Raw genomic sequence first — 55,095 nt, 5'->3', positions numbered from 1 at the left:
CGGATGGCAGCTGAAGGTTCCGGCCGCCGAGGGGCGCGTGGAACTGCACTGGCCGCCCACCGACGGGTTGCCTGAAGCAGTCAGGGCGCTACTCACGGGGACCAGCCTGGGCAGGCATCTGGACAGTGTTGCGACGATCCACACCGTCCGCAAGCGCTACCGGATCTGTAACCCCGAAGGCGCCGAACTCTACGCAGAGATCGCCGACGACTCGGTGCGCGCCTGGGCGGACGAGCGGCTGTTGGCATGGCGTGAGGTCGAGGTCGAACTTGGGCCCCGTACCCCGTCGATCCCCAAACAGCTGACCAGCCGGCTGGCGGCTGCGGGTGCCCGACCGTCTTCCTATCCGTCGAAGCTCGCCCGTGTCCTTCCTCCGCTCCCGACGGTTCAGTCCTTGTCGTCTGCGGCGCGCGCGTTGTCGCGGTACGTGAACACCCAGATCGACCAGATCGTTGCCGGTGACATCGGGTTGCGGCGCGGTCAGGATCCCATCCACGACACGCGGGTGGCGATCCGGCGGCTGCGGAGCACGCTGAGGGTTTTCGGCAAGGTGCTGGACCAGGCGGTTGTCGGTGATCTCGAGGACGAGCTGCGATGGTTCGCCGGATTGCTCGGCGATGTTCGCGATTGCCAGGTTCAGCACCGCAGATTCACCAACGCGCTCGACGAGTTCCCCGACGACCTGATCCTCGGCCCAGTGCCCTCGCGCGTGCGAAACGACCTGCAGGCCATCGAGTTTCCGGCGCGCGCCCAAGTCGCAGAGGCCATGGACTCGCCGCGTTACCTGGCGATCATGGCGGCGTTGCGAACGTGGCGTACCGCACCGCCTGTGGATCCGGAGATGACTACCAAGGAGCTGGTCAAGCGGGCGCGCAAAGCCGAGCGGAAGGCCGATCGACGGCTCGCCGCGGCGCTGGGTGACGATGACGCCGACGACGCGATGCTGCATCGCGCACGCAAGGCGGCAAAGCGGGCCCGATACGCCGCCGAGCTGTGCGCAGACGCCGGCGGCTCGAAGCAAACCAAGCGAACGGCGAAGCACTACAAGCGCTTTCAGTCAGTGCTGGGTGACCATCAGGACACGGTGGTCGCGTCTGCCGTGTTGCGCCGCATGGCCCTGTCGGCCGGAACGACCGTCGGCGAAAACGGCTTCACGTTCGGCCTGCTGTTCGGTCGTGAACAGCAACTGGCCGACGAGTGTCGCCGGAAGGCACGCAACTTGTTGTGACGCGGCGACCCGTTAGGACAACGTGGACCGGATGGACACCGTGAGGTACGGCAGCGCCAAACCGGAGCTGTTGGCCAGCGCCGGATGCGTGGCCAGCAGTTCACGAACCTGCCCCAGCGTGCGCGTGCGCACCTGCTCGGGCGAGGTGATGCAGTAGCTACGTGACGCCACGAGATCGATAAGTGCTTGCGGCGTCAGATAACTCGTCCACTCGACCTGCTGGCGTTCGGTGTGGGCGAACGGCGCGGGCAGCGTCACCTCGTGGTTGAACGGATCGTTTTCGTGACCGATGATCTGGCCCAGGTCCTTGACCCAGCCCATCCGTTCGTCGCGGGTGTTCCACACCAGACCCAGCCGCCCGCCCGGGCGCAGCACCCGGCTGATCTCGGCCGCTGCCCGCTCCGGATCGAACCAGTGCCAGGCCTGCGCCACCAGTACGGCGTCGACGCTGTTGTCCGCCAACGGGATCTCCTCGGCGGTGCCCAGCAGTGCCGGGGTGTCGGGCAGCGAAGTCGTCAGCAGCTCAAGCATTTCCGGGATCGGATCGACGGCGATCACGTTCAGACCGCGCTCGACGAGCCGGGTGGTGAGCTTGCCGGTGCCCGCCCCCAGGTCAAGGACGTCGGACGCGCCGGCGGGCAACAGCCAGTCGATCGCTTCCGGTGGGTATGACGGGCGGCCGCGTTCGTAGGCCGCGGCCTCCGAGCCGAATGAGAGGGAACGCTGCGGACCCGACACGCTCACCTCGGTATCAGCTCCAGTGTCCGGCGCACCAGCTTGCCGACCACCTCGGTCTCGACCAGAAATCCGTCGTGCCCGTACTCCGAGTCCACGACATCCAGTTCGCGGCAACCGGGCAGCAGCTCGGCGAGCTCCTCCTGCAGGCGGATGGGGTAGAGCCGGTCGGAGGTGATCCCGCCGACGATCACCGGAACCGGGCAACTGCGCAGCGCGGCCCGCACCCCGCCGCGGCCGCGGCCGACGTCGTGGCTGGACAGTGCGTCGGAGAGCACGACGTAGGTGCCGGGATCGAACCGGGCGGCGAGCTTGCCGCCCTGGTACTCCAGGTAGCTCTGCACCCCGTAGCGGCCACCGCTACCGGGATCCTCGCCGCCTTGGGCGTCGTTGCGGAACCGGGCGTCGAGCTCCTCTTCGCCGCGGTAGGTCAGATGCGCGAACCGTCGGGCGATCTCCATACCGGTCACCGGTTCGCGGCCGGTGCCGTAGTAGTCGCCGCCCTGCCAGTCGGGATCGGTCTTGATGGCCGCGACCTGGCTGCTCTGGGTACCGATCTGGTCGGCGGTCGCGCGCGCCCCGACCGCGAGCACCAGTCCGGCGCCGACCTCGTCGGGATGGCCCACCAGCCACTCCAGTGCGCGGGCCCCGCCCATCGAGCCGCCGACCACCGCCGCGACCTTGGTGATGCCCAGCGCCGCAAGCGCAGCCCGGTCGGCCTCGACCTGGTCGCGGATGGTGATCTGGGGAAACCTTGAGCCCCACGGCTTTCCGTCGGGGGCCAGCGAACCGGGGCCGGTGGAACCGCGGCAGCCGCCGAGCACGTTGGTGGAGATCGCGCACCAGCGGTCGGTGTCGATCGGGGCACCGGGGCCTGCGACACCGTCCCACCAGCCGGGGGTGGGATGGTCGGGGCCGGCCGGGCCGGTGACGTAGGAGTCTCCGGTCAGTGCGTGCAGCACCACCACGACGTTGTCGCGGGTGGGGGACAGCTCGCCCCAGCGCTGCACGGCAATGGTGACGTCGGGCAGGACGGCGCCGTTCTCCAGGCGCAGTGTGCCGATGTTCACCGCGCCGAGTTCGCCTTCGGCGGGCAGCGGGGCGGGGGGACGGTCGGGGGACACGGTGGGGATCTCGGTGATGGTCACTGTGCTGTTCTCACGTTCCTCACACCGTCGCCGTGGCCTGATCGGCGGCGCGGAACGGACGAGCGGCAGCGAAACCCCGATCCAGGTCGGCCAGGATGTCGTCGATGCCCTCCAGACCCACGGCGAGGCGCACCAGTCCGGGGGTGACGCCGCTGGACAACTGCTCCTCGGGGTTGAGCTGCTGGTGGGTGGTCGACGCCGGGTGGATCACCAGCGAGCGGACGTCACCGATGTTGGCCACGTGGCTGTGCAGGGTGAGCGCGTTGACGAAGGCCTTACCGGCCTCGACGCCGCCGGCCAACTCGAACGCCAGCACCGCGCCGGTGCCCTTGGGCGCCAGCTTGCGGCCCAGCTCGTACCACGGCGACGTGGGCAGGCCGGCGTAGTTCACCGAGATCACGTCGGGATGCCCGGCGACGTACTCGGCGACCTTCTGGGCGTTGGACACATGGCGTTCAACGCGCAGCGACAGCGTTTCCAATCCCTGCGCGATGAGGAAGGCGTTGAAGGGCGCGGCGGCGGACCCGAGATCGCGCAGCAGCTGCACCCGGGCCTTGAGCGCGTAGGCGGGCGCGCCGAGGTCGGCGAACACCACACCGTGGTAGCTGGGGTCCGGCTCGGTGAAACCGGGGAACTTCCCGTTGGTCCAGTCGAAGTTGCCGCTGTCGACGATGACGCCTGCGATGGCCGAGCCGTGCCCGCCGAGGTACTTGGTGGCCGAGTGCACGACGATGTCGGCGCCGTGGGCGATCGGCTGGACCAGGTAAGGGGTGGCGATGGTGTTGTCGACGATCAACGGCACGCCGTTGTCATGCGCCACGGCGGCCACGTTCGGGATGTCGAGGATGTCGATCTGCGGGTTGGAGATGGTCTCCGCGAAGAACGCCTTGGTGTTGGGCCGGATGGCGGAACTCCAGGACTCCAAATTATCGGGGTCCTCCACGAAGCTGACCTCGATGCCGAGTTTGGGCAGCGTGTAGTGGAAGAGGTTGTAGGTGCCGCCGTACAGCCGCGGGGACGACACGATGTGATCGCCCGCGCTGGCGAGGTTCAGGATCGCGAACGTCTCGGCGGCCTGCCCGGAGGACAGGAACAGCGCCGCGACACCGCCTTCGAGAGCGGCGATGCGTTGTTCGACCACGTCGGTGGTGGGGTTCATGATCCGGGTGTAGATGTTGCCCGGCTCGGCCAGCCCGAACAGCGCCGCGGCGTGGTCGGTGTCGCGGAAGGTGTACGACGTGGTCTGGTAGATGGGCAGGGCTCGGGCGTTGGTGGCGCTGTCGGGTGTCTGACCCGCGTGGATCTGCTTGGTTTCGAACGACCAGGCGTCGGGGGTAGTCATGGTCGGTGTCTCCTATGAAGTCGGGTGAATCGGCTACCGGGCGTCGGGCCTGCACATGCAGACGGCGGACGGACGCGAACAGTTCACGGACGACAGCACATGGGTGGCCTCCATCAGGTTTCCCTGTCTCTCTGGGGGCCCGTACCTTCGGACCCGCGCTTGCCTTGCAGCCGCTGACGGCTACTCAACCTGGTCATCACCCGGGGCACCCCACCGCGGTTGGAGGGTTGCCGGCCAGCAAGCCGGGGCTTATCGCTGGCGCTCATGACCGCGTCCAAGAATATCTCATGACCGCGCGCGGGAGCCAAGTGGTCGTTCTGGCGGGTCTGCGCCGAGGGTCGCTGCAACGTGTTGCAATCGGTGCTGCGGCGGTGTTGCACGGTACTCCCGGGTAACGGAAGCGGCCACGTCATCGGCGCTGCTCGCCCTTGTAGGGTGGCCGCGAGAGACGTTCGACGAGCAGGAGGGTGCGGGCTCACATGTCCAAGATCAAAGTCGAAGGCACTGTCGCCGAACTCGACGGTGACGAGATGACCCGCATCATCTGGCAGATGATCAAGGATCAGCTGATCCTGCCGTACCTCGACATCGACCTGGACTACTACGACCTGGGCATCGAACACCGCGACGCGACCGACGACCAGGTCACCGTTGACGCGGCCAACGCCATCAAGCGTCACGGCGTGGGTGTCAAGTGCGCGACCATCACCCCCGACGAGGCTCGGGTGCGGGAGTTCAATCTCAAGAAGATGTGGCTCTCGCCCAACGGCACGATCCGGAACATCCTGGGCGGCACCATCTTCCGTGCGCCGATTGTGATCAAGAACGTACCGCGGCTGGTCCCGGGCTGGACCAAGCCGATCATCATCGGCCGCCACGCGTTCGGTGATCAGTACCGCGCCTTCAACACCAAGGTCGACAAGCCCGGCACCTTCACCGTCACATTCACCCCGGACGACGGCAGCGAGCCGATGGTGCACGAGGTCGTCCACATCCCCGAGGACGGCGGCGTCATTATGGGCATGTACAACTTCAAGAAGTCCATCCAGGACTTCGCCCGTGCGTCGTTCTCCTATGGGCTGCAACAGGATTACCCGGTCTACCTGTCGACCAAGAACACCATCCTCAAGGGCTACGACGGGATGTTCAAGGACGAGTTCCAGCGCATCTTCGACGAGGAGTTCAAGGCGGAGTTCGACAAGCGCGGGCTGACCTACGAGCACCGCCTGATCGACGACATGGTGGCCTCCTGCCTGAAGTGGGAGGGCGGCTACGTGTGGGCCTGCAAGAACTACGACGGCGACGTCCAATCCGACACCGTCGCACAAGGTTACGGCTCGCTCGGGCTGATGACCTCGGTGCTGATGACGCCGGACGGCAAGACCGTCGAAGCCGAGGCCGCGCATGGCACCGTCACGCGGCACTACCGGCAGTTCCAGCAGGGCAAGCCCACCTCCACCAACCCGATCGCGTCGATCTTCGCCTGGACCCGCGGTCTGGAACACCGCGCCAAGCTGGACAGCACACCGGAGGTGGCACACTTCGCCGAGACGCTCGAGCGCGTGGTCATCGAGACGGTCGAGGGCGGGGCGATGACCAAGGATCTCGCGTTGCTGATCGGGCCGGACCAGGCCTGGCAGACCAGTGAGGCCTTCCTGGCCACCATCGCCGAGCACCTCAAGGGCGCATTGCAGGCATAGCCGCGCCGCGGCGTCAGCCGGTCGCGCGGGCCGTGTCGGTGTTGCGGTCGATGAACGCGCTGATCACCTCGGTGATCGTGGTGGGCGCCTCGAACATCGGAACGTGGCCGACGCCGTCGAGGCGCTTGATCACCGACCCGGGGGCCAGGCTGTCGGTGAAGTGCCGGGTGAACCGGGGTGCGGGCAGCACCCGGTCCTTCTCGCAGATCACCAGCTGGGTCGGCGTGCGGGAGTGTGCGATCTCCAGCAGGCCCGGCGTGGTGAGTGCTCTGATCATCAGTTTGTAGTAGGCGCTGCAGTGCGCGACGTCGTCGACGAGGTCGCGGCGGTCCTCGTCGTTGAGGCCGTCGGCGGTGGCGCTGACCGCTGGGTAGGTGATCTGCCGTGCAAACGGCAGGCTCAGCACTCGCTGCCGGAGCAGGGCCGTGGCGACCACGATCGGCAGCGCGGCCATGAACTTCGCGATGATCTCGTACTTGACGGGCGTGAACCGGGCCCAGCCGCCCGCGGGCGCGATGCCGGTGAGGGTGCGGGCCCGGCCGCGGCGGTCCAGTTCGAACGCGACCCAGCCGCCCAGCGAGTTTCCGACGACATGGGCTGTGCCCCAGCCGAGTTCGTCGAGGCGGCGCTCGACGTCGTCGGCCAGCGAGGCCACGTCGAGCAGTGCTGGTCCCGGGGTGCCGCCGTTGTGCCCCGACATGGTCGGGGCGAACACCTCGTAGCGCTCGGCGAGCTGCGGGGCGACGTACTTCCACACGCTCTGCGACAGCAGGAACGGGTGCAGCAGCAGGACCGGCTCGGCATCGGGATTGTCGGCGCCAAGGTGGATCGGTGCTCGTTCGGCCATCCGCCCGACATTAAGGTGATACCGCCGGTACCGCAAGAGTGTGTCGGCGCGGGTCGGTAGGGTCTCGGCCGTGGCATCACCCGGCTCGCTGATCGTCAGCACCATCAACGTCAACGGCATCCGCGCCGCGGTCAAGCAGCGCTCCACCGACAACCTCGGTCTGCTGCCGTGGCTCAAGGAGACCGAGGCCGAGGTGGTTTGTCTGCAGGAGACGCGGGCCGACGACGAGCAGCTCGCCGACGCGCTCGCCCCGGCCCTGGCCGACGGCTGGTCACTGGCCTCCGCCGAGCCGCACGTCAAAGGCCGCAACGGGGTTGCGGTGCTGTCGCGGCATCCCATCACCGCCATCCGGCTGCTGGAGTCCGACGAGTTCAACGCGCACGGGCGCTACCTGGAGGCAGACACGGCCGATGCCACGGTGGTCAGCGTGTACTTCCCGACTGGTGAGGCCGAGACCGACCGCCAGCTCGAAAAGGAGCGGTTCATGGCCACGGTCGCCGAGCGGATGGCCGCGCTGCGTCGAAAGCGCAGAGAAACAGTGGTGTGCGGGGACTGGAACATCGCCCACACCGAGAACGACATCAAGAACTGGAAGGGCAACGTCAAGAAGTCCGGGTTCCTGCCTGCCGAACGGCAATGGCTGACCGAGCTGCTGGCCACCGGGTGGGTCGACGTGGTGCGCCAGCTGCACCCCGACGTCGCCGGGCCGTACAGCTGGTGGTCATGGCGGGGCAAGGCGTTCGACAACGACGCGGGATGGCGCATCGACTACCACCTGGCCACCCCCGGGCTGGCAGCCAGGGCGGTCAGCGCCCGCGTCGACCGCGCCGAGCTGTACGCGCTGCGGTGGTCCGACCACTCCCCGGTGACCGTCCACTACGCCTGAGCCCAGTCCGGCCGCCGCCCGAGGTGCGCCAGGATCTTGTCGAAATCCGTTGCGCCCGAGGCGTTGACGACGGGTCCGAACGGCGCGTCCGGGGTGCTGCGGAAGTCGCCGTCGGGAATCATCATCACCAGTGGCAGGACTGCGGCGACGATGTCGGGCGCCGGCTCGTAGGGCACGCCCAGCGTCGCGGCGACGTCCCAGCCGTGCACCACGTAGTCGACGAAGTGAAAGCCGATCGCCATCGCGCCCGGGAAGGTCGCGCCCGGCCCGAAGTCGGGTAGTGCGAACTGGCTCTCGGCGACGCCATCGGCTGCGAACGCGTCGAGCACGTCCTGCGCGGCCTCGGCGTATGCGCCGGCCGGATCGGCCCGCACGGCGTCGGTGACCGTCCCGGGTCGCCAGAGCTCGGTGTCGGCCCCGTTGCCGCGGGCGGCGGCCGCGAAGCCCCGGTGCTGCACCGTCATGTGGTCGAGCAGGGTTCCCAGGTTCCAGCCCGCACACGGGGTGGGCCGGTCCAGGTCTGCCGGCGTGACGGTGTTGACGACGTCGACGGACTGCAACGCGGCGCTGCGGTGGTAGGGGCGGACGTCTTCATTAATAGTACGCATATGCTTACGATATGCGTAAGTGTATGAGTTGACAATGCCTACGATGACGCGGTGGCGAAGCGTCCTGACCTGGCGGCGATGCTGGCCCCGCTGCTGCGTGAGCTGGCCGCCGCGGAGTTGCCCGTGCTGACCGCGCACGGCCTGAGCATGTGGGGCTACGTCGTGCTGCTCGCGCTGGACCGGGCGCCGGTGCGCACGCAGGCCGCGCTGGCCGAGGCCATCGGTGCGGACAAGACGCGCATCATCGCGACCCTCGATGAACTGCAGCAGCAGGGGTACATCGAGCGCACGCCCGATCCCGAGGACCGCCGGGTGCGGTTGCTGGCCATCACCGATGCCGGCCGGGCCGTCAAAGATGCCGCCCAGGCCGAGATCCAGATCGGCGAGGAGCGTTGGCTGGGAGAACTCACCGCAGACGACCGCGAGGTGTTCCTACGCGTGCTGCGTCAGCTGACCGGTGAATAAACCGGATGACAGCAGTGCGAAAATCGACGCCATCATGACTAGCGGAAGCAAACGCGTCGTGTTCTCCGGCGCCCAACCCACCTCCGACTCCCTGCACCTCGGCAACGCGCTGGGCGCGGTCACCCATTGGGCCCAGCTGCAGGACGGCTACGACGCGTTCTTCTGCGTCGTCGACCAGCACGCCATCACGGTCCCGCAGGACCCCGCGACGCTGCGTCGGCGCACGCTGGTCACCGCGGCCCAGTACCTGGCACTTGGCATCGACCCGGCCCGCAGCACGGTGTTCGTGCAGAGCCATGTGGCCGAACACAGCCAGTTGGCGTGGGTGCTCGGCTGCTTCACGGGCTTCGGGCAGGCCTCGCGGATGACGCAGTTCAAGGACAAGTCGCAGAAGCAGGGCACGGACGCCGCGACGGTCGGCCTGTTCACCTACCCGGTGTTGATGGCCGCCGACATCCTGCTCTACGACACCGACCTGGTCCCTGTCGGTGAGGACCAACGCCAGCACCTCGAACTGGCCCGCGATCTCGCGCAACGGCTCAACGGGCAGTTCCCGGGCACCTTCGTGGTCCCCGAGGCGATGATCCCCAAGGCCACCGCCAAGATCTACGACCTGCAGGATCCAACCGCCAAGATGAGCAAGTCGGCGGCCACCGACGCCGGGCTGATCAGCCTGCTCGACGATCCCAAGGCCACGGCCAAGAAGATCCGCTCGGCGGTCACCGACAGTGAGCGGGAGATCCGCTTCGATCCGGAGAACAAGCCGGGCATCTCGAATCTGCTGACCATCCAGTCCGCGATCACCGGAACGGCGGTCGACACGCTGGTGCAGGATTACGCCGGCCGCGGATATGGCGATCTGAAAAAGGACACCGCCGAGGTGGTCGTCGAGTTCGTCGCACCGATCAAGACCAGGGTCGATGAGTTGCTGGCCGACCCTGCCGAACTCAACTCCGTTCTGGCTGCCGGTGCGGAGCGGGCCCGAGAGGTTGCCGGCAAGACCCTCACCCGGGTTTACGACGCGATAGGGTTTCTGCAGCAAACGTCGTAGGCGCCCGGGGGAGGGTGGTGCGTGAACGAGCAGGAGAAACCGGGATTCCTTGACCGGCTGCGGACTCGCTTTCCGTGGTTCGACAGGGTGATGCGCGCCCAGGATCGGTATAACGACTGCAACGGCAACTTCTACGCCGCCGGGATCACCTACTTCACCATCTTTTCGCTGTTCCCGCTGTTGATGGTCGGGTTCGCACTCGGCGGGTTCGTGTTGGCCAGCAAGCCCGACCTGCTCGCCGAGCTCGAGAACCGCATCCGGTCGGTGGTCTCCGGTGACCTCGGTCATCAGTTGGTCACGCTGATGGACTCCGCCATCGCCTCCCGCGGCACCGTCGGCGTGATCGGTCTGGCCACGGCGGCCTGGGCGGGGCTGGGCTGGATGGCCAACTTGCGTGAGGCGCTGAGCCAGATGTGGCTGCAGCACAAGACCGATGCCAGTTTCGTCGGCACCAAGCTGTCTGACCTGCTGGCGCTGGTGTCGGCGTTTCTGGCGGTGGTGCTCACCATTGCGCTCACCGCATTGGGCGACCCAGAGTTGATGCGGAAAGTGTTGCGGTGGATCGGCTTACACGACTTCGCCGCGCTCGGCGGCGGGCTGCGGGTGGTGTCCATCCTGGTGTCGGTGCTGATCTCGTGGGTGTTGTTCAGTTTGATCATCGCCCGGTTGCCGCGCGAGTCCGTGCACTTCCGCAGCGCTCTGCGGGCCGGGTTGCTGGCTGCCGTCGGGTTCGAGGTGTTCAAGCAGGTGGCGTCGATCTACCTGCAGTCGGTCACCCGCGGCCCCGCGGGGGCGACGTTCGGTCCCGTGGTGGGTCTCATGGTGTTCGCCTATGTCACCGCGCGGCTGATCCTGTTCGCCACGGCATGGGCGGCGACGTCGGCGGAGAGCCTGGCCGAACAGACCGTGCCACCGCCCGACCCGGCGCAGATCACCACGCGGCTGCACATCAACGAGGGGCCCGGCGTCTCCGGTCTGATCGCCGCCGCGGCAGCCGGTGCGATTGGCGCGCTGGGTATTTCGCGGCTGCTGCGGCGGTAGCCGGGATCGGGGCTAGTGGGTGACGGCCTTGAGCCCGATGATGCAGCCGACGACGCCGAGCATCAACAGAACCTTGATCACCGACGCGGATTCTGCCCCGGTCAGCATCGCGAAGGCGATGGTGAGTACGGCGCCGATGCCGACCCATACCGCGTAGCTGGTGCCCGGTGGCAGGGTGCGCATCGCGATGGCCAGACCACCCATCGACAACGCCAATGCGACGATGAAGATCACGGACGGAACCAACCGGGTGAAACCCGCGGACTTGCTCAGCGCGGTGGCCCACACCGCTTCCAGCACACCGGAAACAACCAGAATCCACCAAGCCATGGCCAACCTCCAAGGCCCGTCTTGTCGCTGTCCGGGTACGGTGCCACCCTCGTCCGGTGCCAGATCCTGGCAGGCGCGAGTGTAACATCGCCGGGTGTGAGCATCGTTACCGACTGGGCGCGCGAGATGGGCCTGGATGTGCCAATTGTCAACGCGCCCATGGGCGGTGCGGCCGGTGGCAGGTTGGCGGCGGCAGTGTCACGGGCCGGCGGCCTCGGGATGATCGGCATGGGCAGCGCCGCGACGGCCGAGTTGCTCAAGCGTGAACTCACCGCCCTCGGCCCCCTCGACCGTCCGTTCGGCATCGGCCTTGTGCACTGGGTGATGAGCAATCAGCCCGAGCTGCTCGACGAGGCGCTGGCCGCCCGGCCGGCGCTGCTCAGCGTGAGCTTCGGTGAGGACTGGGAATGGGTCCGGCGGGCCCACGACGCCGGGGTCCGGGTGACGACACAGGTTGCCACGGTCGACGCCGCGCGCCGGGCCGTCGACGCGGGGGTGGACGTGCTGGTGGCCCGCGGCGCCGAGGGCGGCGGGCACGGTAGGCCTGTTGTCGGCACGCTGCCTCTGCTGACCGAGGTGCTCGACGCGGTCGAGGTACCGGTCCTCGCCGCCGGTGGCATCGCCTCGGCGCGCGGCGTGGCCGCGGTGCTGGCGGCCGGCGCCGCCGCGGCGTGGGTGGGCACCGCGTTCTCCACGTGTGTCGAGGCGATCACGCCGGAGTCGGCGCGCGACGCATTGCTCGCTGCCGATGCCGGATCGACGACGCTGACCTCCGAATTCGACATCGCCTCCGGATACGGTTGGCCCTCAAGCATTCCCGAGCGCGTGCTGGTCGACGCCGCGGGCCGGGCCACGCCGGTCAATGCCGGCGAGGGGGTCGGCATGGTGACCCGGGCCCTGACCGCCGCGGAAACCATCACAGCGCTGATGAATCGAGGCTGATCGGGTCCGCCCAGCGGCCGCTCGCCATCACGGCCTGCACGCCAAGGTCGGCATCGAGCACCACAAGATCGGCGCGCAGGCCCGGCGAGACGCTCCCGACGTCGGTGAGCCCGAGAGTGCGGGCCGGTGTTGTCGCCGTCATCTGTGCCGCGGCGGCCAGCGCAGCATCGGACGTCGAGACGTCCACGGCTGCACGGAATATCCGGTCCATCGTCGCCGTGCTGCCGGCGATGGTCGACATGCCCCGCACCCGCGCGACATGGTCGGCGACGTCGACGTCGAGTGTGCCGAGCCGGAACGACCCGTCGGCCAGTCCGGCCGCGGCCATGGCGTCGGTGATGAGCGCGACCCGCTCGGCGCCCGCGAACTCGATGACGTGGCGCAACAGGGCGCGATGCACATGCACGCCGTCGGCGATCAGTTCCACGGTGACCCGCGGGTCCTCCAGCAGAGCCATGGCCGGGCCGGGGTCGCGGTGGTGTAACGGCCGCATCGCGTTGAACAGATGGGTGCCGACGGTGGCACCCAGTTCTACCGCCCGGTGGGCCTGCTGATAGCTGGCATCGGTATGGCCAACTGCGACAACGACTCCGGCGTCGACCAGCAGCCGGATCGCGTCGTCGCCGCCGGGCAGTTCGGGTGCGATGGTGACCATGCGGATGGCACCATCGGCCGCGGCCAGCACGGCGTTGATCTCCGTCGGGTCCGGATCGCGCAGTTGGGTGGCGTCGTGCGCGCCGCAGCGCGCCGAGCTGAGCCACGGGCCCTCCAAATGGATCCCGGCCACCACACCGGCATCGGTGGCTTCGGTGAGCGCCGCGACCTCGCGCAGCAGGTCGGCCGGCGATGCGGTGACCAGACTGGCGAGCGTGGTGGTGGTGCCGTGGCTGCGGTGAAACGTTGCCGCGCGGATGATTTCGTCGGCCATGCCGTCGGTGTAAGACGCACCGCCCCCGCCGTGCACGTGGATGTCGACGAATCCCGGGACCACGATCGCATCCGGATATTCGATATCCGCAGGCCATGGGGGCGCGCCGGCGCCGCAGCCGACGATGCGGTCCGCGCTCGTCTCGATCCAGCCCGGACGGTGCACGCCGTCGGCGGCCACCACGGTGCCCGCCGCGATCAGTGTCACAGCGTCTCCGTGACCTTGCGCAGCCCGCGCGGCTGGTCTGGGTCACCGCCGCGGGCAAGCGCAAGATGCAGGGCAAGTTGTTGCAGCGGAAGGATTTCCAGCAGTGGGGAAAGATCGTCGGGCACGCCGGTGGGCAAGGCGATGCCGCCGGCCAGCCCGGCCAGTGCGGCCGGTGCGCCCACGCCGAACACGTCGGCGTGCCGCTCGGCCAACCGCTCCAGCACCGGCAGCATGGCCTGCCCGCCTGCGCCGTCGGGCACGATGGCCAGCACCGGTACCTGCGGGTCGACGGTGGCAAGCGGTCCGTGGAGCAGGTCGGCTCCCGAGAATGCCTGCGCCGAAAGGTAAGAGGTCTCCATGAGTTTGAGGGCGGCTTCCCGGGCGGTGGGATAGGAGTAGCCGCGCGCGGTGGTGATGAGTCGTTGCGCGAAGCGGTAGCGTTGCGCGACCTCGCGGACCTGCTCACCGGAGGCCAGCACGGCCTCACCGAGTTCGGGCAGGGCCTCGGCGCCGCCTCCGTCGCCGCCGCTGCTGAGCAGCAAGCGCAGCGCCAGCAGCTCAGCGGTGTAGGACTTGGTCGCTGCCACTGAGCGTTCCGAGCCGGCCAGCACGTCGATGTGGATCTCGGCGGCCGCGGCCAGGTCGGATTCGGCGTTGTTGGTGACGGCGACGGTCAACGCGCCCGCGGCCCGGGCGACCTCCACCGAGCGCACCAGATCGGGCGACCCGCCGGACTGGCTGACCGCGATGTAGAGCACGTCGCGCAGATCGGGCCGAGCTCCATAGACCGTGACGGTCGACGGCGACACCAGCCCAGCGGGCAGGCCGTGTTTGATCTCGATCAGGTACTTGGCGTACAAGGCGGCATGGTCGCTGGTGCCGCGGGCCACCAATTGCGCGAAACGTGGTGCGCTCTGGGCGATCCGGTCGGCAGCGGCCCGGATCGGGTCGAGCCCTTCGGTGAGCAGACGGCGCCATACCTGCGGTTGTTCGGCAATCTCGGCGGCCATCAGGTGGCCGGGGGCGCTCACGGGGGTGGCGTCAAGGTTGCTCACTTCTTCTCCTTCTCGGGATCACATGTCAGTAGTAGTCGTTGGGCAAGTTCCACCGCACCCCGTACGGGGTCGACGGCCAGTACCCGGACGTCGGTGAACTGCTGTTCGGTCAATCGGGTGCGCACGGCCTTCTGCAGCGCGGGCTGATGCACGGCCAAGCCGCCGGCCAGCACCACCGGACCGGCTGAACCGAGCCGCGTGCCGACCGACACCGCGAGCTCGGTCAGTGCCGCGGCGGCGGCGTCGATGATGTCGCGGCTCACCGGGTCGCCATCGCGGGCCAGCTCGAACACCACGCGGGCGCGTCCGGCCCAGTACCGCCGGTCGGGCTGGGCGTAGAAGTGGTCGAGCAGTTGTTCGGGCAGTTGCAGGCCACAATCGGCGGCCAGCTGCTGGCCGAGCCGGTCTGCGGGCTCGCCCCGGTCGGCGCGGATCAGGCTGCGCCGCACCGCTTCCCGGGCCACCCAGTAGCCGCTGCCTTCGTCGCCGAGCAGGTAGCCCCAGCCGCCGGCCCGGCTCTGCTGATCGCCGTGGCGCCCCCAGGCCACCGAGCCGGTGCCGGAGATGACGGCGATGCCGTCCATGACGCCCGCGGCGGCCAGGATCAGCTGGCTGTCGTGCACCACCCGGATGCGGGCACAGGGCAGTCGGCGGGCCAGCAGATCATGCAGCCGGGCTTCGCCGTCGGGGGTTTCGACGCCCGCCGCACCGGCACAGACCGCTTTGATTCCGCTGGTGCCCAACTGGTCGAGGATGACGTCGAGCTGCCTGCCGGCTTCTTCGAGACCCACCGACGAGATGTTTGCGCTGCCGGCCAGGGCCTCGGCGACCACCGTGCCATTCTCCACCCGCAGGGCCTGGGTTTTCGATCCGCCGATGTCCAGGCCGAGCACCGCGGCCGAGCTCATCGTCCGGTCGTCTCGGCCTCGGCGCCGCTGGCGGACACGGCCGGCCACTGGCCGCCGTTCTCCCAGAAGTGCCGGATGTCCTCCAACTGGCGGCCCTTGGTCTCCGGCGCGAACTTGTAGACGAAGACGAAGGCCAGCAGGGCCAATGCACCGAACACCGCGAAGGTGCCGGAGCCGCCGAGGGTTTGCAGCATGGTGAGGAAGAAGCCTGCCACGATCGCGTTGGCCACCAGGTCGGAAGTGAGCATCGCGCTGGAACCCATCGAGCGCAGCCGCGAGGGGAAGCTCTCGCCCGCGTAAACCCAGACCAGCGCACCGAAGCCGAAGGTGAAGCCGACGGTGAACAGCAGCACCCCGATGAAGCCGAGCGCTGTCAGCGCCCCGCCGAAGTTCTCGCCGGCGACGAAGACGCCGATCAGCAGGGCGTTGGCCAGCACCATCATGGCGATGCCACCGAGCAGGATCGGGCGGCGGCCCAGCCGGTCGACGAGCACCAGCGATACGAACACCGCGATCAGGGCGGCGACCTGGACCAGGGCGGGCAGGATCAGCAGCGCGAAGTTGCCGTGGAAGCCCATGGCCTCGAACAGTTTCGGGCTGTAGTAGACGATGGCGTTGATGCCGGTGATCTGGATGAAGAACCCGAGTACGACGACGAACACGGTCGCCCGCAGGTAGGGCGGACGCAGCATCTCGCGCAACGCCCCGCCGCGTTCTTCGTGCAATGCCCGGCTGATCTCGGCCAATTCGGCGTCGACGTCGGCCGCGGGTTCGACCATCCGCAGCGTGCGGCGCGCTTCCTCGGTGCGGCCTTTGAGCATGTACCAGCGGGCGGTGTCGGGCATGCGCATCAGGATGAGGGCGACCACGACGGCAGGCACGGCGGCCAGGCCGAGCATCCAGCGCCAACCGCCCGACGCCGCCAGCGCGTAGGCGGCGAGATAGCCGATGATGATGCCGACCACCGTGGCCACCTGGTAGGCCACCAGCAGGGATCCGCGGATGTCGGCGGGGGACGACTCGGCGACGAACACCGGCACCACCACCACCGAGACACCGATGGTGAGGCCCAGCAGCAGTCGGGCGACCATGAGCATCGGCACCGAGACCGACAGCGCGCACATCAGCGCGAACACCGCGTAGGTGACCGCCACCAGCACGACGGACTTCTTGCGGCCGATCCGGTTGGCCAGCCACCCACCGATGATCGCGCCGGCGATCTCACCGATCACGACCATGGTGGTGATCCACTGCACGCCCGCGGTGTCGAGGTCGAACTCCTTGGGGATGAACAGCATGGCGCCGGCGATGTTGGACAGGTCGTAGCCGTAGATGACGCCGACGCTGGCGGCGGCGATCCCCACCAGCACCGCGAGCCGCGGGGTTTTTCGAGTTTCGGTAGAGCCCACGTGCGGTTCCTCTCGCTGCGGGATGAATGTGACGGGGTCAAATTGGTATACGCCAATATGATGGAGGTAACATTGGCATACACCAATTTCGTCCGTCAAGAGGTAAGGGAAAACTGATATGGCCGAACCTGCCCCGCCGCGGTACTTCCAGGTCAAGCTGGCGCTCGCCGATCTCATCGCAGGACTCGACCGAGGCACGTCGCTCCCTCCCGAGCGGCAGCTCGCCGAACAGCTCGGCACGTCACGGACCACGCTGCGCAAGGCGCTGGCGGAGTTGGCGGGGGAGGGCGTCCTGCGCCGTACCCAGGGCAGTGGCAACTTCGTCGCGCCGCCCAAGGTGGTCCACGTCCGGCAGTTGTCGTCCCTCACCGATGATCTGAAAGCCGAAGGGATGCAACCAACTTCGCAGATCCTCGGGCTGGAGCGGGTGCGTGCGCTGCCCGCCGTCGCGGAACATCTGGAGATCGCCCCGGGCGAGCGGATCCATCTGCTGACGCGGTTGCGGGAGGTCGACGGTGAGCCGTTGGCCATCGAGGAAGCGCACCTGCCCGGCGCGCTGCCGCGGCTGGAGGCGCGCCTGGCCGAGACGGGTTCGCTGTACGCAGCGTTGCGGGATTGCTACGACCGCGCTGTGCACTCGGTGGAGGACACCGTCGAGACCGCGCTGGCCAATCCGGACCAGGCCGAGCTATTGCAGATCGCGACCGGCCAGCCCCTGCTGCTGGTACACCGCACCAGCCGGGACAAGACCGGCCGCATCGTCGAGTGGACCAGGTCGGTGTACCGCGGCGACCGGTTCCGCTTCGTCGCGCGGGCCTAGACTTTCCCCGCCGAGCAGACGCTGCGGTTCGCGACACGCCGCGGTTGGCGGACCTACATGTCTGCTCGGCGGGGGACAATCCCGCGCCGGGAGCCCCGCCGCTTGTCGTGCCGCCCGGACGAACGAGCGCTTCGTCGTCTCGATGCCGTCGAGATAGCCGCCGACGAGCGCGGCATCACGCAGCAAGACCAGCGATGCCGCGACGTCGGCGGGCTCGTCGCGCCCGGCCGCGGCCTGTTCGAGTGCGCCGCGAAACCAATTGCGATGCATCGCAATGAGTTTGCGGACTTTGCTGTCGGGGTCGGGATATTCGGCGGCGGCATTGATGAAGGGGCAGCCGCGGGTGTGGTAGCGCGCGATGTCTTCGGCGATCCCGTCGATCACGAGCTCGAGCATGTCGTCGTCCGGGCCTGCGTGCGTCTCTGCGTCGGAGAAGTAGCCGCGGATGGTTGCATCCTCCAGCGCGAGATAGGCCTCGACCAGACCTTCCTTGCCTGCGAAGTGCCGGTACATGGTGGCGCGGGTGACGTTCGCGTCGGCGAGGATGCGGTCCACGCCGACGGAGTGGATCCCCTCCCGGTAGAACAGCTTCGCTGCGGTGCGCAGGAGGCGTTCGCGGGCCTGCGAGACGGGTGTCGACGGTTCCATGCCACGACGGTACGCCGGGAGGCAGAACGTTCGTTCTGCAATCGGGAACAGATCGCGCGAGACTCTGGTTACAGCCGAACAGAACGACCGTTCTTTCTACCGATTGGAGATCGACATGACCACCACCATCACCCCTTCCGAACAGTCCGAGATCGACCGCGCCAACAGCTCCGGAGCTCAGCCCGTCGTCTTCGTCCACGGCCTTTGGCTGCTGCCGACCAGCTGGGACAACTGGCGCGGACTGTTCGAGGAGCAGGGCTTCGTCACCCTGGCCCCCGGCTGGCCGGACGACCCGGCAACGGTCGCGCACGCACGCCGCGCCCCCTCGGTGTTCGCTCACAAGACGGTCGGTGCCATCACCGAGCACTACGCCGAGGTGATCCGAGCCCTTGACCGCAAGCCCATCGTGATCGGGCACTCGTTCGGCGGACTGATCACCCAGCAGCTCGCCGGTATGGGGCTGGCCGCGGTGTCGGTTGCCATCGACCCGGCGCCGTTCCGCGGTGTGCTGCCGCTGCCGGTGTCGGCGCTGCGGGCCGCATTCCCGGTCCTCGGCAATCCGCTCAACTACGGTCGCGCGGTCGCCTTGACCCGCAAGCAATTCCGGTTCGCCTTCGGCAATGCCGTGTCCGAGGAGGAGTCGAACCGGCTCTACGACGAGTACTCCGTCGCCGGTTCGGGTGCGCCGCTGTTCCAGGCTGCGGTCGCGAACTTCAACCCCGCGTCGCAGACGAAGGTCAACACCAAGAACCCGCAGCGGGGTCCGCTGCTGGTGATCTCCGGCGAAAAGGACAACACCGTCCCGTGGGCGATCGCCAATGCGTCCTACAAGCTGAACAAGAAGAACCCCAATGTCACCGAGATCGTCGAGATCCCTGGTCGCGGACACTCATTGGTGATCGACAGCGGCTGGCGCGACGTCGCCGAGCAGGCGCTCGGCTTCATCAAGCAGAACAGCTAGTGCTGCGGGCGGCGATTCAGCGACCGGGCACCCATGATCAGCAGGAACACGATGATGCCCCCGACGATCGCCACCCCCACGCGCACCGGCAGCGTGTCAGCTGCGGGCAGGACGGACGCAGCCTCCGCTGCCGACGGCGCATCGGGTTGCTTGGGTTTGGTCAGGGACGGGTCGGGATCCACCAGGGTGCCGACCTTGGTCCCCTTCGGGGTGGCGAAACCGTAGTCGAGCAGATGAGCTGCCTGCTCCCACGGGGCGATCGGTAGCCGGGTGCCGTGCATCAGGATCGCCACCAGGCGGCGGCCGTCGCGATTGGCTGCGCCGACGAAGGTCTGCCCGGCGTCATCGGTGTAGCCGGTCTTGCCGCCGAGCGCGCCGGGGTAGTTGTCCAGCAGCTTGTTGTCGTTCTCGATCGGATACGTCGGATTTCCGTCGCGCCCAGGGAAATCGAAAGACTTGGTGGCGACGATGTCGGCGAACACCGGATTCTGCCAGGCGTAGCGGTAGAACAGTCCGATGTCGTAGGCCGAGGTGCTCATGCCGGGGCCATCGAGCCCGGACGGGGTGGCCGCCCGGGTGTCGCGGCCACCGAGCTTGCCCGCCAACACGTTGATCTTCTGCAGCGCCGGGTCCATGCCGCCGAGTTGCATGGCCAGGGCATGGGCGGCGTCGTTGCCCGAGTGCATCAGCAGGCCGTGCAACAGGTCGTTGATCGAATACACGCCCCCGGGCCCGACGCCGACCCGGGTGCCCTCGGCGTTGGCGTCTTCCTGGGTGCCTTGGACGCGCTTGTTGAGATTCAGTTCGTTGAGCGCGGCCGTGGCGACGAGCACCTTGATGATGCTCGCGGGCCGGTGCCGGGCGTGCGGGTCGCGCGCGGCGATGATGTCGCCGCTGTCGAGGTCGGCCACCACCCAGGCGTCGGCGGAGATGTCATTGGGCACCGGCGGGGTGTCGGGCGCGGTGATGATGCCGCAGCCCGAGAGTGCTTCGCCCCCGATGGTTTTCGTCGGTACCGGCAGCGGCAGCGGCGGATCGCCCGCCTTCGGCACCTCCGATGAGTCGACCGCGGGTGGCGTCGTCACCTTGAACGGACAGTCCGGTGGCGGCGGTGCCGGGGCCGGCGCCGCAACCGGATCCGCCGTCGCCGTCGGCGCGATCACCAAGGCCGGTGCCGCGAGCATCGTCAACGCCGCAAGCACGGAAGATCCGCGCATGAGCGCGCGCGTCGAGATACTCCGCAAGGTCGCCATCGTGTCCGAAGGTTAGGCGATCCGGATGCCGATTCCGGGGAGCCACGCTGTGACGTATGTGACTCGTGTTAAAGCTGGGTATTAGCCAGAGCGGGAAACTCGATGGTAGACATCCACAGTTTTCCGCCCGTTTCGACGACGCCGGTGACCGCCCCGAAGGCTGGGTTCTGCGTCCGGATGCCTGCGACGGCCGCACCGGTTTCGGCGTCGAAGGCCACCACCCACACCTCGGGCTTGATTTTCGGCAGCAGGGCATCGGGCAGTCGCCACACCACTTTGCGCAGCACCGGTGGCAGCGGGGCCAGTCGTTCGGCCGCGGGAATGATCGGGCTGACCAGCGCGACCCAGATCCGATTGTCCGACCCGGTCGAGATGTTGTCCGGCATGCCAGGCAGATGTTCGGCAAGCGGTGTGACGGTCCCGGCCGCAGGCCCGCTCAGCCAGTACTTGGACAACCGGCGGCCCTGGGTTTCGGCGAACACCAACGCCGATTCATCTGCGGTGGGGGTCACGCCGTTGGCGAAGTAGAGTCCCTGAACCAGCGTGGTGACGGTGCCGTCGGGTGTCAGCCGGAACAGGCTGCCGCTGCCGCGGGCCTCCAGGATCGCGCCCTGGTAGTGCTCGAAGTGGAACCGGCTGGTCGACTCCGTGAAATAGATTGTGCCGTCCGAGGTTTCGGTGACGTTCGAGCAGAACGTCAGCGGACGCCCCTCGATCGAGTCGACCAGTGTCGTCAGCGTGCCCGTCGTCGGGTCCAACGCCAGCAGGCCGCGGTGGCTGTCGCAGATCAACACCCGGCCGTCGCGCGCCACGTGCATGCCGAGCGGACGCCCGCCGGTGTCGGCCACCACCGTCGCGGCCCCCTCGGGAGTCACGCGCACGATGCGGCCGTCGACCAGCCCGGTCCACAATTGCCCGGTCGCGTCGACGACGACGTCCTCGGGCCCGTCACCCGGCATCGGCACGACCGTCAGCTCCGCCGGCGGGAAGTCGGGGAGTGCGCCGACCGGCGGCGGTGTCCAGCGGACAGGATCGATCGGTGGTTTACGCGACACCCCACCAGTCTCGCCGAAACGGCATTCCAGCAGGCCGTTACTCGAACTTTGGCTGCCGGAATGCCGTTTCGCGGAAAGCGCTACAGCAGGTTGCCTGCCTCGCTGAGCACGCGGTGCAGGATCTCGTAGATCGCGTCGAACTCGGCCTGTCCGCTGATCAGCGGCGGGGCCAGCTGGATCACTGGGTCGCCACGGTCGTCGGCGCGGCAGTACAGCCCGGCGTCCCACAGCGCCGGGGTGAGGAACCCGCGCAGCAGCCGTTCGCTTTCCTCGTCGTTGAACGTCTCCTTGGTGGCCTTGTCCTTGACCAATTCGATGCCGTAGAAGAAACCTTCACCGCGCACGTCGCCGACGATGGGCAGGTCGTAGAGCTTCTCCAGGGTGGCCCGGAACGCCGGTGCCAGCTCCTTGACGTGGTCGTTGATCTTCTCGCGTTCGAAGATGTCGAGGTTGGCCAGCGCGACGGCCGACGAAACCGGGTGTCCGCCAAAGGTATAGCCGTGACCGAAGACGGTCTTGCCGTCGTCGAACGGCTCGAACAGCCGGTCGCTGGCGACCATCGCGCCCAGCGGCGAGTAACCCGACGTCAGGCCCTTGGCGCTGGTGATGATGTCCGGTACGTAGCCGAAGTCGTTGCACGCGAACATCGATCCGATCCGGCCGTACGCGCAGATCACCTCGTCGGAGACCAGCAGCACGTCGTAGCGGTCGCAGATCTCGCGGACGCGTTCGAAGTATCCGGGCGGCGGCGGGAAGCAGCCGCCGGCGTTCTGCACCGGCTCGAGGAACACCGCGGCGACGGTGTCGGGGCCTTCGAATTCGATGGCCTCGGCGATGCGGTCGGCGCAGTAGCGACCGAATGCCTTTTCGTCGTGGGCGTATTCGGCAGGCGCGCGGTAGAAGTTGGTGTTCGGGGCGCGGAAACCGCCGGGGGTCAAAGGCTCGAACGGTGCCTTGAACGCCGGGATGCCCGTGATCGCCAGGGCACCCTGCGGCGTGCCGTGATAGGCGATCGAACGCGAAACCACCTTGTGCTTACCGGGTTTTCCGGTCAGCTTGAAGTACTGCTTGGCCAGCTTCCAGGCGCTCTCGACGGCCTCGCCGCCGCCGGTGGTGAAGAAGACCCGGTTGAGATCGCCTGGGGCATAGCCGGCGACGCGCTCGGCCAGTTCGATGGCCGGCGGCGTGGCGTAGGACCACAGCGGGAAGAAGGACAGCGTCTCGGCCTGCTTGGCCGCCGCCTCGGCAAGTTCCTTGCGGCCGTGGCCGACCTGAACGACGAACAGCCCCGAGAGGCCGTCGATGTAGCGCTTGCCTTTGTCGTCGAAGATGTAGACGCCCTCGCCGCGGGTGATGATCGGCGGCGTGATGCCCTCGCCGTGCCGGGCGAAGTGGCCCCACAGGTGCCGGTTGGCCTTGGCGCCGAGATCGGACGTCGTTGCTGAAGTGGTATCGGTAATTGTCATCGTGTACCCCAATTGTATTGCTGTTTAACGAGTTTCAGGTAGACAAGGGTTTCGGTTGATATCACTCCCGGCAATGAGCGGATCTGCGTGTTGAGCAGCTCGAGCAAGCTGTCATCGTCCTCGCAGACCACTTCGACGATGATGTCGAACGATCCCGCGGTCAGCACGACGTAGTCGACCGAGTCCATGGCGGCCAGCTTCTCGCCCAGCTTGGTGGTGTCACCGGTGCAGCGGATGCCGATCATCGCCTGGCGGGCGAAGCCGAGTTGCATTGGATCGGTCACCGCCACGATTTGCATGACACCCGCGTCGACCATCCGCTGCACGCGCTGGCGCACGGCGGCCTCGGACAGTCCGACGGCTTTGCCGATCCCCGCATAGGAGCGGCGGCCGTCCTGCTGGAGCTTCTCGACGATCGCTTTTGACAGTTCATCGAGCTGGAAGGCGGCTCCCGGTCGAGAATGGTTGACACGAAACGGGACGGGGGCGGGCGCCAGCTCGTGACCATCGGGGTTGGTCATACCGTCGATTCTGCACGGAATTCGTTGTTTGAGGCAACTATTTCAATGAAATCGATCGTTTGGGTGGCGTCTCGCTGCGGTATCCCGTAGAGATCGGTGTCCTCATCCGATACCGTATGGCTCCATGAGTGTGGCAGTGAACGTGGCGGGCAATTGGATCAGCGGTTCGGCAGTGGCGACCGGTGGACCGGCGCACACCGTCATCAACCCGGCGACCGGTGAGGCGGTCGCGGAGTACGCCATGGCCACCCCGGCCGACGTGGACATCGCCGTCGCGTCGGCCAGGGCGGCGTTGCCGCAATGGTCGACGGCCACTCCCGCGGAACGCTCCGCAGTGCTGGCCAAATTGGCGAAACTGGCCGACGAACGCGCCGACGACCTGGTCATCGAGGAAGTCAGCCAGACCGGCAAGCCCGTGCGGCTGGCCCGCGAGTTCGATGTGCCGGGCAGTGTCGACAACATCGACTTCTTCGCCGGAGCGGCGCGGCACCTGGAGGGCAAGGCCACCGCGGAGTACTCGCCGGACCACACCTCGAGCATCCGGCGCGAGGCCATCGGCGTCGTCGCCACCATCACGCCGTGGAACTATCCGCTGCAGATGGCGGTGTGGAAGGTGCTCCCCGCATTGGCCGCGGGCTGCTCCGTCGTCATCAAACCCGCCGAGATCACCCCGCTGACCACGCTCACGCTGGCCGGGCTCGCCAGCGCCGCCGGACTGCCCGACGGGGTCTTCAACGTGGTGACCGGCGGCGGCGCCGACGTCGGCACCGCCCTGGCCGGGCACCGCGACGTCGACCTGGTCACCTTCACCGGCTCCACGCCCGTCGGCCGCAAGGTGATGGCAGCCGCGGCCGTGCACGGCCACCGCACCCAGCTCGAGCTGGGCGGCAAGGCCCCGTTCGTGGTCTTCGACGACGCCGATCTGGACGCCGCCATCCAGGGCGCGGTCGCCGGCGCGCTGATCAACACCGGGCAGGACTGCACCGCGGCCACCCGGGCCATCGTCGCGCGGCCGCTCTACGACGACTTCGTCGCCGGTGTGGCCGAGGTGATGAGCAAGGTGGTGGTCGGTGATCCGCACGATCCCGACACCGATCTGGGACCGCTGATCTCGATGGCGCACCGCGACAAGGTGGCGGGCATGGTGGCACGGGCTGCCGGGCAGGGTGGTCGCGTGGTCACCGGTGGCGTGATCCCGGATCTGCCGGGCTCGTTCTACCGGCCGACGCTGATCGCCGATGTCGCCGAGGACTCCGAGGTGTACCGGGACGAGATCTTCGGTCCGGTGTTGACGGTCCGCGCGTTCAGCGACGACAACGACGCGCTGCGCCAGGCCAACGACACTGACTACGGTCTGGCCGCCTCGGCGTGGACCCGCGACGTCTACCGGGCACAGCGGGCCTCACGGGAGATCAACGCAGGCTGCGTGTGGATCAACGACCACATCCCGATCATCTCGGAGATGCCGCACGGTGGCGTGGGTGCGTCGGGCTTCGGTAAGGACATGAGCGACTACTCGTTCGAGGAGTACCTCACCATCAAGCACGTCATGAGCGACATCTCCGGCGTCGCTGAAAAGGGTTGGCACCGCACGGTATTCAGCAGGCGCTGAGCACCCTCTCGCCGACACTACGGTTTGTGGTGCGAATCCGCCTGATTCGCGAACAAACCCGTAGTCTCGGCGCGGCTAAACTGAGGCCATGACCGCGAGCACTCGCGTCGATGAGTTCGAGCAGTTGCGGCCGAATCTCCTTGCGGTCGCCTACCGGTTGACGGGCACCTACGCCGATGCCGAGGACATCGTGCAGGAGGCCTGGATCCGGTGGGACACCAACCGGGGCGAGATCCACGACCTGCGAGCCTGGCTGACCACGGTGGTCAGCCGACTCGGGCTGGACCGGTTGCGGTCGGCCGCGCACCGGCGTGAAGCCTACGTCGGTGAATGGCTGCCCGAGCCGGTGGTGACGCGTTTCGATCTGACCGGGTCCGGCGCCGCAGACCCACTGACCGCGGTGGTCGCCGGTGAGGACGCCCGGTTCGCCGCCATGGTGGTGCTCGAACGCCTGACACCGGATCAACGGGTGGCGTTCGTGTTGCACGACGGCTTCGCCGTGCCGTTCCCGGAGATCGCCGACGAGCTCGGCGTCAGCCCCGCCTCGGCGCGTCAGCTGGCTTCCCGTGCCCGCCGGGCGGTGGCCGACGCCCCGCCACCGGTTCCGGCCGACACCCACAACGAGCTGGCCGGGGCGTTCATGGCGGCGTTGGCCACCGGAGACCTGGAAGCCGTTGTGCGCCTTCTGCATCCGGATGCCACGTTCACCGGGGACTCCAACCGCCGGGCGCCGACGGCGGCGCGGGTCATCCACGGCCCCGACAAGGTGGCGCGGTTTCTGCTCGGGCTCGCGAAGCGGTACGGGCCCAACTGGCTGGCGGAAGCGCAGTTGGCGTTCATCAACGGCGAACTGGGCACCTACACCCCGGGTGCGCCGGCCGGCGACGGCTATCCGGAGATGATGCCGCGGGTCACCGCCATGACCATCCGCGACGGAAAGGTCTGCGCGGTATGGGATATCGCCAACCCTGACAAGTTCACCGGTTCCCCGCTACGTGGAGGTGCGTTGTGATGCCAGCAGATTCGGGAAATCTGGGCCAGACCTTCAGCCGGCTGATGTTCCGCGGCATGGACAAGCTGCGGGCTCCAGAGGCTTTCGACATCGGTGAGCCCACCGGAAACGACTTCACCGGCTTCGACCGCCACCGCCAGATCCTGCTGGTGACGTTCAAGCGTTCCGGAGAGGCCATGCCCAGCCCGATCAACCATGGCGTCGCCGACGGCAAGATTTACGTCCGGACCGACGCGTCGACGGGAAAGGTCAAGCGCATCCGCAACAATCCGCGGGTTCTCGTGGTGGCCAGCAACCTTCGCGGTAAACCGAGCGGACCGGTGGTCGCCGGCGTGGCGCGGATTCTGGATGAGTCAGAAACCGCGCACGCCGACGCCGTGATCGCCGCGAATTGGAGCCGTCCCATGAAGGTGTTCGAGCGTGGCCTGGACCGCGGCAGCCAAGCCATGGGCGCGGCCGTGGCCTACATCGAGATCACGCCTGCTGCTCAGACACCGCCCACGGAACCCGGCACGCATCCCCCGAGCTGAAGCCCTGCTCGGTGATGCCCAGCGCCGAATACATCCGGGCCCGCATGTTCTCCACCCCGATCTGATACGTCAGCTCGATCACGCCGTCGTCGCCGAACCGCTTCTTCAGATCGGCGATCTGCTCGTCGGTGACGGTGTGCGGATCGGTGGTCATCGCGTTGGCGTAGGCGATGGCGGCGCGCTCGTCCTCGGTGTACAGCGGTGAGGTCGCATAGTCGTCGATCGACTTCAGCCGGTCGACATCCAGGTTCTCCAGCCGCATCAGCATCGACCCGAAATCGACGCACCACGAGCAGCCGACCGTGCGGGCAGTCCACAGCACGGCCAGTTCACGGACGCTGGCCGGGAGCTTCTTCGAGCCGCTCTGCAGCAGAGTTTCGTGAACCGCATTGGCGACCAGCAGCCGCGGATGGTGTGCGGCGACGGTGAACGGCTCGGGCACCTCACCGAAGCGACGCTTGGCGACGCGGTACATCACCCGGGTCAGCAGGCCGGCTTGTTTGGGGGTCACAGGGGCGATTCGTGTGGTCATACCAGTCAGACGAGACAGCCTCGCGATGTGTGACAGCCGGCGAGCGGTGGAACCGGGTTGACCTCCGCAGCGTCCTATTCGCATGCCATTGCCCTTTGTCGGATCCGAGGCACTCGCGGCGGGTTTGGTCAATCGGTACCAGCTGAGCACGCGCCACCACATGCTGCATCGCGATGTTTATGTCCCGCGCGGCGCAGAACTGAAACCCATCGACAAGGCGGTCGCGGCGTGGTTGTGGTCGGGGCGGCGCGGGATCGTCGCTGGGCTGTCGGCGGCCGCGCTCCATGGTTCCAAGTGGATCAACGCGGAGCTGCCCGCCGAGCTCAATCACTCCAGCAGACACAAGACCAACGGCATCGTGTTGCACAGTGACCGCCTCGCCGACGACGAAGTCTGCACGGTGCGTGGCATCCGGACGACGACGCCGGCACGCACGGCATTCGACCTCGGCCGCCGGCGTGGACTGGAGACGGCCGTCATCCGGGTGGACGCGTTGCTGCAGGCCGCCGACCTGAAAGTCGTTGACGTGCAGGCACTCCTGGCCCATCACCGGGGTGTGCGAGGCCTGGTGCAATTGCGCGAGGTGCTCGAGCTAGCCGATGCCGGTGCCGAGTCACCGCAGGAAACCCGGCTTCGCCTGCTGTATACCGACGCCGGGATGCGACCGTCGCAGACCCAGATCGAGGTGTTCGACCATGACCTGCAGGTGGGCCGGATCGACATGGGGTGGCCGGAGTGGAAGGTCGGCGTTCAGTACGACGGTATCCAGCATTGGACCGACCCGAGACAGCGCACCAAGGACATCGATCAGGATGCGCAGTACCGCGCACTTGGCTGGCGCATCGTCCGGGTGGGCGCCGACTTGCTCCGACACCGGCAGGGCACCATCATCGCGCGCACCCGGGAAGCACTACGCGCACGCGGGTGCCCAGTGTGAAGAAGATCGCGAGATTCTCGGCGAATCTCGCGATCTTCTTCACGCTCGGCGAATCAAATTAGCGGGCGAACATTAAGGCGCGTTTGACTTCTTGGATGGCTTGGGTGACTTGGATGCCGCGGGGGCAGGCTTCGGTGCAGTTGAAGGTGGTGCGGCAGCGCCAGACACCGTCGACTTCGTTGAGGATGTCGAGGCGTTCGGCGGCGGCTTCGTCGCGGGAGTCGAAGATGAAGCGGTGGGCGTTGACGATGGCGGCGGGGCCGAAGTAGGAGCCTTCGCTCCAGTAGACGGGGCAGCTGGTGGTGCAGCAGGCGCAGAGGATGCATTTGGTGGTGTCGTCGAAGCGGGCGCGGTCGGTGGCGCTTTGGATGCGTTCGCGGGTGGGTGGGTTGCCTGAGGTGATGAGGAATGGTTTGACGGCGCGGTAGGCGTCGAAGAAGGGTTCCATGTCGACGACGAGGTCTTTTTCCACGGGTAGGCCGCGGATGGGTTCGATGGTGATGGTGAGTTGTTTGCCGGGTTTTTTGGGTAGCAGGTCGCGCATGAGGACTTTGCAGGCGAGTCGGTTGACTCCGTTGATGCGCATGGCATCCGAGCCGCAGACGCCGTGGGCGCAGGAGCGGCGGAAGGTCAGGGTGCCGTCGAGGTAGCCCTTGACGTAGAGCAGCAGGTTGAGTAGCCGGTCCGACGGCAGGCAGGGCACGCGGAAGCTTTGCCAGCCGGCGGCGTCGGGGTTTTCCGGGTTGAATCGGGCGATTTTGAGGGTGACCATGACCGCGCCGTCGGGGATGGGGGGCAGGGGCGGGTCGCCGGCTTCGGGCTTGTCGATGACAGGTGCACTCACGGGGTCGTCTCCTCTTCGCGCAAGCGGCTCATCGGTCAGTATTTCCGTTCCATCGGCTCGTAGCGAGTCTGGACCACGGGCTTGTAGTCCAACCGGATATCGCTGAGCAGGTCGGTGCCTTGTTTGTAGGCCATGGTGTGGCGCATGTAGTTGGTGTCGTCGCGGTTGGGGTAGTCCTCGCGGGCGTGCCCACCGCGGGATTCTTTGCGGTTGAGGGCGCCGACGACGGTGACTTCGGCGAGTTCGAGCAGGAACCCGAGTTCGATGGCTTCGAGGAGGTCGCTGTTGTAGCGTTTGCCCTTGTCGTGCACGGTGATCCGGGAGTAGCGCTCTTTGAGGGCGTGGATGTCGGTCAACGCCTGCTTCAACGTTTCTTCGGTGCGGAACACCGCGGCATTGTTGTCCATCGACTGTTGCAGGGCGGTGCGGATGTCGGCGACGCGTTCGTTGCCGTGTTCGGAGAGGATGTCGGCGACCCAGCCCACGACCATGTCGGCGGGATTGTCGGGGAGGTCGACGTGGTTGTGGTTGTTGGCGTATTCGGCGGCGGCGATGCCGGCGCGGCGGCCGAAGACGTTGATGTCGAGCAGGGAGTTGGTGCCTAGCCGGTTGGCGCCGTGCACTGAGACGCAGGCGCATTCCCCGGCGGCGTAGAGGCCGGGGATGACGTTGGTGTTGTCGCGCAGGACTTGGCCGTGCACGGTGGTGGGGATGCCGCCCATGACGTAGTGACAGGTGGGGTAGACCGGGACGAGTTCGGTGACCGGGTCCACCCCGAGGTAGGTGCGGGCGAATTCGGTGATGTCGGGCAGTTTGGCTTCCAGCACGTCTTCGCCGAGGTGGCGCACGTCGATGTAGACGTAGTCCTTGTTGGGTCCGGCGCCGCGGCCTTCGAGGACTTCGAGGACCATGGAGCGGGCGACGATGTCGCGCGGGGCGAGGTCGACGATGGTCGGCGCGTAGCGTTCCATGAACCGTTCGCCTTCGCCGTTGAGCAGCCGGCCGCCTTCGCCGCGGACGGCTTCGGAGATGAGGATGCCCAGCCCGGCCAGGCCGGTGGGGTGGAATTGGTGGAATTCCATGTCTTCCAGCGGGAGTCCTTTGCGGAAGATGATGCCAAGGCCGTCACCGGTCAGGGTGTGGGCATTGGAGGTGGTCTTGTACATGCGCCCGGACCCGCCGGTGGCGAACACGATGGCCTTGGCGTGGAAGATGTGGATGTCGCCGGTGGCCAACTCGTAGGCGATGACGCCGGTGGCGACCGGGCCGGCGGGGGTGTCGGTCAGCGCGACGTCCAGCGCGTAGAACTCGTTGAAGAATTCGACGTCGTGTTTGACGCAGTTTTGGTAGAGGGTTTGCAGGATCATGTGGCCGGTGCGGTCGGCGGCGTAGCAGGCCCGCCGGACCGGGGCTTTGCCGTGATCGCGGGTGTGTCCGCCGAAGCGGCGTTGGTCGATGCGGCCTTCGGGGGTGCGGTTGAACGGCATCCCCATTTTCTCTAAGTCCAGTACGGCGTCGATGGCTTCTTTGGCCATGATTTCCACGGCGTCCTGGTCGGCGAGGTAGTCGCCGCCTTTGACGGTGTCGAAGGTGTGCCATTCCCAGTTGTCTTCTTCGACGTTGGCCAGTGCGGCGCACATGCCGCCCTGGGCGGCGCCGGTGTGGCTGCGGGTGGGGTAGAGCTTGGTCAGCACCGCGGTGCGGGCGCGCGGGGCGGCTTCGACCGCGGCGCGCATGCCGGCGCCCCCGGCGCCGACGATGACGACGTCGTAGCGATGGTGGTGAATCATGGTGTTAGCCCCCGATGTTGGCGTCGAAGGTGACCAGGACGTAGGTGCCCAGCACCAGGGTGAACCCGGTGGCCAAAAGTAGCAGTGAGTTCAGGTAGAACTTGGTCACGTTTTTGCGGGCGTAGTCGCCGATGATGGTGCGCATGCCGTTGGCGCCGTGGATCATGGCCAGCCACAGCAGGGCCATGTCCCAGATCTGCCAGAACGGCGAGGCCCATCGGGTGGCGACGTAGTTGAAGTCGATGCGGTACACGCCGTCTTGCCACATCAGCATGATGAACAGGTGCCCCAGCGCCAAAAACACCAGCGCCACCCCGGAGAACCGCATGAACAGCCACGCGTACTTCTCGAAGTAGGGGATGCCGCGCGGGCGGCGTGGGGCGCGGGGGTGATCCAGCGCCGCGGGACGGTCGTGTTCGCGTTCCAGTACCGGTGCGGGCCGGCCCAGGCGCGATTCACCCGGGGCGCTCACAGGAACCGCTCCGTCATGTGCATACCGAGTACTCCTAGTCCGGCGATCAAGGCGATGACGAATACGGTGACGGCCACGGCGAGCATGTGGCGTTGATAGCGCGGGCCCTGGGCCCAGAAGTCGATGAGGATGACCCGGATGCCGTTGAGGGCATGGAAGAGCACCGCGGCGACCAGACCCATCTCCATCAACCCGACAATCGGGGTTTTGTAGGTCTCGATGACCGCGTTATAGGCCTGCGGGCTGACCCGCACCAACGCGGTGTCCAACACATGGACAAACAGGAAAAAGAAAATCGTCGCGCCGGTGATGCGATGCAACACCCACGACCACATCCCCGGATCCCCGCGATACAACGTGCGCCGGCGCGGTTTCCCGGATCGCGCAGCCGGCACCTCCGTCTGAGTACTCACATCGCCCTCCAACGTCATCGGTGGACGTTCGGGACCTGGTCTGTCGATTAGCCCCAAACCTCGGGGCGACTCTAAACCCATTTGCACTGGCGAACGAATACGGTGTCGCTGTAAGGCGGGCCAAACAGCCAGAAGTTAGGTTTACCTATCCACATCGCACGTCGATGAGGCGGAGGTTTCGGAATGCATTCAGAACCTATTTTCGGGACACTGACGTGACGCGGGTTGTCGACTGGAAAGTATTGCGAGAGAAGGCAATTGCTGCATCTGAAACCGCGTATGCGCCATATTCCCAATTTCCGGTCGGCGCCGCAGCACTGGTCGACGACGACCGCGTGGTTATCGGCTGCAATGTGGAGAATGTCTCATATGGCCTAGGTCTCTGTGCCGAGTGCGCTGTGGTCTGCAACCTGCATTCTTCGGGCGGCGGACGGCTGATCGCATTGAGCTGTGTCGGGCCCGATGGCGCACTGCTGATGCCCTGCGGGAGGTGTCGGCAAGTGCTGCTGGAACATGGCGGCCCCGAGTTGTTGATCGACCATCCAGTTGGCCCGCGCCGGCTCGCCGAGTTGCTCCCCGACGCGTTCGGGCCCGATGACCTCGAGCGATCGAGGACGCCGCCGCGACCGTGATGTCAAGCGGGTCAATGGCTCTCACCGGCGTCTAGTCGGTCCGATCTCGGTACCGCCAAAGCGGTACCAGCAGTCCCCCCATCGCGGCGACGCCCGCTGCGATCGAAAACACCACGGTGAAACCGGTGTTGACGTCCGCCCAGCTGACCAGCATCGCGGCTGCGAGCTGGCCGCCGAGCGCGCCGCCGACGGTGCGCGCCACCGTATTCAGCCCATTGGCGCTGCCGCTCTGCGCCGGTGGGCAGCCCGCATTGACCATCCTGGGCAGTGCCGCCATCGCCAATCCCCAACCGACGCCGGCGATGGAGTAGTTCAGTACCGCATGCCACACCGATCCGTGGGCGGCGGCCAGCAGCGCGGTGCCGACCGCTGCAAGCGCCAGCCCGACGGTCAGCGGGGCCCGTACGCCGAACCGGTCGGCTATCGCTCCTGCCGCCCAGCTGGCGGGCATCGTCAACAGTGTCCCGGGCATCAGGACCAGTGCGGCGCCAGTCACCGACAATCCGAACCCTGGGTTACCCGTAGGTAGTTCGGCCAGTTTGGGTAGTGCCACGTACACCACGAACTGGTTGACGCCGAGCAGCAACGCGCCCAGATGTGCTGCCGACAGGCGAGGTTTGGTCAGCAGGGCAAGGTCCACGACGGGGTGGGTCACCCGTCGTTCGACGGCGACGAACCCCGCGAGCATCACGACGGCTGTCCCGAACAGGCCGAGCACGCGAGCTGACGACCAGCCCCACGCTGGTCCCTGGGTGACGGCGAGCAGCAGTGCCAGCAGTCCTGCGGTTATCGCGGCTGTGCCCGCCACGTCGAGCCGGCCGGGGTGGCGCTCGCGGCTTTCCGGAATCCACCGTGCCGTCATGATCAGGGCGGCCGCCACCGGAATCGCGCCGATCGCGAACAGCCACCGCCACGATGCGTGGTCCACCACCAGGCCGCCGATCAACAGCCCGACCCCGGCAGTCCCGGTCACGAGCCCGGATGCCACCGCCGGCCCGGTATGAACCCGCCTTGGCGGGAGCGCCTCGCGCAGGATCGCGAACGTCAGTGGCAGCAGGGTGAGACTCACGCCCTGAACGGCCCGGCAGGCGATGAGCGTGCCGATATCGGGCGCGCCGATCGACGCCACCGTGGCCGCCAGGTAGATCGCCAGCATCCAGAGCAGCACCCGGCGCTTGCCGAACCCGTCGCCGATGCGGCTCACGACAGGCGTCACGACGGCGCTGGCGAGCAGCATCGCCGACAGCACCGCCCACGATGCTGCGGTGGTGGTCGTGTGCAGATCGCGTTGCAGGACGCCGATACTCGGCACGAGCATGGTCTGCAGCAGTCCGTAGGAGACGACGACCATGCACATCGCGGTGAGGATGCGCCCCGAACCGTACCGTCGAATGGCCCCTGATGCGGCATGCTGACGGGCGATGACGTCCATGGATCTCCTTGATAAGAGGCTCGCTACGTGCGCGAACAGCGTTCGCACGGCTTCTCACGGTAGCGCGAACACTGTTCGCACAGGGGGCTACCTGTGACGCAACCACTGAGCAAGGCGACGATCGTGGCCGCGGCGCGCAGGATCGCCGACCGCGACGGCCTGGCCGAGCTGACGCTGCGCCGCATCGCGGGTGAACTCGGCACCGGTGCGGCCTCGCTCTACCGGCACATCGCCGACCGTCAGGAGCTGCTGCTGCTGCTCGTCGAGGATCTGGTGGCCGGCTATCCGCTGATCGACCCGGCAGGCGCCGCTCCGGTGGAGGCGGTGATCCGGCAATGGCGCGCCATGTACGACCACCTGGTCGCACATCCGTGGAGCGGACCGGTCATCGCCGACGGCGACTACGCACTGCCGTCGGCGAAACCGGTGGCCGACCACTGCATGGCATTGCTGCGCGGTGCGGGTCTCGACGACGTGGCCGCGCAACGCGCCTACCGCGCCGCGTGGCGCCTAATCATCGGCCACTTGATGTCTCGGCACCCGTTCGGGCATCTGCAGGGCGCTCCGCCCCAACAGGACGATTTCGACTGGGCGCTACGGACATTGCTGCGGGGCGCGCTCGCCGAATGAGCGGCTAGGATTTGCGCCATCGACGCCCCCACCATCATCCGGACCAAACGCGACGGCGGCGTGCTGTCCGACGCGGCCATCGACTGGGTCATCGCCGGGTACACCCATGGCCAGGTTGCCGACGAGCAGATGTCGGCGCTGCTGATGGCGATATTCCTGCGTGGCATGACGCCCGCGGAGATCGCTCGATGGACCGCGGCGATGGTGGCGTCGGGGGAGCGGTTCGACTTCACCGATCTGCGCCGGGCCGGCACGCCGCTGGCCCTGGTGGACAAGCACTCCACCGGCGGGGTCGGCGACAAGATCACCATCCCGCTCGTGCCCGTCGTGCTGGCCTGTGGTGGCAGTGTGCCGCAGGCCGCCGGACGCGGCCTCGGGCACACCGGCGGCACGCTCGACAAGCTGGAGGCGATTCCCGGATTCACTGCCGAGCTGTCCAAAGACCGTATCCGGCAACAGCTTTGCGAGGTCGGCGCGGCCATCTTCGCGGCCGGCGACCTGGCGCCGGCCGATCGCAAGATCTACGCCCTGCGGGACGTCACCGCCACCACCGAATCGCTACCGCTCATCGCCAGCTCGGTGATGAGCAAGAAGCTGGCCGAGGGAGCCGAAGCGCTGGTCCTCGACGTCAAGGTGGGGCGCGGTGCGTTCCTCAAGACCGAGGCCGAATCCCGCGAGCTCGCCCGCACCATGGTCGATCTCGGCAATGCCTACGGGGTTCCGACGCGGGCCCTGCTGACCGACATGGACCGGCCGTTGGGGCGCACCGTCGGCAACGCGGTCGAGGTGGCCGAGTCGCTGGAGGTACTGGCCGGCGGCGGGCCGGCCGACGTGATCGAGCTGACGGTTGCGCTGGCCGCCGAGATGCTCGCCGCCGTCGGCATCGACGGTGTCGACCCTGCCGAGACGCTGCGGGACGGCTCGGCCATGGACCGCTTCCGGGATGTGGTGACCGCCCAGGGTGGCGACCTGTCCCAGCCGTTGCCCGTCGGCGCCTGTTCGGAGAGCGTCACCGCGACCCGCGGCGGCGTGATGGGAGACATCGACGCCATGGGCGTGGCGATGGCCGCCTGGCGGCTGGGCGCCGGCCGCGCCCACCCTGGCGATCCCGTGCAATCCGGCGCAGGAGTCCGGATTCACCGCACACCGGGTGAGCCGGTGGCGGCCGGAGACCCCATCTTCACGCTCTACACCGACACAGCCGACCGGCTGCCCGCTGCGCTGGCCGAACTCGACGGCGCCTGGGTCCTCGGCGATGTCGCGCCGGCGCGTCGCCCGGTGATCATCGACCGGATCGACTGACCGCGATCCTCACGACGCGTAGAGCCGGGTGATGGCGTCGACGAGAGCGTCGAGCCCTTCCGGGCGATCATCGTGTCGCCACACCAGCCGGACGGCGATGCGCGGCCCGTCTTTGATCGGGCGGTAGGTGACGCCGGGCCGCGGATGGTGGTGTGCGGTCGCCTCGGCCGTGGTGCCCACGCCACGGCCCGCCGCGATGGCGTCGCCGCCGTCGCCTGGACTCCGATTGCAGTGGCCTGGTTCGCCTTCCATGCGCCCACCGCCGCCGCGATCGCGCTCGCCGTCGCCTGCGGGCTGATGTCGTCGATCGTGCCCTACGTCGCGGATCTGCTCGCGCTGCGTCGGGTACCGGCCCACGTCTTCGGCACGTTCACGAGCGTCAATCCGATCTGGGCGGCCCTGGCAGGCTGGCTGCTGCTGAGCCAACCGCTGGATGTCCACGAGTGGGCCGGTATTGGTCTGATCGTCATCAGCAACGGTGTGGTTTCGTCTGCGCAGTTCCGCCGCGGTCGCGGATGATGGAGCTATGAGTACCCCGCTGACCTTCGACATGATCCGCCACGCCCCCAAAGCCCTGCTGCACGATCACCTCGACGGTGGCCTGCGGCCGGCCACCGTGCTCGATCTTGCCGGTCAGTTCGGCTACGACGATTTGCCCGCCACCGAAGTCGACGAGCTGGCGACCTTCTTCCGCACGGCCGCGCACAGCGGCTCGCTGGTGCGGTACCTGGAGCCCTTCGCCCACACCGTCGGCGTCATGCAGACACCCGAGGCGCTGCACCGGGTCGCCCACGAATGCGTCGAAGACCTCGCCGCGGACAACGTGGTGTACGCCGAGATCCGGTTCGCTCCCGAACTGCACATCGACCGCGGCTTGTCCCTGGATGCGGTGGTAGACGCGGTGCTGGCCGGCTTCGCCGACGGGGAGAAGGCGGCCGCGGCCGAGGGGCGCACCATCACCGTGCGCTGCCTGGTCACCGCGATGCGGCACGCTGCCCGGTCCCGCGAGATCGCCGAACTGGCCATCCGGTTCCGCGACAAGGGGGTGGTGGGTTTCGACATCGCCGGGGCCGAGGCCGGCTATCCGCCGTCCCGGCACCTCGACGCGTTCGAGTACATGCGAAGCAACAACGCGCGCTTCACAATTCACGCCGGCGAGGCGTTCGGGCTGCCGTCCATCCATGAGGCGATCGCGTTCTGCGGAGCAGACCGGCTCGGTCACGGCGTGCGCATCGTCGACGACATCACCCAGCTCGACGACGGCACCCAGAAACTCGGCCGGCTGGCGGCGATCCTGCGGGACAAGCGCATTCCGCTGGAGATGTGCCCGAGCAGCAATGTGCAGACCGGGGCGGCGTCGTCCATCGCCGAGCACCCGTTCGACCGGTTGGCCCGACTGCGGTTCCGGGTCACGGTCAACACCGACAACCGGTTGATGAGCGACACCACCATGACGCAGGAGATGACGCGTCTGGTCGAGGCCTTCGGCTACGGGTGGAGCGACCTGGAACGCTTCACCATCAACGCGATGAAGTCCGCGTTCATCCCGTTCGACGAGCGGCTGGCCATCATCGACGAGGTGATCAAGCCGCGCTACGCCGTGCTGGTGGGCTGAGTCTCAGCTGCCCAGGAGTTTCTTCTGCACCTTTCCCATTGCGTTCCTCGGCAATTCATCGAGGAAGATGACGTCGCGGGGACGCTTGTGATGCGAGAGGGTGCCGGTCACGAACTCGATCAGGCGGCCGCCCAGCTGGGCCCGGTCGGTGTCGTCGGTGACCACGTACGCCACGATCCGCTGCCCCAGGTCGGCGTCGGCCTGCCCGACGACGGCCACCTCGCGGACGGCGGGGTGGGCCAGCAGCGCGGTTTCCACCTCGCCTGCGCCGACGCGGTAGCCGCCGGACTTGATCAGGTCGACGGACTCCCGCCCGACGATCCGGTGGAAGCCCTGCATATCGCGCGTCGCGACGTCGCCGGTGATGAACCAGCCGTCGTCGGTCCATGATTCGGCCGTCGCCTCGGGCCGGTTGAGGTAACTGTCGAACAGCATGGGACCGCGTACCTGCAGGCGCCCGATGCTCTCGCCGTCATCGGGCACACCCTGCCCATCCTCGGTCCGCAGCCGGGTCTGCACACCCAGCACGGGTTGGCCGACCGAGCCGGGCCTGCGGTCACCGACCGCGCGGGTGCTCAGCGTGATCATGGTTTCGCTCATGCCGTAACGCTCGATCGGGGCGTGGCCGGTGAGTTCGGTGATGCGGTGGAAGACGGGCGTGGGCAGCGGTGCGCTGCCCGAGACGAGCAGCCGGGCCCCGCTCAGCGCGCGGGCCGCATCGTCGTCGGCGGCGATGCGTGACCACACGGTCGGCACCCCGAAGTACATGGTTCCGGGCACCGCGGCGTAGCGCTCGGGGCGTGGTTTGACGGTGTGCACGACGCGTGAGCCGATCCGAAGTGAGCCCAGCACACCGAGCACCAACCCGTGCAGGTGGAACAGCGGCAGGCCGTGCACGACGGTGTCGTCGGCACTCCACTGCCACGCATCGGCGACGGCATCGATGCCTGCCGCCAAGGCCCGGTGGCTGAGGTTGACGCCCTTGGGGGCTCCGGTGGTGCCCGACGTGTAGAGGATCATCGCGACGGCGTCGTCCGCAGGCGGCAGGACCGCACCGCCGCCCGCGTGTCCGCGAGCGGGTATCACCGGCAAGTCGGACTCCGGGTGCGCCGGCCCGGCCCAGCACTCGACAGCGGCGTCGGACAGGATGTGGCGCAGCTCGGCGCTGCCGGAGTCGGGCGGGACGGGCACCACGGGCGCACCGGCCAGCAGGCAGGCGGTCACGGCGACGACGGTGTCCAGCGTGGGCTCGGCGTAGACCGCCACGGGATGCTCGGCCGGCAGTGCTGACGTGAGAGCCGTTGCCGCACTGAGCAATTCCGCCCTCGACAGACTCTGCTCGCCGATGGTGACCGCCGCCGCATCGCGGGTGGCGGCATCGAGAGATGTCAGAAGCATTGAGGGCCTTTCATTTCAGTGCTGCGGTCACCACACCGCCACGCTTGTAGGTCTGGATCAGCAGGGTCGCGTGGACCGACTCGACGCGAGATTCCCAGGGGCCGTTGACGAGAAAGTCGCGTAGCTCGGCGACGTCGCGGGCGGTGACGTCGACCACGACCGGATACTCGCCCATCACCATGGCCGCGTAACGCACGAGAGGTGAACGGGCGAGCGCGGTTCCGATGTGTTCGGCGTGCTGGGGTGCGCACCGGATCCACAGCAGGGCTTCGACGGGCAGCCCCAGCAGGGCCGGACCGACGACGGCGCGAATACGGACCACACCGCGCTGGATCAATTGATCGATGCGCCGCCGGGCGGTGGCCTCGGAGAACCCGGCCAGCGTCGCGATCGTCTCGAACGGGGTGCGCCCGTCGGCGACGAGCGCATCGATGATGGCGCGGTCGACATCGTCGACCAGCAGACCCGTCCGGGTCTGTTCCGGTGGGACGTCGGGCAATTCGAGTTCGGCGACCTCTGCGGGGCTCAGCACACCGGCACGCCATTCGGCGACGGTCCTGAAGTACTGCAGCACCGGGGTCAAGCGGTGGGTCAGCACGCCGTCCAGTTCCGCGCCGAGTAGTGCTGGCAGCGCGTCGAAGTCCGCCGTCACCTCGGTGATCACTTCGGCGGATTCGGCCAGGACGTAAACGAACACCGTCTGCGGCCACGATGCCAGGGTGCGCGCCACCGCATGGACCGTGTCCGGTCGGCACCGCAGCCGCAGCAGATGCGTCGGTGCCAACGCGGTCAGGCCGACGACCTGAACCGTACCGTCCTCCAAGAGTGCGGCACCGCGGCGGGCAACGGTGCGGACCGGCTCGTCGAGCACCTGTGCGATCCGCCGCCATGAGGCCCTCCCGTTGACCTGGAGGGCCTCGGTGATCCGTCGGGCGAGTGGGTCGAGTGGTTCCGGCACCGGCTCAGTATTCACCTCGCAACCGGTACTTCCTGGTTGATCGCAGCGCGAGGCATCCGGCGTCGGATCGCCTCGGCGATGATCACTGCCACGATGTTGGGGCCCAGCGCGATGAAGCCGGAATCCCAACTGCCGATCGGAATCTCGAAGAACGTGATCCAACTGACGACCAGTACTCCGATCACGATCCCGATCAGCACCGGGACGGCGCCCACAGTGACTCGTCCTCGCAGTGCCACCAGGATCGCGGGGGCGAGCTGGGTCAGCCCGCCGTAGGTGAGCAACAGCAGGCTGGAGATGCTGGCACCACCGAGTCCGAAGCCGAGCGCCAGGATGATGGCCGCCGCGACGACGGCGGTGTTGACCCGCATCCGGGTCTTCTCGGAACCACCGGTGATCAGGTTGCGGGATACCAGGGTTGAGATGCCCATGACGATCGCGGCCGCCGGAACCATCGCCGCCGAGGCACCGCCGATGGCGATGACCGCCACCAGCCAGTCCGGCAGGGTGTGCGTCGCGGTGTCGAGAAGGACATGGTTCCCGGTGGTGGCGGCCGGCAGGATCAGGGTGGCGCCGAGCCCGACGATGATCGGCGCGAACAGCAACAGCTGGTAGAACGCGAGCCAGGTGTAGTTGCTGCGCAGGATCTCACCGCTGCGCGCGGCCAGCACCGGGGGCCACAGGTGCGGAAAGACGTTGAGGCCGGCGCCGATCGAGGTGACGACGACCGCCGTGACGAAGAACGTGGTGTCGTACCCGGGCGCGGACAGGGTCAGCAGCTCCGGTTGAGCACCCTGCACCCGTGAGAAGACCTCGGGGATGCCTGCGATGCCGAACCCGACACCGCCCACCACGATGAGCAGCGCGACCACCATGAGCGCGTCCTTGACCACTGCGACCCGCGAGATGCCGCGGATACCGGCCCAGACGACGAACACGATGACCAGCACGCTGGCGATGACCATCGAGAGCCCGCGGCTGGACGCGTTGCCGGTGGCCAGCTCGACGATCAGCCCGAGCCCGGTGATCTGCAGTTCGAGGTAGGGCAGCAGAAAGATGGCGCCGACCACCGCGACCACCTTGCCCAGTGGCACGCTGTCGAACCGGTCGATGAAGAAGTCGGCCATGGTCAGATAGCCGCGGCCCTTGCCGAGTCGCCACAGCCGGGGCGCGACGAAATACATGCCGATCGCCGAGATCGACAGGTACGCAAGGGCGAACGTGGCACTGACGCCGCCGCCGAACGCGATCCCGGACAACCCGAGAAAGCTGAACGTGGTCAGCGATTCGCCGGCCTGCAGGAACCATGACCGCCACCGGCGGAAGCTGCGGCCGCTGACGGTCCACTCGTCGAGTTTCCTGGCGCGGCTGCCCGCGACGCCGATCGCGCCGATGGCGAACAACCCGATCACGATGTAGACCGTGAGCGCGTTCATCGGGCTTCTCCGGCAGTGTCGGCGGCCTCGGCGGCATCGAGCGCGTCGCCGCCGTCGCGCCGGTAGGAGGCCTCGACGGTGCGCAGGGCGACGACGGTGCCGATCACCCAGATCGCGGTCCAGACGAGGACCGACGGGACGCCGAACCAGAGGTGCGGGCCGTTGACGAAGGGCAGGAAGGGCGTGGACAGGAAGCCGAGGATCGGGACGGCCGCGATGGCGAGGCGCCGCGGGCTTTCCAGGACAGGCGATGTCATGAGCGGTTCTCCGAGGTGAGGGCGGGCCGCCGGATGCCGTGTTCGGTGGCGGCTTCGAATGCGGCGGCGACGCCGAGCAGCGCCTGTTCGCCACGAGCGCGCGTGATGATCTGCAGCCCGACGGGCAGCCCGCCGGCAGTGAAACCGGCGGGGACCGAGATGGCAGGCACGCCGAGCACGGTGATGAGGTAGGCCGCTGCCATCCAGTCGAGGTAGTTGTGCTGCGCCACGCCCGCGACCTCGGTAGGCCAGAGCTGTTCGGCGTCGAAGGGGGCGACCTGGCTCACCGGAGCGAGCAACACGTCGTAGGTGTCGAAGAAGACGTTGGCGGCCCGCTGTAGCCGGGTCAGTTCGGCCAGCGCCCGGCCGATGTCACCCGCGGTTCTGGCACGGCCTTCCCGAATGTTCCACGCCAGGTCGGGCTTGAACGCCTCCGGCGTGGCGTCGAGCTGCTCACCCCACAGCGTGTCGAACTCGACGGCGCGCAAGGTGCGGAACGTCGCGTCGGCGCCGTCGAGGTCGGGACACGCGGGCTCGACGTGCGCACCGAGCTCGGCGAACACCTTGGCAGCGGTTTCCAGCGGAGCCAGCACCTCGGCGTCGACCGGGACGCGGTCGCCGAGGGTCGGCGCCCACGCCACGCGAAGCCCTTTGAGCGCAACAGGTTTCACGCTGGCGAACCCGGCCGGGTCGTCGGCCAGCGACAGTGGGTCGTCGCGATGCGGCCCGGCGATCACCGACAGCAGCAGCGCGACGTCGTCGACGGTGCGGCCCATGGGACCGGACGTCGCCAGGTTCGGGTACGCCCAGGCCGCGGCGGGGTCGGGAACTCGGCCCGTCGTCGGCCGTAGACCCACGACGTTGCAGAACGACGCCGGGTTGCGCAGGGAACCACCCATGTCGCTGCCGTCGGCGATGGGTTGCATGCCGCTCGCCAACGCGGCTGCCGCACCGCCGCTGCTGCCGCCGGCCGACCGATCCAGGGCGTACGGGTTGCGGGTCGTCCCGAAAACCGGGTTGAACGAATGGGATCCGGCCGCGAACTCGGGCACATTGGTCTTGCCGACCCGAATGGCGCCCGCGCCCTGGATACGTCGCACGATTTCGTCGTCCTGCTCTGGAATCCAGTTGGCGTGCAAGGGAGAACCGAAGGTGGTGCGCAGGCCTGCGGTGGCGTGGGTGTCCTTGAACGCGATCGGCAGCCCGTGCAGCGGGCCCAGCGGTTCACCCGCCGCGCACCGCCGGTCGGCCTCGGCGGCGGCCTGCTCGGCTCCCTCGACGTCGAGGGTCACGATTGCGTTGACGGCGCCGTTGTACCGGTCGATCTGCGCGACGTGGGCCGCGAGCACTTCGCGTGCGGATACGTCGCGGCGCCGCAGCGCTGCCGCCATCGCGGTGGCACTACCGAAGACCAATGAATCGTCCACAAGCTCCCAATTTCTCTCTGGGCCCGTCGCGCAGGGTGCCGGCCGTAACACGCGGGGCCTGATGAGATCCCCATCACAATGTTGATATAGGCCAGAAAAGTAGCAGCAATGACTGATAAGGACAAGAGAAACGTAAAAACAACGATTTACGCCGATTATGACCGGGTTATGAAGGAATGGGCCGGTTCGCGCTCCAGCAACCATCCGTGCGGGCAGGGCGCGAACCTGCAATACACTCCCCACGTGAACCAGTGGGGGAGTTCGCCGTGGGGCGACAATGACGGTCAGCCAGGGGCATCGGGGTCCACCGAGTCGCCGTTCGACGCACCCGAGGTCCGCCAGGAAGCTCCACCGGTCTTCGGGGCTTCGCCGGGGTTTCCGACCTACCCGCAAACGCAGGCGTGGGGACAGCCGCCACAGCCGGGCTACGGCTACCCGCCGCAGTTCGCCCCGCAGACGCCAGACGGTCCGCGGCACCGCGGCAAGGTCATCGGAATCGTCGTCTCCGCGGTGGTGGTCGTCCTCGCCCTGGTGATCGGTTCGGTCGTCGTGTGGAAGTTCAGCTCGGGAGGCTCCGACGCCGACACCGACACCACGGCAGGCAAGGCCGAGGTCGCGTCGGCAGAAGCGCGTCCGCCCGCCGAGATCAAGCTGCCCTCGCTGAGCGCGGCGCCCACCACGCTGTGGAGCTATCCGCCGGCAGGGGACTCCAGCAGTTATATGAGTGTCCTCGGCGGCGATAGCAAGACCGTCATCGTCAAGCTCGGCGACTCCATCATCGGACTCGACGCGGCAGGCGGCTCGCAGTTGTGGCAGCAGCCATGGCCGAAGTCAAACGGTGACTACGTCTACTGCGTGGTCGGCACGTCGGGTGACACGGCCATGTGCGTCGGCGACAAGACGGCAGCGATCGTCGACATGTTGACCGGAACCACGAAGAGCACCGTGTCCGGGCAGTCCGGCAGTAGCGGCCACAGTGGCTCTGGACTGCTGGCCTATGTGGACAACACCAACGGCGTCACGGTGTTCGACGATTCCGGACAGCAGCTCTGGACCAAGTCGATGACGGGTGTGGTCCAGCCCTTGCTGGACCAGCGCATCATCGCGGCGAAGGCGCCCACGGGCACGAAGTTCTATGACGCCAAAACCGGAGACGATCTGTTCTCCATCGGCATAGTCGACGATTTGATCGCCACCAGTCGCGGCATCGCAGTGTCGGTGCGTGGCAGTTCGGTCGATGTTCAGCCCGACCGGTACCCGAAGCAGCGGATCGACTTCTACTCCTTCACCGGGAAGAAAGCGTGGAGCATTCCCGAAGATGCGCACTATCGCCTGCCGCACACCGCGCTTCTCACCTCCTACACGTTGCCGCGGTCGGTGGAGAATTCGACGTCGGGGGTCGCGTTGCCGATCGTGTACAGCGAGGACAACGGGGAGATCGCCGGGGTCGACGATGCCACCGGAGAGATCCGCTGGTCGCAGCAGGTGCCACTGGTACCGCACACCCTCCCCAGCCTGTCCGGAATCGGTGACCTCTGTATCGTCGCGATCCCGACTGCCGAGCCGGGCGCAGGTGCGCCGCGGGTGCGGGTGCGCAAGTGCACGGACGCGACCGGCGCGCTCGTCGCCGACGCACAGGGCGGTAGCGGCCCAGGTCTGGTAGCCGTCAATGGCGACCAGACCGTCATCGGCGGTCTCGGTTCTGATGCGACGACGGCGTACGACGCTGCGACCGGTCAGCAGCTATGGCAATTGGGCAGAGATGCCGGAACCTTCACGTTGGTCGGCGACGCGCTCTACAGCGCATCGCTCGGCAGGGTGTCGCGGGTCTCCTGATCGCGCCCCTAGGCCAATGCCAGTCGCAGCGCGTTCGCGAAAACGCCTGGCTCGCTGAGGAATCCGCCGTGGTCGCCGGGAAACATGAACGGGGAGGCGCCCAGTAGCTCGGCCAGCGCGACGGTTGTGCGCTGGGTGAGCAGCCGCCCCGAATCCACGCCGAGCCCGAGCACCACCCGCGCGCTGCGCAGCGCCTCAAGGTCGGGTAGGTACCGCGTGGTGGGCCGCAATTCGTGGCCGAAGAAGTGCGCCGCGTTGGCCTCTTCGTTCGGATCCGGTTCCCCGGGCGGACCGGGCTGGGCATCGTCGGGCAGGTCGAACCCGGCGGTGATCATGAACTGCGCGAACGCCGCGTGATGCCCGTCGCGGTGAAACGTCGCGACGATGTCGTCGGTGGCCGCCCGTTGCGCGTCGGCATCGGGCAGCAGTTCGAGCAGCGGTGGCTCGTGGGCGACCAGCGTGCGCACCCGGCCGGGGTGCCGGGCGACCAGCGCGAGGCCCGTCACCGCACCGCCGGACGAGCCGAACACGTCGGCCGTATCCGCGCCGATGTCGTCGATGATGGCCGCGACGTCGTCGGCACGCAGGTCGGGGGTGGAGTCCTGGTGCGGGTCGTCGACGACGCTGGCGGCGACGCCGCGCGGATCAGTGGTCACGACGGTGTGATCGGCAGCCAGCGCGTGCGCCAGCGGTGCGAACTCGGCGGCCGACATCGGGGCGCCGAGGATCACCAGCAGTGGGCCGTCCCCACGCACCTCGTAGTGCAGGCGCGCACCCGGGACGGTGACGGTGCGGGTGGACAGGCGGCTCGTGGAAGTCATGTGCGGATAGACCGCCGGCGGGCCGAGAATTCATCGGCTGCCGGCGGCACCATCCGACGGCTACTCGGGCCGAAGCCGCGATTCCACGAACCGCTCGAGGGTCTCCCACTGTTCGACAGCGTCGGCGTAGGGCGCGGCCGGGGCCTTCACCTTGTCCGGGTCGAGCACGTGGCCGACGAATTTCCCGAGCGGCGTGGTGGCGGCCAGGGTTTCCTCGACGGTCTTGTCCTCGGCGTAGTCGCTGACGTCGCGCAGCAGTTCCACCGCGAGCTCGAGCTGATCGTGGTCGATCGCGTCGGGTCCGTCGGCGATGTCGTCGGAGATGCCGCTGAGCACATAGACGTTCTCGTCGGACACGTCGACCCGCAGAGACCCGTCGGTGGCGGCGGTGCGGATGTCGTCGTAGGTGGCCAGATCGGCCAGATCGTGGTCGTGCTCGTCGGCCAGGTAGCGGGCCAGGGCACGCTCCGAGCTGAACACGCTGATGCGGCCGTTGCGGCCCAGGAAGACCGGCTCGTCGTCGAGGTAGCAGCGCAGCGTGTACACCGTCCCGGACCGCGTCATGAGCCGCACCGGGTCGATGCCCACCTTGACCCAGAAGTCCTCGTCGCCGCCGAGCACGGCGCTGTCGTCGGTGGCCTCTTCGGCCTCGTCCTCGTCCGCGTCGTCGGTGTCCTCGGCTTCGGTCTCCTCGACCTCCGTTTCGTCCTCCTCAGGCTCCGGCGCGGGCTCTTCGAGTTCCTTCTCGGCTTTCTTCACCGCATCGGCGTCGATGCCCTCGGGGATGGTGACGATCTCGTCGATGGCGTCGAGGACCGCGTCCCAGCCGCGGTCGATCACCCCTTCGATGTCGGCCCATCGCTTGCGTCCGCTGCGGCCCGTGAATTCGTCGAGACCGCCGCCGAGGGTGCCGAGCACCGGGTTGCCGTTGAAGAACTTGCTGATCGCGGCCAGTTCACACACCGAGCCGATGGACGACACGATCGCCAAGGTCCGGTGGAGGCTGGCGACGGATTCTTCGGAGGGCTTGTCGGCCACCAGTTCCGGTACCCCGACGATGTCGTATTGCCGGTCCTCGGCGGGATCGAGCTTGTGTGCCGAGGCCTCGGTCAACTTCTCCCACGCGGGATGATCAGCCAGGTCGTTGTCGGTGTTGGTGCGCACGAAAGCGACCAGATCGGCGACCGACTCGAAGGCGAACAGGTCCTCGTCGTCGCCGAGGAACGCCTCCCACTCGTCGCCGGCGTCCCGCCACCGCGGAGCCCACAAGGTGTAGAGGTCGCCCTTGGTCAGTGCCAGCCGAACCGGCACGATGTCAGCAGCCATGCGGCACAGCCTAACGGCGCACCCTGCGCGGCCCGTCACGTCGTCTGGTGTTGGCGGTCGAACTCCGCGGCGAGGTCGTCGAGCAGTCGCCGTCGGCGATTCACCGCGTCGGCCCCGTCGCGCAGTGCGCGCAGGTCGTCACCGGCCCGCTCGAGCGCCGCGAGGCAGTTCCGAGCCCGGGCCATCGTGGCGGCGACGTCAAGCGGTGGGGCGGAAGAAACCATGGAAAGCCTGCCCGGCGTTGGTGGTGCGGATCGGCGAGAGCTGTACCGGATCGCCCGCCTCGATCATGGTCGAATCACCGACGATCATCGCCACGTGGCCGTCCCACACCGCGAGGTCACCGGGCCGCAGCGCGTCCGCAGACACCGCGGCGCCGACATCCTGTTCCTGGGCCAGCCGGGGAATGTCCAGCCCCGCTTCGTGATACGCCCATTGCGTCAGACCGCTGCAGTCCAGGCCGACGCCGGGTGCGGTGCCGCCCCAGCGATAGGGCACACCCAACTGTGTCAACGCGTTGCGCACGGCGTCGGCCGCCACCGCGTTCGGGGCCCGCGCGGTGCTGCCGTCGGGCAGCCGCACCGCCACCCCTTCCCCGAACGTGCCGGGATCGCGGGTGCCGACCGCGGTCTCGGGTGCCGAGCCTGCCGGACCGCCGGGCCGGTGGCGCCCGACGAGCGCTGCCAACGGGCCCGCCATACCCGAGAGCGCGCCGGGGCTCGATGGGGCCGACATCGCGGGCGACGTCGGCAATCCGGGCGCAGCACCCAGGCCTGACGGTGGTGCGAGCCCGGCCGGAACAGTCGGGGCGGGTGCCGCGGCCCCCTCGGTGCCGACGGCCGTGGCATGGTCGCCGAGTTGGGTGCGTAACTCGTCGACGACGGCGATGGCGTCACGCAGCGCGTGTTGTGCCTCGGCCAGCAGCGCCTCGGCCACCCCCGGTTCGTCGAGGCGAGCTTCGAGCGCTGCGGCCCGTTCCTCGAAGCCGGCCACGATGGCCCGCAGCCGCGCAGCGGCCGATTGCACCGCAGCGCCCGCTTGCCGTGCCGCGGCGCCGAGGGTTTCCGCACGGTCGGCAAGGGCATCTGCCGTCGTGGCGGTCACGGTCGCAGCCCGTCCGGCGGCCTCGGCGGCGGCACCCGACCAGTCGCCGACCGCGGCCCATGACCTGCGGGAGGCCGCGGCCACGGCGCTGAGCGCGCCACGCGCCTCGGCGAGTGTCGCCTCCGGACCGCCGGGAGCGGACCAGCCCGGGCCGACCAGCGCCTGCACCTCGCGCAGCGGTGCGACCAACGCGCTGACGAGGGCGCTCGGCATGACTACACCCAGGGCAGCAGGTCGGCGGCCCGCCGGCCTGCGGCGTCGAAATCGGCGGCGGTCCCGGCGGTGGACACCGCGGCGGTCCGGACATCAGCACCCAGCGCGGCAATCGCGGCCGAGTGGTCGGCGAGCGCCGTGCGCAATGCGGCCAGGAAGTCGGCGCCGACCGGCCCGAGTGCCGAGGCGGGCGTGTCGGCCGACCGCAGCAGCGCTGCGGCGGCGGTGAGGTCGGCGGCGTGGGTGCAGTACGCGCTGCCGAGGGCACGAATCAGGGCGGTGTCGGCGAACATGTCCTTATGACGCCCGCCGGCGTTGTTCGGTTCCGTGTCAATTGCCGGTCACGCCACGCATTGCTCCCCGCGGCGCGTTTCGCCCAACGTTGCCAGCGAGACCCGCAGCCGTTCGCGGCTGCGGGCGACCCGCGACATCACGGTACCCATGGGCACACCCAGCAGTGCCGCGGTCTGCGCGTAGGTGAGTCCCTGCATGTCGGCGTAGTACAGGGTGAGGCGGAACGTCTCGGGCAGATCGCTCAGCGCCGCGCGAATCACCTTGTCCGGCAGGGTGTCCAGGGCCTCGTCCTCGGCAGAGCGGTGGACCGCGGACATGTGCACCGAGCTGGCGGCCAGATCGCTGTCGGTGATGTCCTCGACCGTGAACACGTCGGGCCTGCGCTGTTTGGTGCGATGCAAGCTGACCCACCGGTTGTGCATGATGCGGAACAACCACGCGCGCATGTTGGTGCCGGGCTGGAAGCGCCGAAATCCCGCATAGGCGTTCATGAGTGTGTCTTGCAGCAGATCCTCCGCGTCGGCCTCGCTGTGGGTCAACCGCCGTGCCCCGCGCAGCAATACGGCGTGATACTGCATGGCGTTGCGCTCGAACCGGGCCGCCAGCTCTGCTTCTGACTCCACCTCGGAGGTGGACGTCGCGGGCATCTCCGGCGGGGTGCTGGGCCGGCCGTCGGACTGCGGCAGCATGTGGAGCCTCCAGAATGGGTGGGACGGATATAAACAGAGCCTTGCCGTCGGCACCCGGTGGCGGACCCTTGACAGTCCGTGGTCCGTGGCTGCTCAATGTGCCCACGAGGTCCCGCGCAGCTGCCTGCGCGAGGTGATGTGAAGCTTCACGAATACTTTTCGCAGGTGCCACTCCACGGTGTGGGTGCTGATGAACAGTTGCGCCCCGATCTCCTGATTGGTCAGGCCGGCGGCGGCCAGTCCGGCGATCTGGGCTTCCTGTGCGGTCAGCCGGTCGCCGCCGGCGACGGATCGGCTCCGGGTCTTCTGCCCGGCGGCCACCAGCTCTCGGCGGGCCCGCTCGGCGAAGGCGTGCGCGCCCATGCGCGTGAACATGGTGTGGGCGGCGCCGAGTTGCGTGCGCGCGTCGGCACGCCGGTTCATGCGGCGCAGCCACTCGCCGTGCCGCAGCCGGGCCCGCGCTTGGTGCACGACGATGCGCGTGCGGTCGAGCCGCTGGATCGCTTCGACGTACAGCTCCTCGGCAAGCTGATCGTCGGCGAGCAGGGCGCGCGATGCCGCGAGTGTGCCCAGCGCCCAATCGGTTCCGCTGGGCAGGGTGCTTTCCTCCAGTTGACGCAGGGCCCGCTTGGCGGCATCGGGTTCGCCGCACCGCGATGCCGATTCGACGAGCTCGCCGAGCGACCAGCCGAACAGGCCGAGGTCTTGGTATTCGCACGCTTCACGCGCGGCGGCGTACGCCTGGTCGTAGTTGCCGAGACCGTTGTGCAGGAGCGCCCTGGCATATGCGGTCAAACCGAGCAGGCGGCCCGCACCGCGCGACGTGGCTCTCTCCGCGGCCGCTTGGATGAAGGGGTTGGCTTCGGTGGGGTGACCGCGCCAGGCGGCCAGGATCAGTGAGTGGTCGGTCATCGATGGGTATCCCGTTGCGGCGCTGATCGAATCGGCTTCTTCGATGAGCATGGCCGCCGCGGCGAATTCGCCGGCCTGGATGTGTGCTCCGGCCCGATAACCGAGGGCCCGGGGCAGGATGGCCAGGGCTGCGGTGTCCCGTGCCAGCTGGACCGATCGCGTCGCGAGCCGATGCCACGCCTCGTCGTCCCAGAGCTCGTGGACGGCCGATTCCTGAGCGATCGGGAATGCCCCACCCGGCCACTGGAGGTGGCAAGGATCCGTGTGCAGCATGGTGTCCAACAGGGCCACAGCGGCACGCAATTCGGTATGCCCTGTGCCGCTGTCGGTCCCGATCCGTCGCGAGATGCCGCTCACCAACAGGTACGCCGGATGAGTCAGTTCGGCCGCGGGCGTCGCGACGGCCCGCGCAGACCGAGCGGTGTCGTGCAACGTGCCCGCCTCACCGAGCCGGCCGGCGTGCATGGCCGCGGTGAGCGCCTCGAGGTAGGTCTCAGCCGCGCCCGGATCGTCTAAATTCTCCAATTGCCGTGCGGCGTCGAGCAGTTCGTGGACCGCAGGACCCTGGAGGTGGCCGCGAGACAGCAACAGCCGGGCCCGCAGCCGTGTGGCGCGGGCCCGGTCCAGATCAGTCAACGGCCCGAGTTCGGCGATGCCGAGCAGATCCTCGGCCTCGGCTGGGGCCGCCGCATCGCACTTGGCGCGCGCTGCTGCCAGGGCCCGGGCACCGCGACGTACGGGATCTCGGGTCAGTGCGGTGGCCCGCTGCAGAAAGGCGGCCGCGGCCGCCACACCTCCGCGCTGTTGTGCACGCTCGGCCGCTGCTTCCAGGTCGGCGGCGACGGTGTCGTCGGGTCCGGTGGTGGCATACGCCGAATGCCAGGCGCGCCGGTCGGGGTCGACGGCGGGGTCGGTGACCTCGGCCAGGACCGCGTGGATCGCACGCCGCTCGGCCAGATCGGCGCAACGGTAGGCCGCCGATCGCACCAGCGGATGGTTGAAGAGCACGCGCCCTGCGAATTCGATCAGGCCGTCGCGTTCGGCCGGAGCCAGGGCGTCCGCAGGGATACCGAGTCGCTGGGCCGCCCGCATCAACAGCAACGGGTCGCCGACGGGATCCGCGGCGGCGGCCAGCAGCAGCCGGCGTGTCGGGCCGGGCATGGCTGCGATGCGCTGCGCGTAGGTCAATTCGATCTGCAGCGGGGGACCGGGGCGACCGGGGTCTCCGAATCCGCCGGCGAGTTCGGCGGCAGTGCGGTTGCGGGCGGACTCCAACAGTCCGAGGGGGAGGCCGCGGGTCTCCGCCACGATCTGGTCGCGGACCCGGCGGTCGAGACGCCCCGGCACGACGGAGTCGAGGAGCTGTCCGGCGTGTTCGGTGCAGAGCCCGGTGATGGCCAGCACGGGGAGTCCCGCCAGCGCGGTGTCGTGGCCTGCGGTGGCCCGGGCGGCGAAGATCACGCCGACCGGTTCGGCGGTGAGCCGGCGCGCGACGAAGGTGAGTGCCTGCAGCGAGGCCCGGTCGATCCACTGTGCATCGTCGACGAGGCAGAGCAGCGGTTGCGTGCCTGCGACCTCCGAAAGCAGGCTCAGCACCGCGAGACCCACCAGAAAGGCGTCCGGCGCCGGCCCGGCGGCCAGGCCGAAGGCGACGCTCACCGCATCGCGTTGGGGCCGGGTCAGGCGGTCGAGCCGGTCGAGCAGCGGCGCGCACAGCTGCTGCAGACCGGCATACGGCAGTTCCATGTCGGATTCCACCCCGGTGACGCGCAGGACGCGCACATCGGGCTTGCGGTTGTGCAGATAGGTCAGCAGCGCGGTCTTGCCGACACCTGCCTCACCGCGCAGCACCAGCACCCGGCCGCGGCCGGATCGGATGTCGGCGAGGAACTCGTCGAGCGCAGCGCATTCGGCGTCGCGACCGTAGAGGCGTCGGGTTCGGCGCATCGATACTCCTCTTTGCGGGTGGGGGTCTTTCAGATAGACCGGGCCGTCCGCTGATCTGTGACAGTGCGATGTGTCACAGCGCGCGCATGGCATCGCCGGTGGCGGGGTTCGTCGGTGTGTTTGACTACCTCTCATGACCGACCTTGCCGACGCCGAGGAGGTCTTCACGAAAGTCCGCCCGCGGCTGTTCGGCCTGGCCTACCGCATGCTGGGCAGTGTCGCCGAGGCCGAGGACGTACTGCAGGACGCCTGGGTGCGCTGGCAGGCCACCGAACGCGACGAGGTGCGTGAGCCGGCCGCATTCTTGACCACCATGGTGACGCGGATGTGCGTCAACGTGCTGCAGTCAGCCCGGGTCCGGCGCGAAACCTACATCGGCCCTTGGCTTCCCGATCCGGTCGACACCAGTGCAGACCCGGCGTTGGGCGCCGAACGCGGCGAGGCTCTTCAGGTCGCGACACTGATGTTGATGGAGAAACTCGCGCCGCCCGAGCGGGCGGCCTACATCCTGCGCGAGGCGTTCGACTACCCGTACGAATTGATCGGCGAGACCATCGCCGTCAGTGACGTCAACGCCCGTCAGTTGGTGAGCCGGGCCCGTAGGCATCTGGTCGCCCGGCGCGGCGAGCCGGCCAGCACCGACGAACAGCGGCGGTTGTTGACGGCGTTCGTGGCCGCGGCGCAGACCGGCGACATGTCGGAGCTGGAGGAGTTGTTGGCCTCCGACGTGGCCAGCTACACCGACGGGAACGGGATGCGCAACGCCGCGCCCATTCCCGTCGTCGGCAGGCAGCGGGTCGCGAAGTTCGTGCTGGCGTTCCGGCGCCGGTTCTGGCGCAACTCCACGGTCACCTGGATCACCGCGAATGGACAGGCCGCCGCGCTGATTTCGCAGGACGGCACCCTGGCGGCGTTTCTGACGGTCGCGGCGTCGGCGGACGGTATCGATGAGCTGTTGTGGGTGCTCAGCCCGAACAAGTTGACGCACATCGCCACTGCGGTCCCTGATCCGGCGCAGAGCGTTTAAGGTCGGCGCATGGACGTACGTGTCGTCGAGCACCCACTGGCCGCTGCCCGGCTGACCACCTTGCGTGACGAGCGCACCGACAACGCGGGCTTCCGCGCGGCGCTACGTGACTTGACGCTCATGCTGGTCTACGAGGCCACCCGCGACGCACCGTGCGAACAGGTCCCGGTGCGCACACCGTTGACCGAGACCACCGGCTCGCGACTGGCCAACCCACCGCTGCTGGTACCCGTGCTCCGTGCCGGTCTTGGCATGGTCGACCAGGCACACGCGCTGATCCCGGAGGCTCAGGTGGGGTTCGTCGGGATGGCCCGCGACGAGACGACACACCAGCCCACACCGTATTTGGCGTCCCTGCCCGACGACCTGAGTGCCCGGTCGGTGTTTGTGCTCGACCCGATGCTGGCCACCGGAGGGTCGATGGTCTACACCCTCGGCCTGCTGCAGGCCCGCAACGCCCACAACATCACGGCGGTATGTGTGGTGTGCGCGCCGGAAGGCATTGCGGCGCTGGAAAAAGCGGCCCCGGGCATCCGTTTGATCACCGCGACCATCGACGACGGGCTCAACGATATTGCCTACATCGTCCCGGGCCTCGGCGACGCGGGGGACCGTCAGTTCGGGCCGCGCTGAGGCGTCAAAACAGTGCGGCGGCCGTGGCGAGTTCGTCGTTGAGCGTGTTCGCCCGGGCCCGTGCCATGGTCAGGTCGTCGGTCGGCGCGCACCGAACCTCGGTGTAGGACTTCAGTTTTGGCTCGGTCCCGGAGGGCCGCACGACAACCCGCACCGTGGTCCGCTCGTCACCGCCGGTGAGGATCAGCGCATCGGTGCGCTGCTCGCCGGGCCGGTGCAGCAGATCCTCGACGCTCACGGGGAAGCCCGCGAGCTCGGCAGGCGGGGTGGTCCGCAGCCGTGACATCGCGGCCTCGGCGTCCTCGACCGGCCGTGATACCGCACCCGTCACGTGCACGCCGTGCCGCAGGGCCAGGCCGTCGAGCGCATCCTGCACGGTGCGACCCTGATCGCGCAGGGCGACCACGAGATCGCAGAACGCGATCGCGGCACTGATGCCGTCCTTGTCACGCACTGCCGCGGGGTCGACGCAATGCCCGATGGCCTCCTCGTATGCGTATGCCAGCGTGGTGCCGGGGCCTCCGGCGCGCGCCAGCCACTTGAATCCGGTCAGCGTCTCGGCGTGGTGGGCTCCGTGCGCGGCGGCGATCTCGGCCAGCATCCGCGATGACACCACGGTGCTGGCCACCACCGTGGCCTCGCTGACCGGGCCGGGTTCGACCTGCGAAAGGATGTAATCGCCCAGCAGCCAACCGGTTTCATCGCCGGACAACATGCGCCAGCCATCGGCGGTGGGGATGCCGACGGCGCACCGGTCGGCATCGGGATCCAGCGCGATCGCCACGTCGGCCGATGCCTTGGCGGCCAGCGTCAGCAGCGCGTCGGTGGCACCCGGCTCCTCGGGGTTCGGAAAGGCCACGGTCGGGAAGTCCGGATCGGGCGCGAACTGGCTCTCCACCACGTAGACATCGTCGAAGCCGGCCATTGCCAGTGCGTCGAGCGCGAATTCGCCGCCCACTCCGTGCAGCGGGGTCAGTGCCACTCGCAGTGAACCGGTGGTGTGGCGCACGTGCGCAGCCCGCTCCAGATAGTGCCGGATCTCCTTGAGGCCTCCGGTCTGCACGGTGGCGCGGGGTATCTCGTCGGCATGGGGTGCGCGGGCGACGGCCGCCTCGATCTCGCGGTCGGTGGGGGAGATGATCTGCATGCCGCCTTTGCCGAACACCTTGTACCCGTTGTCTGCCGGCGGATTGTGCGACGCGGTGATCTGGATACCTGCCGTGGCGCTGCGGTGCCGCACCGCGAACGCCACCACGGGCGTGGGGACGGCGGCGAGCATCAGCAGCACCTGAAACCCCTGGGCAGCAAGGACTTCCGCGGCCGCGAGGGCGAACTCATCGGACCGGTGCCGGGCGTCGCGCCCCACCACCACCTGTGTCTCGCTGGGAATGAATCCGGTGCTGTCATGGGCGAGCTGGTCTTTGAGCACCTGTGCCACCGCCCAGGTGGTCCGCAGTACGACGGCCATGTTCATCGCGTCAGGTCCACCGCGTACCGGTCCCCGCAGCCC

General features: G+C 68.1%; 54 protein-coding genes, 2 pseudogenes and 2 riboswitches (2 of these 58 running past the window's edge). Of the genes and pseudogenes, 21 read left to right on the top strand and 35 right to left on the bottom strand.

Translation table 11 applies throughout. The features are described from left to right. Positions 1–1,228, top strand: partial view of a CYTH and CHAD domain-containing protein gene (locus BTO20_RS27210; protein WP_087079083.1) — the 3' portion only. 197 nt of this gene lie to the left of the window's left edge; only the last 1,228 of its 1,425 coding nucleotides appear in the window; the start codon falls outside the window, past its left edge; its stop codon occupies positions 1,226–1,228. A 12-nt stretch (positions 1,229–1,240) separates the two neighbouring features. Here BTO20_RS27210 and BTO20_RS27205 read toward each other — a convergent pair whose 3' ends face one another. The 3 genes from BTO20_RS27205 to BTO20_RS27195 are packed head-to-tail and all read right to left on the bottom strand — an operon-like array spanning position 1,241 to position 4,453. Next, entirely contained in the window at positions 1,241–1,972 is a 732-nt protein-coding gene (locus BTO20_RS27205) for a class I SAM-dependent methyltransferase (RefSeq protein ID WP_087079082.1), read from the bottom strand. Then, positions 1,969–3,087: a homoserine O-acetyltransferase MetX gene (metX, locus tag BTO20_RS27200; RefSeq protein WP_408632209.1), complete on the bottom strand. Its 1,119-nt coding sequence runs from the start codon at positions 3,085–3,087 to the stop codon at positions 1,969–1,971. The genes BTO20_RS27205 and metX overlap by 4 nt, the downstream gene beginning before the upstream one ends. A gap of 43 nt (positions 3,088–3,130) precedes the next feature. Continuing rightward, positions 3,131–4,453 (bottom strand): bifunctional o-acetylhomoserine/o-acetylserine sulfhydrylase, encoded by a 1,323-nt coding sequence (locus tag BTO20_RS27195; protein ID WP_087079080.1) that lies wholly within the window; start codon positions 4,451–4,453, stop codon positions 3,131–3,133. Between the two features lie 150 nt (positions 4,454–4,603). Beyond that, positions 4,604–4,723: riboswitch (SAM riboswitch) on the bottom strand. A gap of 209 nt (positions 4,724–4,932) precedes the next feature. Here BTO20_RS27195 and BTO20_RS27190 point away from each other — a divergent pair. Beyond that, the gene (locus tag BTO20_RS27190; RefSeq protein WP_087079079.1) at positions 4,933–6,153 is read left to right on the top strand and encodes an NADP-dependent isocitrate dehydrogenase; all 1,221 of its coding nucleotides are present in this window, start codon (positions 4,933–4,935) and stop codon (positions 6,151–6,153) included. Positions 6,154–6,166: 13 nt separating this feature from the next. Here BTO20_RS27190 and BTO20_RS27185 read toward each other — a convergent pair whose 3' ends face one another. Next, on the bottom strand, positions 6,167–7,000 hold the full coding sequence (locus BTO20_RS27185) for an alpha/beta fold hydrolase (RefSeq protein WP_087082767.1): 834 nt from the start codon (positions 6,998–7,000) through the stop codon (positions 6,167–6,169). 88 nt (positions 7,001–7,088) lie between these two features. On the opposite strand from BTO20_RS27185, the gene BTO20_RS27180 reads away from it, so the two are divergent. Continuing rightward, complete coding sequence (locus BTO20_RS27180; protein WP_087082764.1) at positions 7,089–7,886, top strand: exodeoxyribonuclease III; 798 nt, start codon at positions 7,089–7,091, stop codon at positions 7,884–7,886. Here the strand turns inward: BTO20_RS27180 and BTO20_RS27175 are convergent. Next, positions 7,877–8,494 carry a TIGR03086 family metal-binding protein gene (locus BTO20_RS27175; RefSeq protein ID WP_087079078.1) on the bottom strand — a complete coding sequence of 206 codons (618 nt, stop codon included), beginning with the start codon at positions 8,492–8,494 and terminating at the stop codon, positions 7,877–7,879. The two genes, BTO20_RS27180 and BTO20_RS27175, sit on opposite strands and share 10 nt — an antisense overlap. Positions 8,495–8,572: 78 nt before the next feature. Between BTO20_RS27175 and BTO20_RS27170 the strand changes: the two genes are divergently transcribed. The 3 genes from BTO20_RS27170 to yhjD are packed head-to-tail and all read left to right on the top strand — an operon-like array spanning position 8,573 to position 11,051. After that, a complete protein-coding gene (locus BTO20_RS27170; protein WP_087082762.1) occupies positions 8,573–8,959 on the top strand; it encodes a MarR family winged helix-turn-helix transcriptional regulator in 387 nt (128 codons plus the stop codon). A 34-nt stretch (positions 8,960–8,993) separates the two neighbouring features. Continuing rightward, positions 8,994–10,010, top strand: coding sequence for a tryptophan--tRNA ligase (trpS, locus tag BTO20_RS27165; RefSeq protein ID WP_083166630.1), 1,017 nt, complete (start codon positions 8,994–8,996; stop codon positions 10,008–10,010). Positions 10,011–10,031: 21 nt separating this feature from the next. Then, complete coding sequence (gene yhjD / locus BTO20_RS27160; protein ID WP_087079077.1) at positions 10,032–11,051, top strand: inner membrane protein YhjD; 1,020 nt, start codon at positions 10,032–10,034, stop codon at positions 11,049–11,051. A gap of 12 nt (positions 11,052–11,063) precedes the next feature. On the opposite strand, the gene BTO20_RS27155 is transcribed toward yhjD, so the two are convergent. Next, positions 11,064–11,381 (bottom strand): DMT family transporter, encoded by a 318-nt coding sequence (locus tag BTO20_RS27155; RefSeq protein ID WP_087079076.1) that lies wholly within the window; start codon positions 11,379–11,381, stop codon positions 11,064–11,066. 11 nt (positions 11,382–11,392) lie between these two features. Continuing rightward, positions 11,393–11,457, bottom strand: a riboswitch (guanidine-III (ykkC-III) riboswitch). 50 nt (positions 11,458–11,507) lie between these two features. Between BTO20_RS27155 and BTO20_RS27150 the strand changes: the two genes are divergently transcribed. Further along, entirely contained in the window at positions 11,508–12,323 is an 816-nt protein-coding gene (locus tag BTO20_RS27150) for a nitronate monooxygenase (RefSeq protein ID WP_087079075.1), read from the top strand. On the opposite strand, the gene nagA is transcribed toward BTO20_RS27150, so the two are convergent. Genes nagA through BTO20_RS27130 form a run of 4 tightly spaced genes read right to left on the bottom strand, consistent with a single transcriptional unit; the run spans position 12,298 to position 16,830 of the window. Beyond that, the gene (gene nagA / locus BTO20_RS27145; protein ID WP_087079074.1) at positions 12,298–13,458 is read right to left on the bottom strand and encodes an N-acetylglucosamine-6-phosphate deacetylase; all 1,161 of its coding nucleotides are present in this window, start codon (positions 13,456–13,458) and stop codon (positions 12,298–12,300) included. The genes BTO20_RS27150 and nagA overlap by 26 nt on opposite strands. After that, positions 13,455–14,468 (bottom strand): SIS domain-containing protein, encoded by a 1,014-nt coding sequence (locus BTO20_RS27140; protein WP_198344577.1) that lies wholly within the window; start codon positions 14,466–14,468, stop codon positions 13,455–13,457. Before BTO20_RS27140 ends, nagA begins: the two co-directional genes overlap by 4 nt. Positions 14,469–14,509: 41 nt before the next feature. Beyond that, positions 14,510–15,421 (bottom strand): N-acetylglucosamine kinase, encoded by a 912-nt coding sequence (locus tag BTO20_RS27135; RefSeq protein WP_087082760.1) that lies wholly within the window; start codon positions 15,419–15,421, stop codon positions 14,510–14,512. Further along, positions 15,418–16,830 (bottom strand): sugar porter family MFS transporter, encoded by a 1,413-nt coding sequence (locus BTO20_RS27130; protein WP_087079072.1) that lies wholly within the window; start codon positions 16,828–16,830, stop codon positions 15,418–15,420. The genes BTO20_RS27135 and BTO20_RS27130 overlap by 4 nt, the downstream gene beginning before the upstream one ends. Positions 16,831–16,948: 118 nt before the next feature. Here BTO20_RS27130 and BTO20_RS27125 point away from each other — a divergent pair, with 118 nt between their 5' ends. Next, entirely contained in the window at positions 16,949–17,650 is a 702-nt protein-coding gene (locus BTO20_RS27125; protein WP_087079071.1) for a GntR family transcriptional regulator, read from the top strand. A 483-nt stretch (positions 17,651–18,133) separates the two neighbouring features. On the opposite strand, the pseudogene BTO20_RS40715 reads toward BTO20_RS27125, so the two are convergent. Next, positions 18,134–18,298 (bottom strand): annotated as a pseudogene (locus tag BTO20_RS40715) (TetR/AcrR family transcriptional regulator); the annotation flags it as partial. A gap of 115 nt (positions 18,299–18,413) precedes the next feature. Here BTO20_RS40715 and BTO20_RS27115 point away from each other — a divergent pair. Further along, the gene (locus BTO20_RS27115) at positions 18,414–19,259 is read left to right on the top strand and encodes an alpha/beta fold hydrolase (protein WP_087082758.1); all 846 of its coding nucleotides are present in this window, start codon (positions 18,414–18,416) and stop codon (positions 19,257–19,259) included. Here BTO20_RS27115 and BTO20_RS27110 read toward each other — a convergent pair. The 4 genes from BTO20_RS27110 to BTO20_RS27095 form a co-directional block, all read right to left on the bottom strand. After that, positions 19,256–20,512: a D-alanyl-D-alanine carboxypeptidase family protein gene (locus tag BTO20_RS27110; protein WP_269770303.1), complete on the bottom strand. Its 1,257-nt coding sequence runs from the start codon at positions 20,510–20,512 to the stop codon at positions 19,256–19,258. The two genes, BTO20_RS27115 and BTO20_RS27110, sit on opposite strands and share 4 nt — an antisense overlap. Positions 20,513–20,580: 68 nt before the next feature. Continuing rightward, on the bottom strand, positions 20,581–21,567 hold the full coding sequence (locus BTO20_RS27105) for an SMP-30/gluconolactonase/LRE family protein (RefSeq protein WP_087079070.1): 987 nt from the start codon (positions 21,565–21,567) through the stop codon (positions 20,581–20,583). Between the two features lie 80 nt (positions 21,568–21,647). Next, a complete protein-coding gene (locus tag BTO20_RS27100; protein WP_087079069.1) occupies positions 21,648–23,033 on the bottom strand; it encodes an aspartate aminotransferase family protein in 1,386 nt (461 codons plus the stop codon). Next, on the bottom strand, positions 23,030–23,554 hold the full coding sequence (locus tag BTO20_RS27095) for an Lrp/AsnC family transcriptional regulator (RefSeq protein WP_083166612.1): 525 nt from the start codon (positions 23,552–23,554) through the stop codon (positions 23,030–23,032). The genes BTO20_RS27100 and BTO20_RS27095 overlap by 4 nt, the downstream gene beginning before the upstream one ends. Positions 23,555–23,678: 124 nt before the next feature. Between BTO20_RS27095 and BTO20_RS27090 the strand changes: the two genes are divergently transcribed. From BTO20_RS27090 to BTO20_RS27080, 3 genes are all read left to right on the top strand, one after another. Next, a complete protein-coding gene (locus BTO20_RS27090) occupies positions 23,679–25,166 on the top strand; it encodes a gamma-aminobutyraldehyde dehydrogenase (RefSeq protein WP_198344084.1) in 1,488 nt (495 codons plus the stop codon). An 88-nt stretch (positions 25,167–25,254) separates the two neighbouring features. Beyond that, positions 25,255–26,178, top strand: a complete 924-nt coding sequence (locus BTO20_RS27085) for a sigma-70 family RNA polymerase sigma factor (protein ID WP_087079068.1) — start codon at positions 25,255–25,257, stop codon at positions 26,176–26,178. Continuing rightward, a complete protein-coding gene (locus tag BTO20_RS27080) occupies positions 26,178–26,708 on the top strand; it encodes a PPOX class F420-dependent oxidoreductase (RefSeq protein ID WP_087079067.1) in 531 nt (176 codons plus the stop codon). Before BTO20_RS27085 ends, BTO20_RS27080 begins: the two co-directional genes overlap by 1 nt. Here BTO20_RS27080 and BTO20_RS27075 read toward each other — a convergent pair. After that, positions 26,653–27,255, bottom strand: a pseudogene (locus BTO20_RS27075) (carboxymuconolactone decarboxylase family protein); the annotation flags it as partial. The gene BTO20_RS27080 and the pseudogene BTO20_RS27075 sit on opposite strands and share 56 nt — an antisense overlap. A gap of 67 nt (positions 27,256–27,322) precedes the next feature. On the opposite strand from BTO20_RS27075, the gene BTO20_RS39965 reads away from it, so the two are divergent. Beyond that, positions 27,323–28,177 (top strand): hypothetical protein, encoded by an 855-nt coding sequence (locus BTO20_RS39965; protein WP_087079065.1) that lies wholly within the window; start codon positions 27,323–27,325, stop codon positions 28,175–28,177. A gap of 58 nt (positions 28,178–28,235) precedes the next feature. On the opposite strand, the gene BTO20_RS27065 is transcribed toward BTO20_RS39965, so the two are convergent. The 4 genes from BTO20_RS27065 to sdhC are packed head-to-tail and all read right to left on the bottom strand — an operon-like array spanning position 28,236 to position 31,714. After that, positions 28,236–29,021, bottom strand: coding sequence for a succinate dehydrogenase iron-sulfur subunit (locus BTO20_RS27065; RefSeq protein WP_087078236.1), 786 nt, complete (start codon positions 29,019–29,021; stop codon positions 28,236–28,238). A gap of 35 nt (positions 29,022–29,056) precedes the next feature. Next, complete coding sequence (sdhA, locus tag BTO20_RS27060) at positions 29,057–30,811, bottom strand: succinate dehydrogenase flavoprotein subunit (protein ID WP_087079064.1); 1,755 nt, start codon at positions 30,809–30,811, stop codon at positions 29,057–29,059. 4 nt (positions 30,812–30,815) lie between these two features. Continuing rightward, complete coding sequence (locus BTO20_RS27055; protein WP_083166605.1) at positions 30,816–31,283, bottom strand: succinate dehydrogenase hydrophobic membrane anchor subunit; 468 nt, start codon at positions 31,281–31,283, stop codon at positions 30,816–30,818. Beyond that, positions 31,280–31,714, bottom strand: coding sequence for a succinate dehydrogenase, cytochrome b556 subunit (sdhC, locus tag BTO20_RS27050; protein WP_408632121.1), 435 nt, complete (start codon positions 31,712–31,714; stop codon positions 31,280–31,282). The genes BTO20_RS27055 and sdhC overlap by 4 nt, the downstream gene beginning before the upstream one ends. A 197-nt stretch (positions 31,715–31,911) precedes the next feature. On the opposite strand from sdhC, the gene BTO20_RS27045 reads away from it, so the two are divergent. Continuing rightward, positions 31,912–32,328, top strand: a complete 417-nt coding sequence (locus BTO20_RS27045) for a cytidine deaminase (protein WP_087079063.1) — start codon at positions 31,912–31,914, stop codon at positions 32,326–32,328. Between the two features lie 31 nt (positions 32,329–32,359). Here the strand turns inward: BTO20_RS27045 and BTO20_RS27040 are convergent, their stop codons facing one another. Beyond that, a complete protein-coding gene (locus tag BTO20_RS27040) occupies positions 32,360–33,760 on the bottom strand; it encodes an MFS transporter (RefSeq protein ID WP_087079062.1) in 1,401 nt (466 codons plus the stop codon). Between the two features lie 93 nt (positions 33,761–33,853). Here BTO20_RS27040 and BTO20_RS27035 point away from each other — a divergent pair, with 93 nt between their 5' ends. Both BTO20_RS27035 and BTO20_RS27030 read left to right on the top strand, forming a co-directional pair. Next, on the top strand, positions 33,854–34,390 hold the full coding sequence (locus BTO20_RS27035) for a TetR/AcrR family transcriptional regulator (protein WP_087079061.1): 537 nt from the start codon (positions 33,854–33,856) through the stop codon (positions 34,388–34,390). A gap of 9 nt (positions 34,391–34,399) precedes the next feature. Continuing rightward, a complete protein-coding gene (locus BTO20_RS27030) occupies positions 34,400–35,692 on the top strand; it encodes a thymidine phosphorylase (protein WP_198344576.1) in 1,293 nt (430 codons plus the stop codon). 9 nt (positions 35,693–35,701) lie between these two features. Here the strand turns inward: BTO20_RS27030 and BTO20_RS27025 are convergent, their stop codons facing one another. Further along, complete coding sequence (locus BTO20_RS27025) at positions 35,702–35,944, bottom strand: type 2 periplasmic-binding domain-containing protein (RefSeq protein ID WP_232490869.1); 243 nt, start codon at positions 35,942–35,944, stop codon at positions 35,702–35,704. Between BTO20_RS27025 and BTO20_RS27020 the strand changes: the two genes are divergently transcribed. Together BTO20_RS27020 and BTO20_RS27015 are read left to right on the top strand one after the other, a co-directional pair. Beyond that, complete coding sequence (locus tag BTO20_RS27020; RefSeq protein WP_232490868.1) at positions 35,924–36,211, top strand: EamA family transporter; 288 nt, start codon at positions 35,924–35,926, stop codon at positions 36,209–36,211. The two genes, BTO20_RS27025 and BTO20_RS27020, sit on opposite strands and share 21 nt — an antisense overlap. Positions 36,212–36,218: 7 nt before the next feature. Beyond that, positions 36,219–37,307, top strand: coding sequence for an adenosine deaminase (locus BTO20_RS27015; protein ID WP_087079059.1), 1,089 nt, complete (start codon positions 36,219–36,221; stop codon positions 37,305–37,307). Positions 37,308–37,310: 3 nt separating this feature from the next. Here BTO20_RS27015 and BTO20_RS27010 read toward each other — a convergent pair whose 3' ends face one another. Genes BTO20_RS27010 through BTO20_RS26990 form a run of 5 tightly spaced genes read right to left on the bottom strand, consistent with a single transcriptional unit; the run spans position 37,311 to position 42,783 of the window. Next, positions 37,311–38,705 (bottom strand): acyl-CoA synthetase, encoded by a 1,395-nt coding sequence (locus tag BTO20_RS27010; protein ID WP_087079058.1) that lies wholly within the window; start codon positions 38,703–38,705, stop codon positions 37,311–37,313. A 10-nt stretch (positions 38,706–38,715) separates the two neighbouring features. Then, entirely contained in the window at positions 38,716–39,663 is a 948-nt protein-coding gene (locus tag BTO20_RS27005; protein WP_198344081.1) for an Lrp/AsnC family transcriptional regulator, read from the bottom strand. Between the two features lie 11 nt (positions 39,664–39,674). After that, on the bottom strand, positions 39,675–41,099 hold the full coding sequence (locus tag BTO20_RS27000) for a sodium:solute symporter family protein (protein WP_087079056.1): 1,425 nt from the start codon (positions 41,097–41,099) through the stop codon (positions 39,675–39,677). Further along, positions 41,096–41,356, bottom strand: a complete 261-nt coding sequence (locus BTO20_RS26995) for a hypothetical protein (protein ID WP_083166591.1) — start codon at positions 41,354–41,356, stop codon at positions 41,096–41,098. Before BTO20_RS26995 ends, BTO20_RS27000 begins: the two co-directional genes overlap by 4 nt. Further along, positions 41,353–42,783, bottom strand: coding sequence for an amidase (locus tag BTO20_RS26990; RefSeq protein ID WP_232490867.1), 1,431 nt, complete (start codon positions 42,781–42,783; stop codon positions 41,353–41,355). Before BTO20_RS26990 ends, BTO20_RS26995 begins: the two co-directional genes overlap by 4 nt. A gap of 243 nt (positions 42,784–43,026) precedes the next feature. Between BTO20_RS26990 and BTO20_RS26985 the strand changes: the two genes are divergently transcribed. After that, the gene (locus tag BTO20_RS26985; protein WP_157680334.1) at positions 43,027–44,619 is read left to right on the top strand and encodes an outer membrane protein assembly factor BamB family protein; all 1,593 of its coding nucleotides are present in this window, start codon (positions 43,027–43,029) and stop codon (positions 44,617–44,619) included. Between the two features lie 8 nt (positions 44,620–44,627). On the opposite strand, the gene BTO20_RS26980 is transcribed toward BTO20_RS26985, so the two are convergent. The 7 genes from BTO20_RS26980 to BTO20_RS26955 all read right to left on the bottom strand — a co-directional run bounded on the left by BTO20_RS26980 (position 44,628) and on the right by BTO20_RS26955 (position 51,925). Next, a complete protein-coding gene (locus BTO20_RS26980) occupies positions 44,628–45,440 on the bottom strand; it encodes an alpha/beta fold hydrolase (RefSeq protein WP_087079054.1) in 813 nt (270 codons plus the stop codon). Positions 45,441–45,500: 60 nt separating this feature from the next. Then, positions 45,501–46,766, bottom strand: a complete 1,266-nt coding sequence (gene satS, locus BTO20_RS26975; protein WP_087079053.1) for a protein export chaperone SatS — start codon at positions 46,764–46,766, stop codon at positions 45,501–45,503. 35 nt (positions 46,767–46,801) lie between these two features. After that, positions 46,802–46,990 carry a hypothetical protein gene (locus BTO20_RS39525; protein WP_157680333.1) on the bottom strand — a complete coding sequence of 63 codons (189 nt, stop codon included), beginning with the start codon at positions 46,988–46,990 and terminating at the stop codon, positions 46,802–46,804. Continuing rightward, positions 46,965–48,083: a C40 family peptidase gene (locus tag BTO20_RS26970; RefSeq protein ID WP_087079052.1), complete on the bottom strand. Its 1,119-nt coding sequence runs from the start codon at positions 48,081–48,083 to the stop codon at positions 46,965–46,967. The genes BTO20_RS39525 and BTO20_RS26970 overlap by 26 nt, the downstream gene beginning before the upstream one ends. A gap of 2 nt (positions 48,084–48,085) precedes the next feature. Beyond that, a complete protein-coding gene (locus tag BTO20_RS26965; protein WP_087079051.1) occupies positions 48,086–48,376 on the bottom strand; it encodes a hypothetical protein in 291 nt (96 codons plus the stop codon). 48 nt (positions 48,377–48,424) lie between these two features. Next, the gene (locus BTO20_RS26960) at positions 48,425–49,066 is read right to left on the bottom strand and encodes a sigma-70 family RNA polymerase sigma factor (protein ID WP_269770302.1); all 642 of its coding nucleotides are present in this window, start codon (positions 49,064–49,066) and stop codon (positions 48,425–48,427) included. 93 nt (positions 49,067–49,159) lie between these two features. Further along, a complete protein-coding gene (locus tag BTO20_RS26955; RefSeq protein WP_087079050.1) occupies positions 49,160–51,925 on the bottom strand; it encodes an ATP-binding protein in 2,766 nt (921 codons plus the stop codon). A gap of 133 nt (positions 51,926–52,058) precedes the next feature. On the opposite strand from BTO20_RS26955, the gene BTO20_RS26950 reads away from it, so the two are divergent. Both BTO20_RS26950 and upp read left to right on the top strand, forming a co-directional pair. Then, positions 52,059–52,952, top strand: coding sequence for an RNA polymerase sigma-70 factor (locus tag BTO20_RS26950; RefSeq protein ID WP_087079049.1), 894 nt, complete (start codon positions 52,059–52,061; stop codon positions 52,950–52,952). A 9-nt stretch (positions 52,953–52,961) separates the two neighbouring features. Next, the gene (upp, locus tag BTO20_RS26945) at positions 52,962–53,585 is read left to right on the top strand and encodes a uracil phosphoribosyltransferase (RefSeq protein ID WP_087079048.1); all 624 of its coding nucleotides are present in this window, start codon (positions 52,962–52,964) and stop codon (positions 53,583–53,585) included. Between the two features lie 4 nt (positions 53,586–53,589). Here upp and BTO20_RS26940 read toward each other — a convergent pair whose 3' ends face one another. After that, positions 53,590–55,095, bottom strand: the 3' portion of a protein-coding gene (locus BTO20_RS26940; RefSeq protein WP_087079047.1) for a phospho-sugar mutase. 141 nt of this gene lie beyond the right edge of the window; only the last 1,506 of its 1,647 coding nucleotides appear in the window; the start codon falls outside the window, past its right edge; it ends in the stop codon at positions 53,590–53,592.

It is taken from the genome of Mycobacterium dioxanotrophicus (assembly GCF_002157835.1).
Taxonomy (GTDB): domain Bacteria; phylum Actinomycetota; class Actinomycetes; order Mycobacteriales; family Mycobacteriaceae; genus Mycobacterium; species Mycobacterium dioxanotrophicus.
The sequence above is the reverse complement of the archived record's forward strand: the minus strand, read 5'-3'. Positions and strand labels throughout refer to the sequence as shown.

What these genes read in the sequence shown, in the direction of transcription:
- BTO20_RS27195 (WP_087079080.1), bottom strand. Translation starts at nt 4,453, where the DNA reads ATGACTACCCCCGACGCCTGGTCGTTCGAAACCAAGCAGATCCACGCG.
- BTO20_RS27190 (WP_087079079.1), top strand. Translation starts at nt 4,933, where the DNA reads ATGTCCAAGATCAAAGTCGAAGGCACTGTCGCCGAACTCGACGGTGAC.
- BTO20_RS27185 (WP_087082767.1), bottom strand. Translation starts at nt 7,000, where the DNA reads ATGGCCGAACGAGCACCGATCCACCTTGGCGCCGACAATCCCGATGCC.
- BTO20_RS27175 (WP_087079078.1), bottom strand. Translation starts at nt 8,494, where the DNA reads ATGCGTACTATTAATGAAGACGTCCGCCCCTACCACCGCAGCGCCGCG.
- BTO20_RS27170 (WP_087082762.1), top strand. Translation starts at nt 8,573, where the DNA reads ATGCTGGCCCCGCTGCTGCGTGAGCTGGCCGCCGCGGAGTTGCCCGTG.
- trpS (WP_083166630.1), top strand. Translation starts at nt 8,994, where the DNA reads ATGACTAGCGGAAGCAAACGCGTCGTGTTCTCCGGCGCCCAACCCACC.
- BTO20_RS27155 (WP_087079076.1), bottom strand. Translation starts at nt 11,381, where the DNA reads ATGGCTTGGTGGATTCTGGTTGTTTCCGGTGTGCTGGAAGCGGTGTGG.
- BTO20_RS27150 (WP_087079075.1), top strand. Translation starts at nt 11,508, where the DNA reads ATGGGCCTGGATGTGCCAATTGTCAACGCGCCCATGGGCGGTGCGGCC.
- BTO20_RS27140 (WP_198344577.1), bottom strand. Translation starts at nt 14,468, where the DNA reads ATGGCCGCCGAGATTGCCGAACAACCGCAGGTATGGCGCCGTCTGCTC.
- BTO20_RS27135 (WP_087082760.1), bottom strand. Translation starts at nt 15,421, where the DNA reads ATGAGCTCGGCCGCGGTGCTCGGCCTGGACATCGGCGGATCGAAAACC.
- BTO20_RS27125 (WP_087079071.1), top strand. Translation starts at nt 16,949, where the DNA reads ATGGCCGAACCTGCCCCGCCGCGGTACTTCCAGGTCAAGCTGGCGCTC.
- BTO20_RS27115 (WP_087082758.1), top strand. Translation starts at nt 18,414, where the DNA reads ATGACCACCACCATCACCCCTTCCGAACAGTCCGAGATCGACCGCGCC.
- BTO20_RS27110 (WP_269770303.1), bottom strand. Translation starts at nt 20,512, where the DNA reads ATGGCGACCTTGCGGAGTATCTCGACGCGCGCGCTCATGCGCGGATCT.
- BTO20_RS27100 (WP_087079069.1), bottom strand. Translation starts at nt 23,033, where the DNA reads ATGACAATTACCGATACCACTTCAGCAACGACGTCCGATCTCGGCGCC.
- BTO20_RS27095 (WP_083166612.1), bottom strand. Translation starts at nt 23,554, where the DNA reads ATGACCAACCCCGATGGTCACGAGCTGGCGCCCGCCCCCGTCCCGTTT.
- BTO20_RS27090 (WP_198344084.1), top strand. Translation starts at nt 23,679, where the DNA reads ATGAGTGTGGCAGTGAACGTGGCGGGCAATTGGATCAGCGGTTCGGCA.
- BTO20_RS27085 (WP_087079068.1), top strand. Translation starts at nt 25,255, where the DNA reads ATGACCGCGAGCACTCGCGTCGATGAGTTCGAGCAGTTGCGGCCGAAT.
- BTO20_RS27080 (WP_087079067.1), top strand. Translation starts at nt 26,178, where the DNA reads ATGCCAGCAGATTCGGGAAATCTGGGCCAGACCTTCAGCCGGCTGATG.
- BTO20_RS39965 (WP_087079065.1), top strand. Translation starts at nt 27,323, where the DNA reads ATGCCATTGCCCTTTGTCGGATCCGAGGCACTCGCGGCGGGTTTGGTC.
- sdhA (WP_087079064.1), bottom strand. Translation starts at nt 30,811, where the DNA reads ATGATTCACCACCATCGCTACGACGTCGTCATCGTCGGCGCCGGGGGC.
- sdhC (WP_408632121.1), bottom strand. Translation starts at nt 31,714, where the DNA reads ATGACGTTGGAGGGCGATGTGAGTACTCAGACGGAGGTGCCGGCTGCG.
- BTO20_RS27040 (WP_087079062.1), bottom strand. Translation starts at nt 33,760, where the DNA reads ATGGACGTCATCGCCCGTCAGCATGCCGCATCAGGGGCCATTCGACGG.
- BTO20_RS27025 (WP_232490869.1), bottom strand. Translation starts at nt 35,944, where the DNA reads ATGGAAGGCGAACCAGGCCACTGCAATCGGAGTCCAGGCGACGGCGGC.
- BTO20_RS27015 (WP_087079059.1), top strand. Translation starts at nt 36,219, where the DNA reads ATGAGTACCCCGCTGACCTTCGACATGATCCGCCACGCCCCCAAAGCC.
- BTO20_RS27010 (WP_087079058.1), bottom strand. Translation starts at nt 38,705, where the DNA reads ATGCTTCTGACATCTCTCGATGCCGCCACCCGCGATGCGGCGGCGGTC.
- BTO20_RS27000 (WP_087079056.1), bottom strand. Translation starts at nt 41,099, where the DNA reads ATGAACGCGCTCACGGTCTACATCGTGATCGGGTTGTTCGCCATCGGC.
- BTO20_RS26995 (WP_083166591.1), bottom strand. Translation starts at nt 41,356, where the DNA reads ATGACATCGCCTGTCCTGGAAAGCCCGCGGCGCCTCGCCATCGCGGCC.
- BTO20_RS26980 (WP_087079054.1), bottom strand. Translation starts at nt 45,440, where the DNA reads ATGACTTCCACGAGCCGCCTGTCCACCCGCACCGTCACCGTCCCGGGT.
- satS (WP_087079053.1), bottom strand. Translation starts at nt 46,766, where the DNA reads ATGGCTGCTGACATCGTGCCGGTTCGGCTGGCACTGACCAAGGGCGAC.
- BTO20_RS39525 (WP_157680333.1), bottom strand. Translation starts at nt 46,990, where the DNA reads ATGGTTTCTTCCGCCCCACCGCTTGACGTCGCCGCCACGATGGCCCGG.
- BTO20_RS26970 (WP_087079052.1), bottom strand. Translation starts at nt 48,083, where the DNA reads ATGCCGAGCGCCCTCGTCAGCGCGTTGGTCGCACCGCTGCGCGAGGTG.
- BTO20_RS26965 (WP_087079051.1), bottom strand. Translation starts at nt 48,376, where the DNA reads ATGTTCGCCGACACCGCCCTGATTCGTGCCCTCGGCAGCGCGTACTGC.
- BTO20_RS26960 (WP_269770302.1), bottom strand. Translation starts at nt 49,066, where the DNA reads ATGCTGCCGCAGTCCGACGGCCGGCCCAGCACCCCGCCGGAGATGCCC.
- BTO20_RS26955 (WP_087079050.1), bottom strand. Translation starts at nt 51,925, where the DNA reads ATGCGCCGAACCCGACGCCTCTACGGTCGCGACGCCGAATGCGCTGCG.
- BTO20_RS26950 (WP_087079049.1), top strand. Translation starts at nt 52,059, where the DNA reads ATGACCGACCTTGCCGACGCCGAGGAGGTCTTCACGAAAGTCCGCCCG.
- upp (WP_087079048.1), top strand. Translation starts at nt 52,962, where the DNA reads ATGGACGTACGTGTCGTCGAGCACCCACTGGCCGCTGCCCGGCTGACC.